This is a genomic window from Bacteroides mucinivorans, from assembly GCF_034654355.2.
Taxonomy (GTDB): Bacteria; Bacteroidota; Bacteroidia; order Bacteroidales; family Bacteroidaceae; genus Bacteroides; species Bacteroides nordii.
The window spans coordinates 1-57,671 of record NZ_CP178179.1; the positions used below are offsets into that span (position 1 = coordinate 1).

Annotated in this window: 43 protein-coding genes (1 of these 43 running past the window's edge); 30 read left to right on the top strand and 13 right to left on the bottom strand. The window is 37.8% G+C overall.

The features are described from left to right. Positions 1 to 388: 388 nt before the first annotated feature. Both nadA and VCM39_RS00010 read left to right on the top strand, forming a co-directional pair. A complete protein-coding gene (gene nadA / locus VCM39_RS00005; protein ID WP_002558459.1) occupies positions 389 to 1,327 on the top strand; it encodes a quinolinate synthase NadA in 939 nt (312 codons plus the stop codon). Between the two features lie 35 nt (positions 1,328 to 1,362). Next, entirely contained in the window at positions 1,363 to 3,801 is a 2,439-nt protein-coding gene (locus VCM39_RS00010) for a CotH kinase family protein (protein WP_320997036.1), read from the top strand. Positions 3,802 to 3,881: 80 nt separating this feature from the next. On the opposite strand, the gene VCM39_RS00015 is transcribed toward VCM39_RS00010, so the two are convergent. From VCM39_RS00015 to leuS, 6 genes are all read right to left on the bottom strand, one after another. Further along, positions 3,882 to 4,919, bottom strand: coding sequence for an acyltransferase family protein (locus VCM39_RS00015; protein WP_195350910.1), 1,038 nt, complete (start codon positions 4,917 to 4,919; stop codon positions 3,882 to 3,884). After that, positions 4,916 to 7,222, bottom strand: coding sequence for a two-component regulator propeller domain-containing protein (locus VCM39_RS00020; RefSeq protein ID WP_025866626.1), 2,307 nt, complete (start codon positions 7,220 to 7,222; stop codon positions 4,916 to 4,918). The genes VCM39_RS00015 and VCM39_RS00020 overlap by 4 nt, the downstream gene beginning before the upstream one ends. Positions 7,223 to 7,305: 83 nt before the next feature. Beyond that, positions 7,306 to 7,890: a non-canonical purine NTP diphosphatase gene (locus VCM39_RS00025; protein WP_025866625.1), complete on the bottom strand. Its 585-nt coding sequence runs from the start codon at positions 7,888 to 7,890 to the stop codon at positions 7,306 to 7,308. Further along, entirely contained in the window at positions 7,887 to 9,377 is a 1,491-nt protein-coding gene (locus VCM39_RS00030) for a DUF6056 family protein (protein WP_195350912.1), read from the bottom strand. Before VCM39_RS00030 ends, VCM39_RS00025 begins: the two co-directional genes overlap by 4 nt. Positions 9,378 to 9,669: 292 nt before the next feature. Next, positions 9,670 to 10,566, bottom strand: coding sequence for a YitT family protein (locus tag VCM39_RS00035; RefSeq protein ID WP_007483037.1), 897 nt, complete (start codon positions 10,564 to 10,566; stop codon positions 9,670 to 9,672). A 12-nt stretch (positions 10,567 to 10,578) separates the two neighbouring features. Then, positions 10,579 to 13,410: a leucine--tRNA ligase gene (gene leuS, locus VCM39_RS00040; RefSeq protein WP_322932309.1), complete on the bottom strand. Its 2,832-nt coding sequence runs from the start codon at positions 13,408 to 13,410 to the stop codon at positions 10,579 to 10,581. A 584-nt stretch (positions 13,411 to 13,994) separates the two neighbouring features. Between leuS and VCM39_RS00045 the strand changes: the two genes are divergently transcribed. Then, positions 13,995 to 14,414, top strand: a complete 420-nt coding sequence (locus VCM39_RS00045) for a DUF3836 domain-containing protein (RefSeq protein WP_007483035.1) — start codon at positions 13,995 to 13,997, stop codon at positions 14,412 to 14,414. 85 nt (positions 14,415 to 14,499) lie between these two features. On the opposite strand, the gene VCM39_RS00050 is transcribed toward VCM39_RS00045, so the two are convergent. Then, positions 14,500 to 14,991: a DUF3836 domain-containing protein gene (locus VCM39_RS00050; RefSeq protein ID WP_122201495.1), complete on the bottom strand. Its 492-nt coding sequence runs from the start codon at positions 14,989 to 14,991 to the stop codon at positions 14,500 to 14,502. 416 nt (positions 14,992 to 15,407) lie between these two features. Here VCM39_RS00050 and VCM39_RS00055 point away from each other — a divergent pair, with 416 nt between their 5' ends. From VCM39_RS00055 to VCM39_RS00090, 8 genes are all read left to right on the top strand, one after another. After that, positions 15,408 to 16,124, top strand: coding sequence for a hypothetical protein (locus VCM39_RS00055; RefSeq protein WP_155921496.1), 717 nt, complete (start codon positions 15,408 to 15,410; stop codon positions 16,122 to 16,124). A 31-nt stretch (positions 16,125 to 16,155) separates the two neighbouring features. Further along, on the top strand, positions 16,156 to 17,001 hold the full coding sequence (locus VCM39_RS00060) for a hypothetical protein (protein ID WP_322932310.1): 846 nt from the start codon (positions 16,156 to 16,158) through the stop codon (positions 16,999 to 17,001). Beyond that, entirely contained in the window at positions 16,961 to 17,818 is an 858-nt protein-coding gene (locus VCM39_RS00065; protein ID WP_322932311.1) for a hypothetical protein, read from the top strand. Before VCM39_RS00060 ends, VCM39_RS00065 begins: the two co-directional genes overlap by 41 nt. Before the next feature lie 205 nt (positions 17,819 to 18,023). Further along, the gene (locus VCM39_RS00070) at positions 18,024 to 18,608 is read left to right on the top strand and encodes a hypothetical protein (protein ID WP_007483031.1); all 585 of its coding nucleotides are present in this window, start codon (positions 18,024 to 18,026) and stop codon (positions 18,606 to 18,608) included. A 3-nt stretch (positions 18,609 to 18,611) separates the two neighbouring features. Next, on the top strand, positions 18,612 to 18,908 hold the full coding sequence (locus VCM39_RS00075) for a winged helix-turn-helix domain-containing protein (protein ID WP_002558440.1): 297 nt from the start codon (positions 18,612 to 18,614) through the stop codon (positions 18,906 to 18,908). Positions 18,909 to 19,051: 143 nt separating this feature from the next. Next, positions 19,052 to 20,404, top strand: coding sequence for a cell envelope integrity protein CreD (gene creD / locus VCM39_RS00080; RefSeq protein WP_025868301.1), 1,353 nt, complete (start codon positions 19,052 to 19,054; stop codon positions 20,402 to 20,404). 700 nt (positions 20,405 to 21,104) lie between these two features. Continuing rightward, on the top strand, positions 21,105 to 21,680 hold the full coding sequence (locus tag VCM39_RS00085; RefSeq protein WP_007483027.1) for a hypothetical protein: 576 nt from the start codon (positions 21,105 to 21,107) through the stop codon (positions 21,678 to 21,680). 198 nt (positions 21,681 to 21,878) lie between these two features. Further along, on the top strand, positions 21,879 to 22,298 hold the full coding sequence (locus VCM39_RS00090) for a DUF3836 domain-containing protein (RefSeq protein ID WP_322932312.1): 420 nt from the start codon (positions 21,879 to 21,881) through the stop codon (positions 22,296 to 22,298). A 140-nt stretch (positions 22,299 to 22,438) separates the two neighbouring features. Here the strand turns inward: VCM39_RS00090 and VCM39_RS00095 are convergent, their stop codons facing one another. Then, complete coding sequence (locus VCM39_RS00095; RefSeq protein ID WP_322932313.1) at positions 22,439 to 24,451, bottom strand: T9SS type A sorting domain-containing protein; 2,013 nt, start codon at positions 24,449 to 24,451, stop codon at positions 22,439 to 22,441. A 457-nt stretch (positions 24,452 to 24,908) separates the two neighbouring features. Here VCM39_RS00095 and mutS point away from each other — a divergent pair, with 457 nt between their 5' ends. Continuing rightward, positions 24,909 to 27,524 (top strand): DNA mismatch repair protein MutS, encoded by a 2,616-nt coding sequence (gene mutS, locus VCM39_RS00100; protein ID WP_289291269.1) that lies wholly within the window; start codon positions 24,909 to 24,911, stop codon positions 27,522 to 27,524. 75 nt (positions 27,525 to 27,599) lie between these two features. Here the strand turns inward: mutS and VCM39_RS00105 are convergent, their stop codons facing one another. The 4 genes from VCM39_RS00105 to ychF are packed head-to-tail and all read right to left on the bottom strand — an operon-like array spanning position 27,600 to position 31,113. Continuing rightward, complete coding sequence (locus tag VCM39_RS00105) at positions 27,600 to 28,241, bottom strand: chloramphenicol acetyltransferase (protein WP_221649661.1); 642 nt, start codon at positions 28,239 to 28,241, stop codon at positions 27,600 to 27,602. Beyond that, a complete protein-coding gene (lgt, locus tag VCM39_RS00110; protein ID WP_221649662.1) occupies positions 28,238 to 29,080 on the bottom strand; it encodes a prolipoprotein diacylglyceryl transferase in 843 nt (280 codons plus the stop codon). Before lgt ends, VCM39_RS00105 begins: the two co-directional genes overlap by 4 nt. A gap of 17 nt (positions 29,081 to 29,097) precedes the next feature. After that, entirely contained in the window at positions 29,098 to 30,006 is a 909-nt protein-coding gene (locus VCM39_RS00115) for a ketopantoate reductase family protein (RefSeq protein ID WP_221649663.1), read from the bottom strand. Positions 30,007 to 30,009: 3 nt separating this feature from the next. Continuing rightward, on the bottom strand, positions 30,010 to 31,113 hold the full coding sequence (ychF, locus tag VCM39_RS00120; protein ID WP_196039873.1) for a redox-regulated ATPase YchF: 1,104 nt from the start codon (positions 31,111 to 31,113) through the stop codon (positions 30,010 to 30,012). 364 nt (positions 31,114 to 31,477) lie between these two features. On the opposite strand from ychF, the gene VCM39_RS00125 reads away from it, so the two are divergent. The 15 genes from VCM39_RS00125 (at position 31,478) to VCM39_RS00195 (ending at position 53,643) form a co-directional block, all read left to right on the top strand. Beyond that, positions 31,478 to 31,966 (top strand): HU family DNA-binding protein, encoded by a 489-nt coding sequence (locus VCM39_RS00125; RefSeq protein ID WP_002558429.1) that lies wholly within the window; start codon positions 31,478 to 31,480, stop codon positions 31,964 to 31,966. Between the two features lie 329 nt (positions 31,967 to 32,295). Next, positions 32,296 to 32,850 carry an RNA polymerase sigma factor gene (locus tag VCM39_RS00130; protein ID WP_195570075.1) on the top strand — a complete coding sequence of 185 codons (555 nt, stop codon included), beginning with the start codon at positions 32,296 to 32,298 and terminating at the stop codon, positions 32,848 to 32,850. A gap of 121 nt (positions 32,851 to 32,971) precedes the next feature. Next, positions 32,972 to 33,904, top strand: coding sequence for a FecR family protein (locus VCM39_RS00135; protein ID WP_221649664.1), 933 nt, complete (start codon positions 32,972 to 32,974; stop codon positions 33,902 to 33,904). 39 nt (positions 33,905 to 33,943) lie between these two features. Continuing rightward, entirely contained in the window at positions 33,944 to 37,348 is a 3,405-nt protein-coding gene (locus tag VCM39_RS00140) for a TonB-dependent receptor (RefSeq protein WP_289291265.1), read from the top strand. A gap of 20 nt (positions 37,349 to 37,368) precedes the next feature. Next, positions 37,369 to 39,096 (top strand): RagB/SusD family nutrient uptake outer membrane protein, encoded by a 1,728-nt coding sequence (locus VCM39_RS00145; protein ID WP_221649666.1) that lies wholly within the window; start codon positions 37,369 to 37,371, stop codon positions 39,094 to 39,096. 79 nt (positions 39,097 to 39,175) lie between these two features. Then, positions 39,176 to 40,030, top strand: a complete 855-nt coding sequence (locus VCM39_RS00150) for an endonuclease/exonuclease/phosphatase family protein (RefSeq protein WP_221649667.1) — start codon at positions 39,176 to 39,178, stop codon at positions 40,028 to 40,030. A 5-nt stretch (positions 40,031 to 40,035) separates the two neighbouring features. Beyond that, the gene (locus tag VCM39_RS00155) at positions 40,036 to 40,812 is read left to right on the top strand and encodes an endonuclease/exonuclease/phosphatase family protein (protein WP_221649668.1); all 777 of its coding nucleotides are present in this window, start codon (positions 40,036 to 40,038) and stop codon (positions 40,810 to 40,812) included. 116 nt (positions 40,813 to 40,928) lie between these two features. Continuing rightward, entirely contained in the window at positions 40,929 to 42,461 is a 1,533-nt protein-coding gene (locus VCM39_RS00160; protein WP_221649669.1) for a T9SS type A sorting domain-containing protein, read from the top strand. 23 nt (positions 42,462 to 42,484) lie between these two features. After that, positions 42,485 to 43,879 carry an alkaline phosphatase gene (locus VCM39_RS00165; protein WP_221649717.1) on the top strand — a complete coding sequence of 465 codons (1,395 nt, stop codon included), beginning with the start codon at positions 42,485 to 42,487 and terminating at the stop codon, positions 43,877 to 43,879. Between the two features lie 72 nt (positions 43,880 to 43,951). Further along, the gene (locus VCM39_RS00170; protein WP_025866834.1) at positions 43,952 to 46,114 is read left to right on the top strand and encodes an alpha-N-acetylglucosaminidase; all 2,163 of its coding nucleotides are present in this window, start codon (positions 43,952 to 43,954) and stop codon (positions 46,112 to 46,114) included. A gap of 131 nt (positions 46,115 to 46,245) precedes the next feature. Then, on the top strand, positions 46,246 to 47,388 hold the full coding sequence (locus tag VCM39_RS00175; protein WP_223381618.1) for a glycerate kinase: 1,143 nt from the start codon (positions 46,246 to 46,248) through the stop codon (positions 47,386 to 47,388). A 71-nt stretch (positions 47,389 to 47,459) separates the two neighbouring features. Continuing rightward, positions 47,460 to 48,707 (top strand): GntP family permease, encoded by a 1,248-nt coding sequence (locus VCM39_RS00180; RefSeq protein WP_002558418.1) that lies wholly within the window; start codon positions 47,460 to 47,462, stop codon positions 48,705 to 48,707. Between the two features lie 36 nt (positions 48,708 to 48,743). Beyond that, the gene (locus tag VCM39_RS00185) at positions 48,744 to 49,829 is read left to right on the top strand and encodes an acyltransferase family protein (RefSeq protein ID WP_322932317.1); all 1,086 of its coding nucleotides are present in this window, start codon (positions 48,744 to 48,746) and stop codon (positions 49,827 to 49,829) included. Between the two features lie 5 nt (positions 49,830 to 49,834). Next, a complete protein-coding gene (locus tag VCM39_RS00190; protein WP_322932318.1) occupies positions 49,835 to 52,018 on the top strand; it encodes an alpha-N-acetylglucosaminidase in 2,184 nt (727 codons plus the stop codon). 92 nt (positions 52,019 to 52,110) lie between these two features. Then, a complete protein-coding gene (locus VCM39_RS00195; RefSeq protein ID WP_322932319.1) occupies positions 52,111 to 53,643 on the top strand; it encodes an arylsulfatase in 1,533 nt (510 codons plus the stop codon). A gap of 339 nt (positions 53,644 to 53,982) precedes the next feature. Here VCM39_RS00195 and VCM39_RS00200 read toward each other — a convergent pair whose 3' ends face one another. After that, on the bottom strand, positions 53,983 to 54,123 hold the full coding sequence (locus VCM39_RS00200; protein ID WP_229032155.1) for a hypothetical protein: 141 nt from the start codon (positions 54,121 to 54,123) through the stop codon (positions 53,983 to 53,985). Between the two features lie 323 nt (positions 54,124 to 54,446). On the opposite strand from VCM39_RS00200, the gene VCM39_RS00205 reads away from it, so the two are divergent. The 3 genes in view from VCM39_RS00205 to VCM39_RS00215 are tightly spaced (at most 24 nt apart) and all read left to right on the top strand, a layout consistent with a single transcriptional unit that may run on beyond the window. After that, the gene (locus tag VCM39_RS00205; RefSeq protein ID WP_195348912.1) at positions 54,447 to 55,460 is read left to right on the top strand and encodes a glycosidase; all 1,014 of its coding nucleotides are present in this window, start codon (positions 54,447 to 54,449) and stop codon (positions 55,458 to 55,460) included. A 24-nt stretch (positions 55,461 to 55,484) separates the two neighbouring features. Then, the gene (locus tag VCM39_RS00210; protein ID WP_322932320.1) at positions 55,485 to 57,128 is read left to right on the top strand and encodes a sodium:solute symporter; all 1,644 of its coding nucleotides are present in this window, start codon (positions 55,485 to 55,487) and stop codon (positions 57,126 to 57,128) included. Positions 57,129 to 57,152: 24 nt separating this feature from the next. Next, on the top strand, positions 57,153 to 57,671 hold the beginning of the coding sequence (locus VCM39_RS00215) for a glycoside hydrolase family 2 protein (protein ID WP_322932321.1). 1,473 nt of this gene lie beyond the right edge of the window; the window shows 519 of its 1,992 coding nt (coding positions 1-519); its start codon is at positions 57,153 to 57,155; the stop codon falls past the right edge of the window.

Sequence of the window (57,671 nt, forward strand, 5' to 3'; positions counted from 1 at the left end):
CTGTCAAAACTTAAAGCAAAGATTTTGAAAACTAACTCTTGCATTATTCAGAAGAAGGTATAAGGAAGACTTATAATGAACAATACAAAAAAGTTAATATAAACTTTCAATGCATTCTTAAACATATTTTTCAGCACTTATTACCCTGTTTATATCCATAAAGTTTTTAACTTTGCACTTTATCAACAAGGTGTTAATACAAATTGAGAGATAGCTTATTATCAGCCAATAGCCTCTTTTCAGTCCGTTCATAATATACTGATAACTGTGTATTGGAGACTAATAACTTATCTGACAAGAAAAACAGCTTTTATTTGCTAACACTATTAACAGCCTATTATCACTAACAAAGGATTTTTCTTTAAAAAGGAGAGAAAATAAAATTATTATGAATGAACTCATAAAAGCTATTAACGAGCTGAAAAAAGAAAAGAATGCAGTTATTCTGGGTCACTACTACCAGAAGGGTGAGATACAAGATATCGCCGACTATGTAGGCGACAGTCTGGCATTGGCTCAATGGGCTGCCAAAACAAAAGCGGATATCATTGTGATGTGCGGTGTTCATTTTATGGGTGAAACGGCAAAGGTGCTCTGTCCTGAAAAGAAGGTATTAGTGCCTGATATGAATGCAGGTTGTTCATTGGCCGATAGTTGTCCGGCAGATCAGTTTGCACAGTTTGTCAAAGAGCATCCCGGATATACGGTGATATCCTATGTCAATACAACGGCTGCTGTGAAAGCTGTAACCGATGTAGTGGTAACTTCTACCAATGCAAAGCAAATAGTAGAAAGCTTTCCCAAAGATGAGAAAATAATTTTTGGTCCGGACCGCAATCTTGGAAATTATATCAACTCAGTTACGAACCGGCAGATGTTATTGTGGGATGGTGCCTGTCATGTGCATGAGCAGTTTTCGGTAGAAAAGATTCTGGAGCTGAAAACACAATATCCTGATGCCATCGTACTTGCGCATCCTGAATGTAAGAGTACAGTATTGAAACTGGCAGACGTTGTAGGTTCTACAGCTGCCTTATTGAAATATGCTGTTAACAGCAGTGAACAACGATTCATTGTAGCTACCGAATCGGGTATTCTTCATGAGATGCAGAAGAAATGCCCGGAAAAGACGTTTATTCCCGCTCCACCGAATGATAGTACCTGTGCATGTAACGAGTGTAGCTTTATGAGACTAAATACGCTGGAGAAGCTCTATGAGTGTCTGAAGAATGAGTCACCGGAAATACTGGTTGATCCGGAAATAGCAGAAAAGGCGGTAAAGCCGATAAAGCGGATGTTGGAGATTTCGGAGAAATTAGGATTGTGACAATGAGTTGATCTTAAATACTAATACTAAAAAATATGACACACATAAACATTTTCAGATATCATTTTCGAATGATATTGTTGTTCTGTATTTCTATGTGCGCTTGTACAGATTTAACGGATGTAGAAAACGATGTAAAAGAATTGCAAAAAACAGTAAACGATTTACAAGAAGCGGTATCTGCCTTGCAATTGGCTTATCAAAATGGAAAAGTGATTGAATCAGTTCAACCTTTGAATGACAACTCAGAAACTGGTTGGGATATTACTTTTTCAGATGGAAGTTCTATTCGATTAAAAAATGGTAAAGATGGGGAGAATGGAGAAAATGGTATAACTCCTTATCTGATGATTGATGTAGAGGGATACTGGTGTGTTTCCTACGATGGTGGTCATACTTTTGATAAAATATCAGATAAAAATGGAAATTTTTTTCTTTCCGAAGGTCAGGAAGGAATATCCATACGTGTAGTTATCAATGAAAATGGTTATTATGCTTATGAAACGTATTATGTCTCTGCTCCAGATGTCACATTAAGTACAATAGTTACTCCTTATACTTCTGATACTTCACATATTATTTCATCTATAGAAAAGAATGAAAAAAATGGTCTTATTACATTAGTAATGGCAGATAATACTTCTTTCACATTTAATTTAGATATTACTTATCCTACTGGCATTGTATTACTTACGAATAATTTATCTGTCGGAAAAAATTCTGTTTCTGTTTTTGAGTTTAGAGTTAATCCGTCTAATGCTGTATTTAGTCTGGATGTTAAAGATGCTCACCCTCAATTGGAATTAGATAAAATAGATATCAATACGCGTACTGATGCTCCTTCTTATGTTACTCCACCAATTAATTATAAGTTGATTAAAGTAGAACATTCTTTGAATGAAAAAGGAGAAATAAAAGTAGGGCAGTACAAAGCATATATACAGGATTTGGGAATAGCTTCTGATTATACGGAAGAAGTGATATTAGTACTTTCTACAAAAGATGGTACAGGAAACTCTATTCAATTATCATCTTCATTATTACATATATCTTCAGGTAGTGGAGGAAATTCTTTTCTATCATTTGGGGTTTCATCATCTGTAGTAGGTAAGTTTGATGCTTTGGGAATAAGTGGAAAAGATGTATCTGTTTGTGTTCCTTATGGAACTGATATTTCAAATTTGGTAGCTACATTTAATACGAATGGAGATAAGGTTTTTGTTGATGATGTAGAACAAATTAGTGGAGTTACAGTTAATGATTTTTCTACTCCGATAGTTTATCGAATTATTTCTAAACAAAATGTAGCTCAAGAGTATAAAGTAACTGTTTATAGTTTTGATCTTCCAGTAATATATGTCACTACACCGCAGCAAACTCCTATTTTGAGTAAAGATGATTGGGTGGAAGATGGAAATATATGTATTTGGATGACTAATGGAATAATTGGTGATTTGGGAGGAACAAGTGTAAAAGGGCGTGGTAACTCTACTTGGAGTTTTCCAAAAAAGCCTTATGCCATAAAATTAGATAAAAAGGCAGAAGTATTGGGTATGCCTAAACATAAACGTTGGGTATTATTGGCGAATTGGATAGACAGAACATTAATGCGTAACCATATTGCTTTTACGATAGCAAAGAATACAGAAAGTTTGGGTTGGACACCACGGGGAGAATTTGTAGAACTTATATTAAATGGTAAACATCTTGGTAATTATTATTTATGTGAACAGATAAAGATCGATAAAAACAGAGTTAATATTGCGGAAATAGAATCGACGGATATAGATGAAGATGCAATAACGGGAGGTTATTTATTAGAAATGGATATTAATTATGATGAGGTTAATAAGTTTCATACTGATATTCGTAATCTACCAGTTAATATTAAAGAACCGGATGAAGATGTACTTGTTGATAAACAGTTTAATTATATTCAAAATTATATAAACCAAGTAGAAAGAGCTATATATGCTGATAATTTTTCTATAGATGGACATTCTTATACAGAATATATCGATGTGAATAGTTTCATAGATTGGTGGTTGGTACATGAATTGGCACATAATGGTGAACCCGGATGGCCTAAGAGTAGTTATATGCATAAAGATAAGAATGATAAACTAGTAGCTGGACCTGTTTGGGATTTTGATTATTGGACTTTCGTTCCTGAAGAAAGATTTTGTATGAAACATGGAATTTGGTATAGTCGTCTTTTTGAAGATCCTTATTTCGTAACACTTGTTAAGCAAAAATGGAATTCTTCTAAACAGGTTTTTGAATCAATAGTGTCAGAAATAGACAATACTGCTTTGAAGATAAAAAATTCGGAAAAGATTAACTATAAGATGTGGCCATCAATTGAAAATATAAATGGAGATGCAGAAATGACATTTGAGGAATCAATAGCTCGTATGAAAAAAACTTATCAGGATCGTATCTCTTGGATGAATAAGGCTATAAATGACTTATAATTTTAGGGTGGTTCGTGCAAAAAATACGAGCCACCGATTCATTTCCTAATAAATAGTAAGTTATTAATGGGTTAGTCAATTCATATTTTGTGACCAGTGATAATAGGTTTTTCTATCAATTTCCAGGAAATTAGAGAAACTATTATGGTTAATAATAAAGATAGAATGAAAGATATATAAATAGTAGAATGAGGAGCTATATAATAAACTACGGCTTGTGTAATAGGAAAATGATATAAGTACATTCCGTAAGAGATATTATCATATTTTCTTAAGAAATTCAAGTATTTTAAACTGTATGCTAATCCAATAATTATTGTTGCTAAAGCTAATGGTTCTATGTAAGTCAATAAATAATAGGAATCTTGAAAATAATAAATAATAATAGCAATCGGAAATAAAAATTTAAGGTATTTAATAAAACAATCGAAATATAGTAAAATAAAAGTTCCTGAATAGAAATAAATAAGCTGACTACCAAATTGTTTTCTTACTAGTAAATAAAAATCATTATTTGTTTGTTCGTATAGTTTAGTAAAACAATACTCATAGATGATAGCAATTAGAAAGATTGCTATCATAATCCATAATTTGTTGTATCTTTTTAACATCCAAAATATAAAAGGAACACTAATATAAAACATAACTTCTACTTTCATAGTCCAGAGTGACCCGTTTATTGCTGTTATTGGATTTGACTCAAAAACACCAGGAAGAGTTGGTTGTAGAAAGTTGAGGAAACTAAGATTAGCTATGAGATATTTGTAAGTTTCACTACTACTGAGATAGTCTTTTAAACTTAATTGTGTCATAAAAATACCAGCTACTACACATAATATTATTACTGATATATAGGGTGGAAGAATACGTCTGATTCTTTTCTCTATATAGTATCTGATACTTTGTTTTTCAATGTGACTATAGAAGATAAGAAATCCACTGATGATAAAGAAAGCTCTTACTCCGGTAGCTCCTGAAATAAACCAAAATACTTTTATGTCATTCAGATAACAAAAGTGTACAATGATAATAGATATAGTAAAAAAGTATCTGATAAAATCAAAGCAATTACCTTTATTCAATAGTTCCTTTGATTGTTTGCTTAATAAATCTTTCATCGAATAATTACTATTTTTGTAGCAATGCCTTGTTTACCATCTTTGTCAGCAGCTAATACAAAATAAATTCCACTAGATACTTTATTACCTTGGAGATTACGTCCGTTCCAGGTAAATTGTCCTCCAACTGAAGTACCGGAATAAATTAGTTTTCCGCTTGTATTGGTTATTTTTACATTTGTATCTCTTACTAGTCCTGTTACTGTAATGACTCCGGTATAATCGGACTTTACCGGATTAGGATAGGCATAAGCATCTTCACTTAACTGTTCACCTCCTTCAGTTGCATCACTTTGATATGATATTAGTCCTTTACTTGTTCCTATAAAAACTTCGCCAGTACGTGGATGTATAGCAATAGAAGATATACTATTAGATAGTAATGGACTATTTTCAGCTGTAAAATGATGAATAGTTTCCATCCCATCTTCACTTAAAAGATAAACTCCTTCGTATTCTGTACCTATCCATTTTCTATTAGCACCATCTATTACTATTGTTTTTATTAAGGTATTAGTTAATAAAAAATCAGCTAAATTGGTACCATCATTTCTTGGTACTTTAATCTGTGTACAATAAAAATCATCATCAAATACTTTTGAAGGATTAGTAATAACAAGAGGTCCCTGACTAGTTCCAATCCAAATAGCTCCATCTTTATCTTCAGCTATACAATATATAGAGTAATTTAATATAGTTCCGTCTTGATTTGTAAATTTAGTCATAAATTTGTGTTGATCATCTAATGTATCTTCTAATGTTCCTTTATGATTTAGACAGAATAATCCTCCTCTGTCTTTATAAGTAGCAGCAGCCCATAACCAACCACGACGGTCAAACAAGGCATGTTCAAAGTTAGGAGGATTACCTATTTCAGCATAGCCCAAAGGAATCCATTTATTGTTCTTATCTAATATATGTATTTGATGATATGGTGTACAATTCAACATCCAGAGATTTTGATTATTATCATATACAAGTCCATTAACCCATACATATTCGTTTTTATGTTGACTGTCAGGAAGTGCTGATTCAAGTGTACTATTGTTTAGTCTATAGAGTTTTACAAACTTTTTGTCATAAAACTCATATAACCCTTCTCCAGTTGATGAAGCAAAATGATGTTTGTTATCTCTTGGATCTTCTGCTATTGAGGTTATGTTACGATAACGGGCTCCTGTTAATTCTGTTATGCCATCTTCTTGGAAATGATCCCAGGTATTATTTTCAAATGTCATAATAGTTCCTTTATTATTTAGTATTTGTGTTGTTAAACCACCTCCGGTTACAAACATACGTTCACCTTCAAATTTTATGAAATAAGGGAGATTTCTTATTGGGCTATTAGGTATAATATTAGATAAAATGGTTTTAAATGTTTTATCAGATTCATTTATTTTTAATCCTATAAGTCCATTCTCATATCCACCTGCCCAATAAACTCCATTATTGTAAGAAAGGTGAGCTATTTCAAATTCATTACTGCTAAAATAATTCTTATTGTTTATATCGTTAAAAATTACAGCTGAATTATTATTCGTTGCTATTAATTTATCAGCGTATATTTTCATAGAATTAAAATATCCACTACCTATCAGTGAATAACTATAATCTTGTTTGTTAATAAGATAAATTCCTTGTGGATTGATATATCCTATTAGATTATCATTATACATTGATAGATAGGTATATGAAGTATCAGATACTTTTTTCCAGTTACTAATATCTAATAGATTATCGGTTAATATTCCTGTGAATAAACCTTCATCAGTGGCGGCATATATTTTATTATCATCTACTGAACAGGCATTCACTTTTTTATTTAAAATATAAGCATTACTAATTTCTTTCTTCTTTAAGTTTAGTATAACCAATCCGAAAGAAGTTGATAAATAAGCGTATTCTTTGGCTAAATGAATATGATATATATCTTTGCTTTGTATATCCTTATTCATATAATCAGGAAGGTTGTATACATCCCGATTATTGACAAGAAGATCTATATTTTTATCAGAATATATAATAATCAATGTTTTATATTCTTTACTATAGGCTATGTGAGTAATTTCAGTATCAGTTAATGGATTGGCTTTTTCATAACATTGAATGCTTGTATCATCTGTATTATACGAGAATAATCCATTATTGCCTAGAGCATAAATTATTTCTCCTGCTGGTTCAGTATAAGTAACATTATGATAAGAGAGATGAGAACGCCAATTGCCAATAGCTTGTTGTTGGGCAAATATAGTTCCTATAGTCACGAAGATATAAATAAGAGTAAATATTGCTTTTTTCATCATACTATAATAAAATTAAACAAGCACATAGATTAGTATTTTGAGTTCTATGTGCTTGTGTTATAAATAACTAATTAATAGATTATTTATTGTATGTTTTGTATGAATTTGCAAAGTTTATCAATCGCTTGTGCACGATGGCTTATTTTATTTTTGATATCATTTCCTAATTCAGCAAATGTTTGATTGTATTCTTCCGGAACAAAAATAGGGTCATATCCGAATCCGGATGTACCTCTTTCCTTTTCAATAATATTCCCTCTTATGATTCCTTCAAAAAAATATTCTTTTCCATCCATGATAAGAGAAATAACTGTGCGGAATTGTGCTTTGCGATTATTTATTCCTTTGAGTTCAGTCAATAGTTTTTTCATATTGGCTTGCGAATCATGACTGTTACCGGCATAACGGGCAGAGTAAACTCCCGGAGCCCCATTTAATGCTTCTACTTCCAAGCCTGTATCATCAGCGAAGCAATTCATTTGATAATAGTCATATACGAATTTTGCTTTTAATAATGCATTTCCTTCCAATGTTTCTGCTGTTTCCGGGATATCAGAGTAACAATTGATATCCTTAAGACTTAATAAATCGAAAGTATTGGCTAATATATGAGATACCTCTTCCAATTTATGTAAGTTATTGGTGGCAAATACGAGTTTTTTCTTCATTCTTCAGTTCTGCTAAAGTTGTTTTTTCTTATTTCCTTCATAAATAGTTTCAAATATTCCATGTTTGAATATTCTAGCTTTGGCGTATCTTCAATATATATTTGGGGGCAGCAATTCCAATAGGTACGATAGGTTTCATTTTCCCATGAATCCTTATCACTACTTATATCTTTAAAATAAATGGTTTTTGGAATGGTTTCTATTCCCGGGATTTTTATAACTTTTTCCGTTGATTGGTTATCTTTTAAAAGAAGATGTCTTTTATTGAGTTCTAAATAATATTTTCGTGCTTTTCCGGTAATCAAATCAACGTATGAAGTCATTATATTCCCATCAATATTATAGACTGTGTTGAAAGTGAAAAAGAAGAAGAAAGCTAAATAGATAAATTGATAATATTTATTATTCTGAAGTGTGATAATCCCCGGATAACGATTGATTATCAATTGAGTCAAGTATAGCCAGCATAGTATAAAAAAGACATAGATAGCATTTGCCAATCTTCCTATGGCAACCGTTCCTAATCCCCAGGTTGGTGGTATATGCGTCAGAAAAAGTGTTATGATGAAAAATAGAAGAAAATGTTTTATTTTGATAGAAAACAGTAAATGAAGTTTTTCCGAAGTACTTTCTGATATTCTTTTTCCAAAAAGTGGAATGTAGATGATGGAAATCATTAAAAGTACCGATCCCCAGATTGGAAACCATGACAATGTTTGTAAGATAGAGCCGCCTATTGTCCATATAATATTATTAGAGCTGGTTTCACCCTGCATCCTTACTGCATTGCCTGGCGATAGTACAACAATTAGAGTACATATCGCTGCTACAACCCATAAAAGAAGAAAACTTCTATTCCACTTTTTGTTATGCTGCAACCGCCATTCTATGTTAATAAAAGCAAGTGTACAAAATAGAATAACAGTTGATATTTCATTACTACCTGCTATACAGATAACTAATAGTATATTTAATATAGTACGCAGAATCTGAGTAGATTTAAGTAAACTTCCAAATAGCCAAATTAATAAAATAGAAGGAAATGTATAAGCAGCATATCCCGAAAACCAATAAAACGATTGCGATATGCTGGGACATTGTATAATGTATACAATAAATAGAAGAGCTGTCAGAGCAATTTTTTCACGCTTATTTAGTGTCTTTGAGGATAAGGTAGATACTAAATAATACATAGCGAATAAAAACACACAAAGTAATATGATAGTATATATCTTATATGCTTCTAAAGAGTGATATATAAGCGGGTTGAGACGCGAAATGAATGTAGCGAAATATCTTCCGGAAAAATTAAGGTAAGTATCAATACCTGCATAAATAAAATTGGTGCTGCTATCTCTTAAAGCGTAATTATAATCATCATTACAGGGTTGAGTGTAAATAGAGAGAATTATGAGAGGAATCAATGCACTAATACCAATAAGAATCAGTGTATTTTCTATCCATTTCTTTTCAAACTTAAAATACATAGTAGTAAATTTTTGTATAGTTGCAAATATACATGATAATTTTCGAATATTGATATATTAGAAGAATAACAACCACTTATTATTCTAATTTTGATTGCATACGATGTTCTATATTAGGAAGTGTATTTACCAAATTCCCAAGTATAGTCTTCTATATATTGGAAAGACAGAGATTAGTGGTGGATTGACTGTTTATGATAGTTCATTGGCTAATCCTCTTGTAATAGAATACCGATCGTACTGCTTAATACAAATACGACCGGCATTTATTTTGAAAAGATATAAGTTGCTTCTATTTTACCTTCAGCCTGTCAAATCCCTCTCCGTATACTCCAATGACGGAACTTTGAGAGATAAACGCATTTGGATCTATATCCTTTACCAACCGGAATATCTCAACCGACTGACGTTTGTAGGCAAGTACTACAAGCACTTTTACATTGTGCTTGCTATACCATCCTATACCATCGAGTACGGTCACTCCGCGGTGGGTCTCTTTGGTTATACGGTCGGCAATCTTTTCGTAGTCTTTAGAGAAAATAAAGAACTGTACGGATTGACGGGCGCTATTTACAATATAGTCCAGAACGAAACCGATGATAAGCAACGTTACGAAGCCGAATATCACTCTTCGCCAGTCATTGAAAATGAAATAACAAGAACTGATGATGACAACGTCACAGATCATGATCATGCGTCCTAAGGTGACATCTTTGTATTTGTTGACGATAGCGGCAATGATATCCGTACCGCCGGTGCTTCCGTTACAGTTGAATACTACGCCTAAACCTATACCACACATCGCTGCTCCGATCAGGCAGGCCATGAAGTCTTGTCCTTCACCCAATACTTTGGGAGGAACGCCGTCCGCCCCGTTTACCACTAATTGCAGAAACCATAGCAAAAACGTAAGCATAAAGATGGCATACGTGGTTTTGATGCTGAACTTCGGACCAAGTATCTTGATAGCAAAGGTCATCAGTACGGCATTGATGATGAAATACGACCATTGGATGGGAAATCCAGTGGCATAATAGATGATGGCACCAATACCTGTTGTACCCCCGGTGGTAATCTGATACGGGATCAGAAAAGCAGCCCATCCGAGGGCATAACTGAACAATCCGAGTGTGATGAAGATGTAATCTCTGGCTTCCCGCATCACTTCAGCTTTTGTAGGTTTATACATATAGATTTTATTTTAAATCACAACGTTTACAATCTTCTTCGGCACTACAATTACCTTTTTCGGAGTTTTACCTTCCGTCCACTTCTGAGAACGTTCGTCCGCCAATACTTCCGCCTGGATAGCATCACTGGCAGCATCTGCCGGAAACTCCATAGTAAAACGGGCTTTACCGTTGAAAGAGATGGTGTAGTTTACTACGTCTTCCTTCAGGTATTCTTCGTTGAAAGCAGGCCATTGGGCATCGCAGACAGAGGTTGTATTTCCCAATGTATCCCATAGCTCTTCGCATACGTGCGGAGCGAAGGGAGTAAGGACGATTACCAATTTCTCCAATATCTCTTTCTTGCTACATTTCAGTGTACTGAGTTCATTTACACAGATCATGAATGCGCTTACTGAAGTATTATAAGAGAATTGCTCGATGTCACTCGTCACTTTCTTAATCAGTTTGTGCAATGACTTCAACTCTTCTTTGGTAGCCGGTTCGTCTGTTACGATATACTCGTCATTACGGTTATAGAACAGTGCCCAGAATTTACGGATAAAGCGGTGCACACCGTCAATACCGTTTGTATCCCACGGTTTGGCTTGTTCTACCGGGCCGAGGAACATTTCGTACATGCGGAGTGTATCGGCACCGTATTTCTCTACAATCATATCCGGGTTCACAACGTTGAACATTGATTTACTCATCTTTTCAACTGCCCAGCCACAGATATATTTGCCGTCTTCAAGAATGAATTCTGCCGTTTCAAATTCAGGACGCCATGCTTTGAAAGCTTCCAGATCGAGAATATCATTGGATACGATGTTTACATCTACATGGATAGGGGTGACATCGTACTGATCTTTCAGGTTCAGAGAAACGAACGTATTGGTATTCTTGATGCGGTATACAAAGTTACTGCGTCCTTGTATCATTCCCTGGTTTACGAGTTTCTGGAACGGTTCTTCCATTACAGAAACATTGAGGTCATACAGGAATTTATTCCAGAAACGAGAGTAAATCAGGTGTCCGGTTGCATGTTCCGTACCGCCTACATAGAGATCAACGTTCTTCCAGTACTGGCAGATAGCGGGATCAACAAGTGCCTGGGTATTGCGCGGGTCCATATAGCGGAGGTAGTATGCAGAAGAACCTGCAAAGCCCGGCATTGTGTTGAGTTCGAGCGGGAAGATCGATATATTATCTATCTTGTCGTTTTCGGTTATGCACTTGTTTACAGTGTCCCATGCCCATTTGGTAGCATGTCCCAATGGAGGTTCACCGGTTTCGGTAGGCAGGAATTTGTCAACTTCCGGCAATTCGAGCGGCAGACAGGCTTCGTCAATCATATAGGGCATACCGTCTTTGTAGTAAACCGGGAAGGGTTCACCCCAATAACGTTGGCGCGAGAAAATGGCGTCGCGCAAGCGGAAGTTAACTTTTACCCGTCCCAGTCCGGAAGTTTGGATATATTCTTTTGTTTTGGCAATGGCTTCTTTTACGGTCAGACCATTCAATACCAGTCCACCTTCGGGAGCACCCGGACGTGGAGAGTTCATCATGATACCTTCTTTGGCATCGAAGCTTTCTTCACTGACATCACAACCTTCGATCAGCGGACGGATTTCAAGGCCGAAGTGTTTGGCAAACGCATAGTCACGACTGTCATGTGCAGGTACGGCCATGATAGCTCCCGTGCCATAACCTGCCAATACATAATCACTGATCCATACGGGGATAGCTTCGTTTGTCAGCGGGTTGATGGCATAGCTTCCGGAGAATACACCGCTTACACTGCGGTCGGCAATACGTTCACGTTCCGTACGCTTTTTGGTGCGTTCAAGGTAAGCATCTACTTCTGCTTGTTGTCCGGGAGTGGTGAGCTGTGCCACAAGTTCACTTTCGGGGGCAAGTACCATGAAGGTTACACCGAATACTGTATCGGCACGAGTGGTAAAAATGGTGAATTCAATATCAGAATCTTTCACTTTAAACTGCATTTCGGCACCTTCTGAACGGCCAATCCAATTGCGCTGAGTCTCTTTCAGAGAATCTGTCCATTCTACAGTATCCAGACCATCGAGCAGACGTTGGGCATAAGCAGATACACGGAGACACCACTGGCGCATTACCTTTTGGATAACCGGAAAACCACCGCGTTCGGAAACACCGTCTACAACTTCATCATTGGCAAGTACTGTTCCCAGATCCGGGCACCAGTTCACCATGGTGTTGCCCAGGTAAGCGATACGATAATTCATCAGGATTTCCTGCTGCTCTTTTTCACTTTTTGCTTTCCACTCGTCGGCAGTAAAGCTGAGTTCCTCACTACAAGCAACGTTCATACCTTCTGTTCCGTAGATTCCGAAAGCCTGGATAAGCTCTTCGATAGGGCGTGCCTGCTGTTCATCGTTACAATAATAGCTATTGAACATTTTCATAAACGCCCATTGTGTCCAATGATAATATTCCGGATCGCACGTACGTATTTCGCGGTTCCAGTCAAAAGAGAACCCTATTTTATCTAATTGCTCCCGATAGCGGTCGATATTCTTTATGGTTGTAATAGCAGGGTGTTGCCCTGTCTGGATAGCATACTGTTCGGCAGGCAGGCCGTATGCGTCATATCCCATAGGATTCAGTACATTGAAACCTTGCAGGCGTTTGTAGCGGGCGTAAATGTCCGAAGCAATATATCCCAGCGGATGTCCTACATGTAGTCCTGCTCCCGACGGATAGGGAAACATATTCAGCACATAGAATTTTTGTTTCGATTCATCTTCCTTCACCTGGTAGGTTTTACTTTCTACCCACCGTTTTTGCCACTTCTTTTCAATATCCCTGAAATTATATTCCATAGCGATAATCCTTTTGTTTATAGTGATTTATTATGTTATTTCATTAATTGGGAACAAATTTACGGGATTATTTTCAGATAACCACAAAGTTGCGTAAAAATCGGTGTGGAGTTGATGCAGTTGGAAGGGGGATTTGAGAGGTATGGGCATAAAAAAAGGAGCAACGCCTTGCTCCAACCTTTGTTAACCTTAAATCTAATACTATGAAAAACACATTGCAAAGATACGGACTTTAGCGAAATCTGCAAATTATCCAAGTAAAAAAGGATGTTATTAAACATACTTTAAGAAAGAAGTTCTTTTTATTAAGACCTGATAAGGATTTTGGAGGAATGAAGCTTTATCAGGTTATATTTATCTTCCTTCTTCCAATGTTATTTTTACGTTAACGGGCAAAATTAATCTCACTGTCCGGTTGTGAGCGGACAGCTGTTCGGAAATGAACGCTATCTGAAAAGTTATATCTATTGATAGTCAGGTTGTTATATCTTTGGCACGGCTATTGACTATCTATATGTGAAGGCGGTTGAGAAAAAACAGCAGCCACAAACCCAAAGAATAATAACAATAAAAAAATAACGATTATGAAAGCAAATGTATTTTTCAAAGCAGTGGTAATGGTAGCAGTGTTAATGGCAAGTGTAATGAGTGCTAATGCAGGTAATCCTGTTGACTATGTGAAAAATGATGAGATGAATGGTGAATTACTGGTAGCTAAGACTATCTTTAAAAATGAATCCGGTTATCTGTTCCGTCATCTTCGCTACACTTATACTTATGACAATGAAAACCGTGTAGTTTGTAAAGAAGCTGCAAAATGGGATAGTGTGAAAGAGGCTTGGACTCCTTATTTCAAACTTGATATCACTTACAATACCAATGAGGTTGAAATGAATTATGCTCTTTGGAATGCCGGAAGTCGTACTTTCGATAAGAATATGGAAAAGAGTACTTATGCACTGAATCATGACAATATTGTTCGCCTTCTGGCCAGTACAAAATAAGATCAGCAGGTATTAAAATGGCAGGGCTGCGAGATGTAAAGTCTTGCAGCCCTGTTGCTTTTGTCAGAGTTATTGTAAAGAGAGATTATTTGTTAGCAAACAAACCGTCATTTCCATTCAGGATCGTATGTTCGGTAGCCAGATTCCAGTTGTTTTCTTTTTTATTCCATTCGTAGCTCTGGTAGTTGAGTATCTGTCCGGAATCTCTGGTCTGATAGACAGCTTTCGATTTTATATCTGAGTAAGAATCCGTCTTAGCATCCCATGCTGCGTATTCGATACTATTCTCCTGAGGGTCATGTGTGAAATTCAGGCAGTATTGCTTTTCAAATACCTGCATAATCTCACTCCATTTCAATACTTCTTTTTTCGAAACGCTTCCATCAGCATTATACGTATAGTTATATTTCAGATGCGGATGCAGGTATTTACCGTTTTCTACTGTATATACGGTCTGACTTTCCACTTGTTCTCCGTTTGTTGTGGTGTTGTAAGCAAATTCGGGGAGATTGTTGCCACTTACTGTATTCAATACGAATGTCATTGCAATTACTACTGATAATACTAAAGTTTTCATACTATTACTGTTTTATGGGTTTATACTTTTATTTGTTTCTTTCGATGTTGCAAAGATAGAGGGTGGCTTAATCATAGTATGTTATTGCAACGTTATCTTTACGTTAATAAATATCCGGTGGGGTTAATGAGGAAAAAGCATAGAAATTTGCCTATTCTTGATAAATTGTATTGAAGGATTATTCTCCAATTAATCTTGTGTAAATACTCCCCGGTTTTGTGGATTAATTCTACATTCTTATTCATTGGCGTTAATCTAAATTGCTATCAATCTGTTTTTTATATTTTTGGTCTTTTTTTTGTATGTAAATCAGAAATATTCGAATTAAAATTATAACAATGAAACATTTTTATTTTTTATGCATGTTCTTTGGGATTATATGTATATTCAGTAGTTGCTCAAAGGAAGAGGAGCCGATGAAAGTTGAACCGCGTATATTATTAAATAAAACGGATAGTCTGGTAATGCTGGATGTGTACGATAAAACCGGAGGAGGAGTCTACTGGGGAAAAACCTGGGACCGAGGTGATTATAATACCTGGACTGATGTTAAGACGGAAGAAATAAATGGGGAATATCGTATCGTAAATATTCAGATTTCTCCTTCTGCTGTTGGAAGTCTGCCAGCTACCATCGGACAGCTGGCAGAACTACGCATCTTATATTTGAATGGAAATATTGTAGGAGGATTGCCAGCTACTATTGCAAACCTCACGAAATTAGAGATTCTGAGTGTTACTGCCACAGCGTTGGGAGGTGAAATACCCAAAGAAATAGGAGAAGTTAAGAGACTGAAGCGTTTATATTTGATTAATAACGGTATGACGGGAGAGATACCTGTGGAATTGGGGCAGCTTTCCGGTCTTATGTTGATAGATTTAAGCCATAACCACTTCTATGGCACTGTTCCACTGACTCTTTTAGAAAATCCAAATAGAGGAGTTACTTTGAATTACAATGATTTAACCGTGTTGCCATGGGATTGTTGGTTGGATGCCAAATATAATATCCCAAGCGTACAATTCAATAGATTGTCAGGCAAAGTACCTGAGAATGTACGGAATACTGAAAGATGGAAAGATTATAAATGGTTAGTTGGCACTCAACAAGAAGGCTACGGATACATTGAATAAATAAAAATTGTAGAACTAAAAATGAATACTTATGATTAAAAAACTGTTTGGAATAGCATTATTTACTTTTGTGATTAGTGCATGTAGTAGTGTCGAAGATTCTTTGTTGGAAACACCTGTGGGCCCGATAGAAGAACCGGGATTAATTGCGTATCCGAGGAAAAACAATTTGGGTAATATGACAAGAAGCGAATCGATGGCTTCAGATTGGGAAAATTGGAAAACTGTTATTTTAGCTTCCGGAGTATCAGTAGCTCCTCCTTGGGCGGAGATTAGTTCATCAGATATTCCGGAGGAAATTCGTAAAGACATTAAAGTTACGGATGGTTGGGATTTGATTGTTCATACTGTAAATGGCCATGGCGAACGGGGATTAAACTATCTTATTTTCCATAATAAATTTACAGGAATATTGAAGGCTTTTTACTATTTGGAACAAAGTGTAGCGCAGCTTCAGAATACGGCAATCTGGAAAATACATTTTGAATCTCCTCAATCCTTATTGGCATTTGCTTCTGATTATGCGGGAGACGCAACAAAAGATAGTCCGTCCGATCTTTATCTCGGCAACATTACTAACAACTCTGCAAAGGGATATTCTGTCGGCTGGAATTGTTTTCAATTTGAGTTAGCCTATGATCCTGATTTTTTGACGGGAAGTTTACAGTTTATTCCGGAATCTATGACAACTGCGAATATAACTTTAGAAGGTGATTTCGAATCAGAAACGAGTGGGTTGATTATATCTATCACAAATTCCAATCCATTGAGCGGAGCGGTAGAAGGTGTTGCCAAAATGGGAGGAAGCGCGGCAGAGAAATGGGTAGCGAAGCAGGTTGTCGACGGAGCTTTTAAAAAAAAACGGTTCACTTCTTGAAGGTGGAGTAAAAGGTATTGTAAAAACAGGAGTAAGCAAACTATTAGGTTCTTTCATAGGAGGTTTTAATTCTGCTAAAGAAACAACTCAGCAGGTTCAGTTAAAGACAAATGGAACTGTCAAATTGAAAGGTAATATAACCAGTATGCAATCGGGAATGTTGGCTCCGATCTCTTTCTCCATATCAAAAGAGAATGTAGGGACATTGGGCGCATGGGGAGCAGTGAAAAAACCTGTTATTTATCTGCATCCATTAGCTACCTATGAAGAGAAAGATGAACCAAATGAGTTTTCATATATATACGAGTTAGAAGGTTTGAATGGGGCTGATATACAAACAGTTATCAATCCGGAACTATTACCATATGTGACAAGTTATAAATTTAATTATGATGTGTATCAGGATAGTGGTGTATCGGTATGGCATGCATTGGGAAATGACTTAGGAAATAATTTTGAATTTGAAATAAGTTCTCCATATAATTTATACAAAAATATTTATTCTATAACATCATCTTGCAGAGTACCTATTATGTATAAGAATTTTGCGGGAGAGCTTTTGCCTCCGTATGGAACTCCGGCCCCTTATGCAGTTTACCTTCCCGATGCTCCGTTGGGGGGAGGATCGCTTGGTTTTAATAGAACATTTGATCTGACTTCGCATTTTATAGTGGTTGTTACCTTAACCCTTGAAACAAATATAAATGGCGTACAGAGTACTGTAGTAAATAATCAGACCTTTATTCCTGATGTGAAATGGAATCCTACATTATTAGAATCAGCAAAAGGGAAATATTACCCTCATGTAGATAAATAATGGTTTAAACTTTTAATTCATTCCACATCTCTAGAAACGTTATGGAGATTGTATATTCCTGATTCAGTGAATAAATCTGTAAGGTTAATAAGAAGGCAGATGTGTAGTTAGACCCTGATAAAAGTCACTATTTATATTTTTTTCTGATATTTTCTTTGTATTCTGATAATTTCTATTTTACTTTGTAGCGCAAAGTACTTTTTATATGAATAAAGATAAAGCATTAGAATCAGTAAATGAGATAAAGGAGTTGATGGAAAAGTCCTCCAGATTTGTATCTCTCAGTGGTATGACAGCTGTTATGGCTGGTACTTATTCATTGGTTGGCGCTTATGTAGTCGCCCGGGTCTTTAAATCGGAAGCTTCTCTGGCAGAGATGATACTGGTAGCTTCGTTGGTGCTGATAGCTTCGGTTATTACGGCTTGTATACTGTCTTGCTATAAGGCGAGAAAAACCGGACAGAAGATTTTTAGTAAACTGACATACCGGACTTTATGGAACTTTTCGCTTCCCTTGCTTGTAGGGGGACTGTTTTGTATCGCTTTGCTGTTACATGAGAATTATGGAGTGATTTCTTCGGTCATGTTACTGTTTTACGGGCTTTCTCTGGTCAACGTCTCTAAATTTACTTATTCCAATGTAGCCTGGCTGGGATATGGGTTTCTTCTTTTAGGAGTTGTAGACTGCTTTTTCGAGGGTTATGCACTCATGTTCTGGACCATTGGGTTTGGAGGACTTCATATATTGTACGGTATATTGTTTTATTTGCAATATGAAAGGAGCAAGTAGTTGATGTTAGAAGGATTTCAGAATATAAATAAGGCGTTTGAAAGCAAAGTCCGGTTAGGTATTATGGCGGTCTTGATGGTCAATGAGGAGTCTGACTTTAATACGTTGAAAGAATTACTTTCACTGACGGACGGCAATTTGGCGAGTCATACCCGTGCGCTGGAAGAACTTGGCTATATTGTCTGTAAAAAAGCCTTTGTGGGTAGGAAAACAAAAACTTCTTTCCAGGCCACACCTCCGGGGAAGGAAGCTTTTAAAGAGCACATTGCTGCATTGGAAAGTTTATTGAAATCAACCTGAACGCTTGGCGTTACACAACTTGTTTTTTCTTTTTGGAGAAAAAAGGAGTATTATACAAAAACTAAACTAGACTTAGAAACTATTTTGCATTTTATAGAATTCAAAAAAAAGTTTCTTAATTATTTACTAAACACTATTCTACTATGGACGATTTTAATGAAAATTTGAACAAAGTGGAAAAACCGGTGCATACAAGTAGCTCCCGGAGTTTTTCCAAAACTGTTAAAGTACTGGTTATTGCTGCATTGGTTCTTCTTTTGCTGATACCAATGGTTATGATCGAAAGTATGATTACCGAGCGTGGGCAGACGCAGGTAGATGCCATCGACGAGGTTAGCCAGAAGTGGAGTCTGGCACAGACTGTTACAGGCCCATATATTAATCTGCAATATCCGATTGTCTCTGAAGACAATGGAAAGCAGAAGATCAGCAATGGAAATATAATATTGCTTCCTGATGAGCTTTTTATTGATGGGCAGCTTCGTACAGAAATTCTTAAAAGGGGAATTTATGAGGTGAATGTATATCAGTCGGAGTTAGTTTTTAAAGGTTCCTTCAGTGCGGAAGAACTTCGTAAAAGCGGAGTAGATATAGATGTACTTTATCTCCGGAAAGCGGCTGTCTGTTTCAATCTCACCGATATGCGGGGAATCAGTGAACAGATCAGCATTACTTTGAACGATTCTGTCTACATCTTTGAACCGGGTATGGATGGCAGGGGAGTTAAGAATGTGGGTGTACATGCTGTGGTGGATCTTTCTGCTTTGAAAGAGAATAAAAAACTGCCCTATGAAATGAAGATTAAACTGAAAGGTTCGCAATCTATTAATTTTGCTCCACTGGGGAAAACAACGAAGGTAAATCTGAAAGCCAATTGGAGTACACCAAGTTTTACCGGTAATTATCTGCCGGATAGCAGAGAAGTAACTGAGGAAGGTTTTTCTGCACACTGGCAGGTGTTGAATCTGAACCGGAATTATTCTCAGGTGATAATTGATTATCGTAATGCGGGTGTTAAGGATATCGAAAATTCTAATTTCGGAGTAAATCTGAAAGTTCCCGTCGAGCAATATCAACAATCGATGCGTTCTGCCAAATATGCTATTCTCATCATACTACTGACGTTTGCAGTGATATTCTTTACGGAGATGATGGAAAAGACACGTATCCATGTGTTGCAATACCTGTTGGTGGGATTGGCGCTTTGTTTATTCTATAGCTTATTGTTATCTATATCCGAACATGTAGGGTTCAATATGGCTTATCTGATTTCGGCAGTATTGACAATCGGCCTGGTAGGAGGTTATATGCTGGGTATCATTAAAAAGAAGAAACCGGCATTTATTATGTCGGGACTATTAAGTGTACTGTACATTTACATATTTATTCTTATCCAGTTAGAGACTTTTGCTTTGCTTGCCGGAAGTTTGGGATTGTTTGTAATACTTGCCTCCGTAATGTATTTTTCAAAGAAGATTGACTGGTTTAATGAGTGAACAACCGGACTCTGATCATTAACATTATTAACAGTATTCCTTAACTATGATTTTTGTACTGACAAGAGTACGTACTTTTATATACTAAGAGTACGTACTTTTGCTATATAAAAGTGTACATTTAACACATACTTAAGTACGTACTTTTGCATCATAAATAATAGATTATTTAAGTCTGCTGAAAATCAGTGTTTTATATGTTTCTTTCGTATTTAAGAATCAGGAAGCTTCAATCAAGATCATTCGTTGTAATTGTTATTATGATAACTTCGGATAGATGAACTATAATCGTTCAGAAGTAAGTTTTTAAACAGGAGGAAAAGATGTAATCTGAGGTATAGACATAAAAAAAGGAGCAACGCCTTGCTCCAACCTTTGTTAACCTTAAATCTAATACTATGAAAAACACATTGCAAAGATACGGCCTTTTGTGGTATTCGCAAATAATCCAAATAAAAAAGTGTGTTTTATAACATGCTTTAATATTTGCATTTATAAATTTATAAAAAGAAGGCTTTCCGGAAGGGGTATTTTAACAAAAAGTATTTTTTCTACGGGGAGGTACATCGACACAGTGTAATCTATTATTTTGTGTGTTTTTATTAAATTGATTGTTCCTTCAAGTTACTGCTTGGATATTATTTCTTATTTTTGTGTGGATTGGGAGATAAAAAGACTGAACTATAATAACTAAGGAATTATGAAAACAAAGTATTTATCCGGACTGGTATTACTCCTCCTTTTGGCAGTTGGTTTTGCGTCATGCAACGATGATGAAGAGCATTGGTATGATAGTATGAAAGATGGGAGACCTTTTTTTAGCGGTCATGTTGTACGTTTCTATTTTATTGATGAGGAAGGGCATGATCTTATTAATATGATTGCATTGCCCATTTCCAGTAAGACTCTGCTTGATACACCACCGGCACCTCCTACTGAGTTTGCTACAACAACTGATGGACTTTGGTATAATAATGAGATAAATAATATAGTAATGGATAAGGATGAAAATCTGAATAGTTTCTTTACTTATGCGTACGGCGATTCGCGGTACAGTGATTTTACCTTTTATGTATACTTCAAGGGCAAGCCTTATGAAATGGCTCTTCAACACAGATATCAGGGCAAACGTAAAGCAAATGGTGATTATATCAGTGATATAGTATCCTGGAAAGTAAATGGAAAACTTATTTATTCTGCGGATGAACCTACTTACAGGAGGAAAGTATTCATTATGTGCAAAGCTGATGGAGAAACGGTCATTACATTTAAGTGAAAGAACGAAGTGATGTGATTATGTCCGTTTTTGAGCGGACATCTGTTCGAAAATGAACGCATGTCTTATTTTTATAATCGTTGATAATCAGGTTATTATACCTTTGGCACGGCTATTGACTATCTATATGCGAAGGCGGTTGAGAAAAAAACAGCAGTCGCAGATCCAAAGAATAATAACAATAAAAAAATAACGATTATGAAAGCAAATGTATTTTTCAAAGCAGTGGTAATGGTAGCAGTGTTAATGGCAAGTGTAATGAGTGCTAATGCAAGTAATCCTGTTGACTATGTGAAAAATGATGAGATGAATGGTGAATTACTGGTAGCTAAGACTATCTTTAAAAATGAATCCGGCTATCTGTTCCGTCATCTTCGCTACACTTATACTTATGACAATGAAAACCGTGTAGTTTGTAAAGAAGCTGCAAAATGGGATAGTGTGAAAGAGGCTTGGACTCCTTATTTCAAACTTGATATCACTTACAGTGCTAATGAAGTTGAAATGAATTATGCTCTTTGGAATGCCGGAAGTCGTACTTTCGATAAGAATATGGAAAAGAGCACTTATGCACTGAATGACGGCAATGCTGTTCGCCTTTTGGCAAGTGTAAAATGAGATAAAGAAAAACGATCAAAAGAATACGGCTGTAAGAAACAAAAGTTTTTGCAGCCGTATTTTTATATCAGAGTTTATAAGTGAAAAATAATGGAGTAGGTATTGGGATTGAACCAATGAATACTCTATAAAGCATTATTTTATTTTACCAAAATAACGAACCGTCCGGTTTCTTCATGCGTAGTGGAAGATAGCCGATATAAATAAATTCCCGCTGGCAGATGATTGATGATTACTTCATTATCGGTCATTGGATAAATTCCGATGTTTTGCCCGTTGATATTGTAGATTAAAAGTGATGCATTGCTGTTCGTAGCAATTTGCTTAAAAATGACGCTGTTTCCTTCATTTCGAATCATTAGTTGGGTAGAAGCATTGACCGGTTCTATACCAACGCTTTTATTGCGGTAGAGCAGTTCTCCTTTCCGATAATATTCATATAGGGCAGCCTGACTTCCATCTGTGGGTTGTGGATATATTCCTTCGACTATTCCTGTTGTGTTCCCGATACCATATATTAGGAATCCTATGTTGGTGATAGTTGCAGGCACTACTTCGCCATTTATTAATGTGTAATTTTCCAAATACGTGATGGTATGTTCTACCTCTTTAACTCCATCGGCATCCCATTCGCCGGCATATCGTATTTTGTCTCCTATTTTCCAGGGCTCTTTTCCAAATGAATATAGCAGAAACTCTTTGGAGATATTATTTCCATTGTCAGTCTGCTGCTCTCTGTAATATATGTTGCCTTCTTTATCTTCGCGCATTTTGCCTGTTTCCCTATCCCCACAATAGACTTTCCAGTAATAGTTTCCATCTACATATTCAACGCCTTTCAGTTTATAGTGGTATTTATTAAAGAAGACAGGCCACCACATTGTACGGTATCTTACTTCTGTCCATTTTGTATCCTGCCCCAACCAATGGTTTTCGAGTATTGTGCTGATAAGTACACCGTCTTCTGTAAAATAAGGGTTTTGGTAAATCAGGTCATTTCCGATATGAATCGAAACAAGTTCATTGTACATTTGACGATCGATAGTCTGTCCTCCCATTAGCAGATAAGAAAATAATCCTAATGTAGAACCGAAATATTTTATGAAACGGACATCTTTGGAGGGTGCTTGTATCCTGCCCCAATGGTCAGCTAATTGAATATAATCATACAGATATTTATTCTCTGACTCTATCTGTCCGGTTATATTACATTCGAATTCATAAGGGGTCCATGAGATATCGTTAAACTGAAGTTGTTCACTGCCGGTCCATCTGTAGTCTGCTAAGGTATATTCTTTATCGTTATTTGCCGGTTTACACACTAATATATTATTTTGTTCGCGGATGGCTGTATAGTAATCTGTATGTTCTCCATTAATGGTTAAGTATACTTTCTTATACATTTGATTGTTTATTACGGTATCTCCCAGAACTTCATAATCATGTAAATTGTATTTTGTCGGTATTTCGTTGTTGGATTCACAGTAATTGATCTCTCTCCACTTTGTGTGGTCGGTCAAAAGAAAAAAAGGAGGATAGGTCTTTCTATAGCAAGTTTTATAGTCTGGATCATGGTAAAATTGTTGCTTATTATCGCGACAGCATAGAAGTTTGTAACCTGTTCCTGCTTTAGAAAGGCAAGGTTGCCCTATTCCATTCTGCATAGAGCCAAAGCCTTCTATCCATTCGTCTCTTCCTCCCCCGTCAACAGATACTATATTAATAGCCCTCCGGCGTATTCCATTTATATCTATGTAGGTATAAGCGGCGGTTACCTTAACTTGAACACCGTCATAATATGTAAATTCATCTCCATATTCTTTACTGAAATCAAATAATAATAATTCTTGCTGACTTTTTGTATTGTAGTGGTATACTTTATCACCATCTTGTCGGATGCAAAGTCCTGACCATTTGGCTTCAGTTAAATCTTCATTTTCTGTTGTGTAGATATTGAAATAATGTAAATCGTTGATAATTGTATCTGATTTTAAAAAGGAGGTAGTAGTCCATTCGTGATAATATTCGGGTGAGACTGAAGGACGTACAAGTGTTGACCATTGTTTGCCTGCGGAGATCCAGGGTTGCTCTTGCCCGTATGTACTTTGTAAGGCGGGTAAAAGGATTGTGATGAGGAGTAGAAGTTTTTTCATAATATGTAGCATTAAATTGGTGGTTTCTGTTTTTTTTGCATGCATATTACAAATATAATAAAAAAAGAACGATAGTGGCTACTATTTTGTTTTTACCTTTTTAATTCCTGCTATCATCAAAAGAGAATATTGATGAAAGGAGGTGAAAAGGTACGGACATAAAAAAAGGAGCAACGCCTTGCTCCAACCTTTGTTAACCTTAAATCTAATACTATGAAAAACACATTGCAAATGTACGGCTTTTGGTGGTATCTGCAAATAATCCAAGAAAAATAGTATGTTTTATAACACGTTTTAAGAATACTGTGCGGGTTGTTAATAATTCAGGAGCTTGTTTAAAGACTTTTTTACGATAAGATAACCCAATAAATCTTGGTGTTGACGGGATGGTAGATTAGTGGGAAATCAGTATCTTTGCCCACTGATTACTGAATTAAAAAAGAAGAGGAGACTACCTGTGAGCAACGATATTGAACTAACCCCTATGATGAAACAGTTCCTTGACCTGAAAGCAAAACACCCGGATGCGGTGATGCTGTTTCGATGCGGGGACTTCTACGAAACTTATTCAACAGATGCAATTATTGCAGCTGAGATACTGGGAATTACCCTGACTAAACGTGCCAACGGAAAAGGAAAGACTATTGAGATGGCCGGTTTTCCTCATCATGCGCTGGATACCTATTTACCAAAACTGGTTCGCGCCGGTAAACGTGTAGCTATCTGTGACCAGCTGGAAGATCCGAAGATGACGAAGAAACTGGTGAAACGTGGCATTACAGAACTGGTTACTCCGGGTGTGTCTATCAATGATAATATTCTCAACTATAAAGAAAATAATTTCCTTGCCGCAGTGCATTTTGGTAAATCAGCCTGTGGTATTGCCTTTCTTGATATCTCTACCGGTGAATTCCTGACGGCAGAGGGACCTTTCGATTATGTGGATAAGCTGCTCAATAATTTTGGTCCCAAAGAAGTACTCTTTGAACGCGGTAAACGTGGTATGTTCGAGGGTAACTTTGGAAGTAAATTCTTCACTTTCGAACTGGACGACTGGGTTTTTACGGAAACGACTTCCCGTGAGAAGCTGCTGAAACATTTTGAGACGAAAAATCTGAAAGGTTTTGGTGTGGAACATCTGAAGAATGGTACAATTGCTTCGGGTGCTATCCTGCAATATCTGGATATGACACAGCATACACAGATTGGTCATATTACCTCGCTGGCCCGCATTGAAGAAGATAAGTATGTGCGTATGGACAAATTTACCGTACGTAGTCTCGAGCTTATCGGCAGTATGAATGATGGTGGCAGCAGTTTGCTCAATGTCATTGATAAAACGATTAGTCCGATGGGAGCCCGTTTGCTGAAGCGCTGGATGGTATTTCCGTTGAAGGATGAAAAGCCGATTAACGACCGCTTGAATGTAGTGGAGTATTTCTTTCGTGAACCGGAGTTTAAAGAGCTGATTGAGGAGCAACTGCATCTGATAGGAGATTTGGAGCGTATTATTTCGAAAGTGGCGGTAGGACGTGTGTCACCGCGCGAAGTAGTACAGTTAAAAATAGCTTTGCAGGCTATCGAACCCATAAAAGAAGCTTGCCTGCAGGCAGATAATGCCAGTCTGAACCGGATAGGAGAGCAGTTGAATCTTTGTATTTCTATACGTGACCGGATAAGTAAGGAAATCAACAATGACCCTCCTTTATTGATAAACAAAGGAGGCGTGATTCAAAGTGGGGTAAATGCCGAGTTGGACGAACTGAGACAGATAGCCTATTCGGGCAAAGATTACCTTTTGAAAATACAGCAACGTGAAAGTGAACAGACAGGGATTCCAAGTCTGAAGATTGCCTATAACAGTGTATTTGGCTACTATATAGAGGTACGCAATGTACACAAAGATAAAGTACCTCAGGAGTGGATTCGCAAACAGACGCTGGTCAATGCGGAGCGTTACATCACTCAGGAGTTAAAAGAGTACGAAGAGAAAATCCTCGGAGCAGAAGATAAGATTCTGGTGCTTGAGACCCGGCTTTATACGGAGCTGGTACAAGCTTTGAGTGAATTTATTCCTGCCATCCAGATTAATGCCAATCAGGTAGCGCGTATCGACTGTTTATTGGCATTTGCCAATGTAGCACGTGAGAATAACTATATTCGCCCGGTGATTGAAGATAATGACGTACTGGATATCCGTCAGGGGCGTCATCCGGTGATTGAGAAGCAGCTCCCGATAGGTGAGAAATACATTGCTAATGATGTGATGCTGGATAGTACAACGCAGCAGATTATTATTATTACGGGTCCCAATATGGCCGGTAAATCTGCTCTTTTGCGTCAGACGGCATTAATAACTTTGCTGGCTCAAATCGGTTCTTTTGTTCCTGCCGAGAGTGCTCACATCGGATTGGTGGATAAGATTTTCACCCGGGTGGGAGCCAGTGATAATATCTCCGTTGGCGAATCTACGTTTATGGTAGAGATGAATGAGGCGGCGGATATTCTGAATAACGTTTCTTCGAGAAGTCTTGTACTGTTTGATGAGTTGGGGCGTGGAACTTCTACCTATGATGGTATTTCGATAGCCTGGGCTATTGTAGAGTATATCCATGAGCATCCTAAGGCAAAAGCACGTACCCTTTTTGCCACGCACTATCATGAACTGAATGAGATGGAGAAATCTTTCAAGCGGATAAAGAATTATAATGTATCGGTGAAAGAAGTTGATAATAGAGTTATTTTTCTTCGTAAACTGGAACGTGGCGGTAGCGAGCATTCTTTCGGTATTCATGTAGCTAAGATGGCAGGTATGCCGAAAAGTATTGTAAAGCGTGCCAATGAAATTCTGAAGCAGCTCGAATCGGACAATCGTCAGCAAGGCATTTCCGGTAAACCATTAGGTGGAGTAAGTGAGAACAGGGGAGGGATGCAGTTGAGTTTTTTCCAGTTGGACGACCCTATATTGTGCCAGATCAGAGATGAGATACTCAATCTGGATGTGAATAACCTTACTCCGATTGAAGCGCTCAATAAGCTGAGTGATATAAAGAAGATAGTGAGAGGGAAGTAGAAATGAAAGAAAAAAATGCCCGATGATTGTACATGATCATCGGGCATTTTTATATCAATTACAAGTGAAAGTGCTCTATTTTAAAAACTCTTCCACTTTCTTATAAAACAGCGAAAGATGATGCCCGTCTATAAACCCATGGTGAATAGTCATCGCAATTGGCATTACTAATTTGCCTTCTTTTAATATTGCTTTTCCCGCATTCATCAAAGGGTAATTACTACCGTGACGATGTTCTTGTGTACAGGTCAGTGAGGTGAAATACAAGTCGGGAGTAGCACTTAACAATATAACATCAAGCAGGTCTTTACCACCCACTTTTTCCATATCATACGGGTCGCCATCAGGGTTGATGGCATCTATGACCGATTTGGCTTCCGCATAAAAGGCATTAAAATCTTTGTTCCATGACAGACGGATGGTGAAGAAACGTCCGTTTTCTTTTACCTTTATAGGAGTCAACATATCTACATTGTCGAAATAGACTACATTGCCTTCTGCATCTATGCGAAAACGAAACTCCGGTATTTCATTGACAGCGCGTAACACGGCGTAGAGATAGTGGAGGAAGAATGATTGTCCTGCGGCTTTGGCACGGGCTTTGGCTCCTCCGCACTCTACCTCTGAGGTTATGGAAATAGTGGGATTCTGAAAACTTTTGAAGAACTCATAATTACTTTTCCGCTCCCAGGTTTCTATGTCTATAATATGCTTCATTTTTTAATGGATTTCCTGTCATAAAAGAACATGAAATAGAGGCCGATGATCACAAAGGGGACACTCAACCATTGCCCCATGTTGAGGCTCATATTGTCTTCAAAGCTAACCTGATTTTCCTTTAAGAACTCAACGAAGAAGCGGAATACAAAGATGGCCGTCAGACAGAGTCCGAAAAAGAAGCCGCGGTGTAGCTTTTTGTTATAGAACTTATAAAGATAGATCATCACCAGGAAAAGCAGGAAATAAGCGATAGCTTCGTATAGCTGCGCCGGATGGCGTGGAAGCATATCTGTACGTTCAAAGATGAAAGCCCAGGGTACATCGGTCGGTTTACCAATGATTTCAGAGTTCATCAGGTTGGCCAGGCGGATACAGCAGGCAGTGATGGGAGTGGCTACAGCAATCATATCTACTACATCCATATAATGCATTTTCATTTTACGGCAATAGAGCCAGAGGGCAATCATCAGTCCTAACGTTCCACCGTGGCTGGCAAGTCCTTCATAACCTGTGAATTTCCAGCCTCCGTCGGGCAGGAATCTGATAGGAAGTATCATTTCCCAGAATCCCCGGAAACTGGTGAGATAGGTCTGAGGATCATAGAATATACAATGTCCCAGTCGGGCCCCAATCAGAATACCAAAGAAACAATAGAAAAACAGGGGCTCAAATTTCTTTTCGCTTATCTTTTTATCCCGGAACTGATAGTGAACTATAACATAGGCCAGAAAGATACCAACGGCCCACAATAGTCCGTAATAGCGAACGGGAAGTCCGAAGAGGTTGAATAATTCGGGATTCGGGTTCCAGTTAATAGATAATAAAATGGTATTCATAATTATTGAGTTTAATTTTATATTCTGAATTTCTTGGCTACTTCCTGATAGGTTGGTACTTCTATTCCCTGTTCTTCGGCAGCTGTTATCATGTCAAAAAGTAACCCTTGTACTTCGGATTGATGTCCTTTCTCCATATCTTTCTGCATGGATGCGGTGCTTTGTGGGTCGAGTTTATCAATTACTTTGAGATTGTAGGTGACGGGGTCTTCGGAGAATTCAATACCGAGTTTCTTTCCTAACATGGCACTTTCGGTAGACAGGCCTATGAAAGTGTCACGTATTTTACCCGGCTTTTGCACTTCGCCCATGGGAACATTGAAATAAGCTCCGGTGACGGCCATAGCCGAGATAAAGGACCACTTGACAAATGTATCCCGTTGAATGTCAGGTGACAGATCCACTTTGATTCCGCTTTCTACCAGATCGTCACGTACGGCTTCAAGCAGTCCGGCGGGTACGTTTGTGCCTCTATGCGCTCCATATACCAAACGGAAAATAGTTCCCATTTGAGTAATTTCTCCCGGGGCGGATACGAATCCTACAATGTAAATACAACCATCCAGAACGGTTACGCCCGGAACAAGACGCTGAATACGTGGTCCTGTACCATAAACATTGAGTATGGGAATTACGATTGTTTTTTCGTGAGAAGCCCGTTTTATCAGATCCGTGATAGAGTCAACGGAATAGCCTTTGACGCAAACGAATATTACGTCTGCTTTTCCTGTGTACTCTTCTGCTGTACAAGCTTTCACTGGAATGGTATGATTGCCTTTCAGGCCTGACTTTAACGTCAGTCCATTGTTCTGTATAGCTTCCAGGTGCGCCCCACGGGCTATACAGGTAACATCCTTTCCGCTCAGTGCAAGAAAGGCAGCAATACTGCCTCCTACACCTCCGGTTCCTGCTATAAGATAATTCATTCTTTATACGTTAAAACGGAAATGCATGATATCTCCGTCCTGTACTACATATTCTTTTCCTTCCACACCTAATTTACCGGCTTCTTTCACGGCAGCTTCTGAGCCATACTGGATAAAATCATCATATTTGATAACCTCTGCACGGATAAATCCTTTTTCAAAGTCGGTATGGATTACTCCCGCACACTGAGGTGCTTTCCAACCTTTTTCATAAGTCCAGGCACGTACTTCCTGTACACCGGCTGTAAAATAAGTTTCCAGATTCAATAATTTATAAGCCGATTTGATAAGCCGGGCTACCCCTGATTCTTCCAGTCCTACTTCGGCAAGGAACATCTGGCGGTCTTCGTAAGTCTCCAGTTCGGCAATATCCGATTCTGTTTTGGCAGCAACAATAAGAATTTCTGCATCTTCATCTTTTACTGCTTCGCGAACCATGTCTACATATTTGTTTCCGTTTACGGCACTTGCTTCGTCCACGTTACAAACATACATTACCGGTTTGCTGGTAAGCAGAAAGAGTTCACGGGCTATTTTCTGTTCGTCTTTGGTTTCAAACTTTACAGTACGGGCCGATTTTCCCTGCTCCAATGCTTCTTTGTATTTAACGAGGATGTCATAAGTCTGTTTGGCAGTCTTATCACCTCCTGTTTGTGCTTGCTTTTGCACTTTCTGTATACGTGCGTCAATAGTGTCGAGGTCTTTCAACTGTAGTTCATAGTCAATAATCTCTTTGTCACGCACAGGGTTTACACTTCCGTCTACATGTGTCACATTATCATCATCAAAGCAACGAAGTACATGCAGGATGGCATCTGTTTCACGAATGTTTGCGAGAAACTTATTACCTAATCCTTCACCTTTACTGGCACCTTTTACCAGTCCGGCAATATCTACAATTTCTACGGTAGTAGGTACAATTCGTTGCGGGTGTACCAGCTCCGCCAATTTATTCAAACGTTCGTCCGGAACAGTGATTACGCCTACATTCGGTTCTATTGTACAAAAAGGGAAGTTTGCCGCCTGTGCTTTCGCGTTCGACAAACAGTTGAAAAGTGTCGACTTTCCTACGTTGGGAAGTCCGACAATACCACATTGCAATGCCATTTATCTATTTCGTTATTATATTTATTATCAATGCCTGTAAACAGTACGTTCTGTTTAAAATATGTCTGCAAAGATAACTATTCTTTTAAAAATACAGGTGATAACATCTTAAAAAAGGGTTATATGTGAGTTGTACTCCCCGGAGTGTACTTTTAGGGGAAATAATTGTAGCTTTCTTTTGTTGCCGGGATATATTCATTACCTTTGCAGAGAACGTTGTACGACATGCGCATCTGGAACATGCTGACATGCACATGTCGTGCTGTACGAGATGCACATGTCATACTGTACGAGATGCACATGTCGTACAACGTTCTGTTACGACCTTCAATACGTTTGATTACAACATCTAATACGAAAGATTATGGGATTGATTTATCTGGTAAGAAAGAAGAGATTCAGCACAGTAGAAGGATTTAAGGAACTCTATTACGCTGTACAGAAGAAGCTCCAGAAACGTGGGGGTAAGAATGAGAATGACCTGGCGGATATGCTTTCTTCGCAAAGCGGTAGGAGTAAAGGTGATGTATTGAGTATACTTACTGACCTTCCTAAGGTGATGGAGGAAATATTGAAAAGCGGAGAGTCAGTCACTATTCGTGGACTCGGTTCGTTTCATGCAGCTGTTACGAGTGACGGTTTTGAGCATCCTGAGGATGTACTTCCTCATGAGGTGCGCTTGTCCAGAGTGTACTTTGTGGCCGACCGTAGATTCACCAACCGTGTCGGCAAGATGAAATTCTTCCGTTATCCCTTGTCGAAGTATTTTCCGAAAAGTGCATTGCGGGCAGAAACTTTAGTAAAAGAGGCTGAAGAAGAGTTCGAAGAAGACTTCGGACAAGGGGTGGAATAATTAAAAGGAATTACGAGTATACAGGTTTATCACAAAATTAACCGGAAGTTTCTTAACCGGAAGTTTCTATCGGGTGGACACTGGCTTGTTTTGCTGCATGGCGTGATGTCTGTTGTTATGCATATCGCTTTATGTAATTATCTCTTGTGTATCTTTTTGTGTAAGAAGTGCACTGTTTCTGTACTTTTTCTCTTTTTTTTAATTAATATGTAACACATCTGTCCTTATTTTTTTCTTTTCCGATCTATTGACAAGATTGCCAGCAAATGTTTTGTATTTCTCATATATTTTTGCGAATATTGCACCCATATCGTGTATCGGGAATTATTATGGATGACATTTTACTCGTTCAGCAACTAAAAAAAGGAAATCAACTTGCTTTCACCACTCTTTATAAAAAGTATGGTGCACAAGCTTTTGCACTGTCTTTTAAATACCTGTGCAATAAAGAGTTGGCTGAGGATGCTGTACAGAATTTGTTTATGAAAATCTGGATAAAACGTGAAGAACTGGAAGAGGGTCGTCCTATTAATCGTTTTTTATTTACTGTTTTGAAGAACGATCTATTGAATATTCTGCGGGATTCAAAAAGTAATATTTTTGTATTGGATGATTGTTTGGAAATTCTCAATTATCTGGATGGAGAGGATACAGATTCTCAGGAATTTGACCAGGAGCAAGTTGAAATGATACGTAGTGCCGTAGAACAATTGTCTCCTCAAAGGAAAAAGATTTTTTCTATGAAAATATCCGGGAAGTATTCTAATCAGGAGATTGCAAACAGATTAAATCTGTCTATAAATACCATTAAATTTCAATATAGCCAGTCTTTGAAACAAATTAAAAAGCTGGTTCGTGAGCGTGCAATTATGCTGTTAATGTAACTTTCGGATAGTCCAACGGGCATTCTTTTTTATCTTTCTTAAAATATTTTTCTAAAATCAATGATTTTATATAATACTTTTCTTACCTCTTTGTGTACTATATATAAAGATCAGTAAAAACATGCGTTTGAATAAACATAAAAATACAGCTCCGGAAATCATTAATTATATTGCTGAACATATAGACAGCGATATTGATTGTTTGCTAAAGAATGAACCTTTGGCTATGGGCGGGCGTGAGATGCCGGAGTTTGATGAATATAAAGTCTATCAGAATATACTTGATGAAGTAGATAAAAGAAAGAAGAGAGCGTTTTGGCCAGCTTTCAGGTGGGCGTGTGCCATCGCTTTGCTCCTTTTCAATATCAGTTACTTTACCTATATAATAATGGAAGAGTGTACTCCTGAATATCAAGAGATATGTGCTTCCAAAGGAGAAAAGTTGATTGTGCTCTTGCCTGACGGTAGCCGCGTGTGGTTGAATGCTGATTCAAAGCTGGTTTATCCGGAACAATTTACGGGGAAAGAACGTCAGGTTTCCTTGGTTGGTGAAGCTTATTTTGAGGTAAAAAAGAATCCGGATAATCCCTTCATGGTACAGGCGGATGAGATGAAGATAAAAGTGACTGGAACCAGTTTTAATGTATCTGCTTATCCTTCCGACAAAAAAATAACCACCACACTTGATGAAGGAAAGATTATGATAGGACATTATGGTTCTAAATCTCCATTGTATGAGATGCGCCCGGGACAAACAGCTGTTTATGAAAAAGGTAGTTCACTCTGCAAAATTCGGGCAAATGAGTATTATAAAGATGCTTCCGGATGGAAAGAGAATAGGTTGGTCTTTCGAAATACCCCTTTGGAAGAAGTGCTGGCAGTACTTTCAAGGCAGTTTGATGTTAATTTTGATATCCGTGGGACTAAGATAACCACGTTCACATATAATTTTGTTTGTAAAGCCAATGATCTTGGAAACATTCTGGAGACAATGTCTTCGATAACTCCAATTAAATTTAATAAAATTTCAGAAGATATCTATGAAGTAAGGTAAAAAATAATTAATCTAGTAACTTTATCAATTTCTAATTTTATGAATGAAAATCACTTGTTTTCATACATCCGAAAATGGTGTATGGTGTGCGGATTATGTCTTATTTTTCCGCTCATAGCTTACCCTCAACAACAGAAAATTTCTGTGACTATTCGTAATTTGTCTCTCAAACAGGCTATGGAACAGATCAGTAAGCAGGCTGAAATGAATGTAGCTTATAGTAAAGAGTTTGTTGATACCAATAAGAAGGTTTCTTTGAAAGTTCAAAATGTGAAATTAGAGGATGCCCTTTCTTCTTTATTGAAAGGAATGAATATTGGTTTCCGATTTTTGGACAATAGTATTCTGTTGTATAATAAAAATGAACAAAAAAAAGAAGATACTTCTTCTGATAAAAAGAAAGAAGTATCAGTAAATGGACAAGTCGTTGATAAAATGACAGGAGAGCCGATTGTAGGTGCTACAATATCAGTTGTAGGTACTTCTACGGGTACAATTACTGATATTGACGGAAATTATTCGTTGAAAGTAGATGAAGGAAGTACGTTACTTTTCTCTTTTATAGGTTACACAGAGGTAAAACAAGTTGTTCGCCAACCGGGAAAGCTGGATGTGACTTTAGCGGAAAATGCAATTCAACTGAATGATGTAGTTGTGGTTGGTTATGGAGTGCAGAAGAAAGTAAATCTGACAGGTGCCGTATCTATGGTAAAAGGAGATGTTTTAGAAAACAGGCCAATCTCAAATGTAAGTACAGGTTTGCAAGGACTTTTGCCTGGTGTTACAATTACTTCTTCATCTGGTCAGCCGGGGGCTGTTCCTGATATTAAGATACGTGGTGTGAATACTATTAACAGTAGTACTTCTCCTCTTATATTAATAGATGGTGTGGCTGGTGGTGATATGAACCTTCTGAATCCAGGTGATATTGAGAGTGTTTCAGTACTTAAAGATGCTGCTTCTGCTTCTATTTATGGTGCACGTGCAGCAAATGGCGTTATCTTGATTACAACAAAGAAAGGTAAGCAGAAAGAAAAAGCGACATTGACTTATTCTGGCTATATCGGTTTACAAACTCCGACGGCACTTCCTGAATTGGTTAATGGTAGGCAGTATATGGAGTTGTCTAATGAGGCGATGGCTGCAGCGGGATTTTCAAAACCTTATAATGATGAAGCATTTTCAAAATATGATTCAGGAAATTATCCTAATGAATATTCGAATACGGATTGGATTGGTGAAATATTCAAAAAGAGTAGTTTGCAAACTAGCCATTCTTTAAGTGTTAGAGGTGGTAGTGAGAAAAGTGGTTATTTTATGTCTTACGGATATTTAAACCAAGATGGTCTAGTGGTAGGAGATGCTTTTGATTCTAAAAGACATAATGCTCGAATTAGCGTAAATACAGAGGTCTTTGATAGATTAAAATTGAATGGCACTGTTAGTTTTGTTGATTATTATCGCCGTGCTTCGGGCTTTTCAGGTGCATCCGGTGTATTTAGGTTAGCCCAACGAAATTCTCCTTTATTACCTGTTAAGTGGCAACAGCAAGATGAAAACGGAAATTGGGTCGATTCAGAGAATTGGTCAAATGGTTCTGTAAAAAATCCTCTTTCTATAGCTTATGATGGTGGTACAGAACAAAGGAAGTCACGAACATTAAATACGATTATAGGTGCTGATTTAAAAATTATAGAAGGTTTAAATTTAGGTGGGCAATATGCAGCTAATTACTATTTTAGAGAGACGGATGAATATAACCCGGTTTTACCAGAGTTTTATGCAGATGGAACACCTGATCCTCAAAATAAAAATTTGCGTAATTATGTATATCAGGCACATCAGGATGCTCTGACGCAAAGTTTCCAATTAACGTTGAATTATAATAAGAGTATCAAATTACATGAATTTGGTGCATTATTGGGTTTTTCTCAGGAATGGTATGATTTTAGTGATTTAGATGGTAGTAGAAAAAATATTCTTTTAGATGATATTTATGTATTAGATGCTGGAACTGAAGATATCACAAATGGTGGTGGTAAAGATTCTTGGGCATTACGTTCTTATTTTGGGCGTATTAATTATGCTTATAATGAGAAATATTTGTTTGAAGCTAATATGCGTATTGATGGTACTTCTCGATTTGCAAAGAATAATCGCTGGGGATATTTCCCTTCATTCTCTGTTGGATGGAACTTTTCTCGTGAGAGTTTTATGAGATTTGCTGATTCTGTTCTGAAATCAGGAAAACTTAGAGCTTCTTGGGGTGAACTTGGTAATCAAAATGTTGGCAGTGATTATTATCCTTATCTGACACCAATTGAAAGAATTGAAAAGAGTTATCCTATTGGAGGTATTAATAATATTGGTTTTGCCCAAAAAAAATTGGGAAATATGAATATTAAGTGGGAAACCATCCGGATGTTGAATATCGGTATTGATTTGAGCTTCTTTGAAAATCGTCTAACTACATCATTTGATTGGTTTAAGAAAGAGAATATTAATGCTTTGGTAAAACCTATTTATCCTACTATCGTTGGTGTAACGGGAACAGCTAATTTACCATTTGAGAATATGGGTAAAATTGAGAATAAAGGCTGGGAATGGGATATTTCTTGGCGTGATAGAATCGGAGAGGTGAAATATAGTATGTCATTTAACATATCTGATGCAAAGAATAAAATTGTTGACTTAGGAAAGAGTGAACCGACTTTAGCGGATAAAATAAGAAGAGTGGGTGATCCTATCAATGCTTTTTATGGATATTTGACCGATGGGTTGGCGCAAATATCTGATTTTGGTGGACAAAATGCAGATGGAAGATATATTAATCCTAATTTTGCTATACCTAAGGCTTCGGAAAGTATAGTACAACCAGGTGATATTAAGTACAGAGATATTAGTGGTCCGAATGGTAGTCCGGATGGAGTAATTGACAATTATGATAAGGTGGTATTTGGGGATCCCTATCCTCATTATACTTATTCTTTCAAGGGTGCTGTGGAATGGAAAGGTTGGGATTTTAGTTTTTATCTACAAGGTGTAGGTAAAGTGAATGGTTATCTGAAAGATGAGGCTCGTCATTGTTTTATTAATGATTATTCTGTACCTAAAGTAGAGCATTTGGATAGATGGACACCTAATAATCCGAATGCAGCTTATCCAAGACTGTATCAAGCTCAGACTCATAATTTATTATTTAGTGACTATTGGCTGGAAGATGCTTCATATTTACGGCTGAAAAATGTTCAATTGGGATATACTTTTCCAAAAAAATGGATTAATAGTTTGGGACTTTCCAATTTAAGGGTATACGCCTCTGCTGATAATTTGTTGACATTTACTAAATATTTTGGAGCTTATGACCCGGAAGTACGTGAAACGTCTGGTGATTCTTATCCGCAGGTGAAAACTTATGTGTTTGGTTTATCTGTTTCATTTTAATAAAGATAATAAATACTGATATGAAAACTATAAAATATATTTTAGTATTGCTTTTGTTTTGGGTTAATACTTCATGTGCCGACTTCTTGGACAGATATCCACAAGATTCTGTTACTAATGAAACATATTGGAAAACAGAAGAACAGCTACGGGCAGCTCTATATCCCTGTTATGGAGCTTTTGAATATGAATTAATGATAAAATGGGCTGAGTCTACTGCGGAAACTGTAATGTGGGGAGATAAAAATAGTGGATTGAGTAAAGTTTCCGGAGGAAAACATGCTTATACGGATGGTTTTCCATTTACTTCCTATTGGCGGTATTCTTATGGTCATATTTATACATGTAATAATTTCTTGGATAATTATGATAAAGCAGAGATTGAACAGGATGTAAAGGATGTATATGCAGCTGAAGTAAAAGTGATAAGATCATGGCTCTATTTTATGTTAACTACTTTTTATGGTGATGTACCCTGGGTTGATCATGTGATAACAGCTGATGAAGCCTATGTACCTCGTACGTCGAGAAATCAAATTATTGATTATTTGATGGATGATTTGGAATGGGCCGCATCTAAATTACCTGAGGAAAGACAATTGGGAACTAATGTTGGACGTATTGACCGATGGGGGGCATTGGCTATGCAAGCACGTATAGCATTGCAAAATGAACGATATGATATTGCTGCGAAAGCTGCGAAGGAGGTTATAGATAAAGGACCTTATGGGTTATATGATTATGAAAAGATATACCAGTTAGAAGGTGATGTAGAAGTTAACCCAGATAATAATGAATCAATTATTTATAGTGTTTACATCAAGGATGTGCGTATGAATAATATGCCTAATGAAACTTGTTGCCCTACGGATTTTATCCGTTTTAATCCTTCAAAAACATTAGTGGATGCTTATTTATGTACAGATGGAATGCCTGCTAAAGCGGGGTTGGAGTATTATAAGCAGACGAATATTAAAACTTCTCCTCTTTATAAATATCCGGAAGAGCACTATGTTGATTATTTTCAGAATAGAGATCCTCGTATGAAAATGACCTTGTATGCCCCCGGAGATGAATGGCCGGGTGGTGATGACGGAGATGCAGAATATCGTAAGCCCAATCCGATATTTAATCTGCCTCGTTTTTCCTCTCTTCAACCTGGAAGAAACGGAGCTAACGGGATTACTGGATTTTATTTTAAAAAATACAATGTAAAATCAATTGCGGGTAATTATAATATATCTCACAATAATTTGAATGTAATTCGCTTTCCTGAGGTTTTGTTGATTTATGCGGAGGCCCTTTATAAAACGAAAGGTACTTTATCTCAAGATGATCTCGACTATACAGTCAATAAATTAAGAGACCGTGTGGGGATGCATAGAATGAATCTGGATGAATTGACTGAATGGAATCTTGATCTTTGGACAGAATTGAAAAGAGAACGTCGAGTAGAATTGTCTTTTGATGGAATGAGATACGCTGATGTGATGCGTTGGAAAGAAGGTGAACTTAGATTTGGACGTGCTATAACAGGGCCGAGTCTTAAAGTCTGTATGAATGATTTGGGTGCTAATCCTTATCCTGATACTGGTGTTGATGAGTTTGGAGATGTGATATATGAGAAATCAGTGGTTGAAGGTGGAGCTCGTTATTTTGATCCGGCTATGCATTATCTATGGCCGGTCCCTTACGAAGAGAGAGTGAAAAATCCACTTCTAGGACAAAATCCCGGATGGCCTGAATAAATGAATCAGAATGTCATAGATTTCGTATAGTCGGAATCTATGACTTACGATACTTCTACTAAAAACTAAAAAAATAATTATGAAAAAAATTTTATTGATATTTCTTTGTTTGAGTTTTTCATTTTTTGGTTGTAGCCAGAATGATGAACCTGGAACTGATTCTGGATGGGATACAGGTGGTAGTGTAGAAAGTAAATTGACAGTGATGAGTTATAATATCAGGCATTGTGCCCCTTATTATGGTACGTCAGAAGCAACTGTAGCAAATGTTAATAATGTAGCTGAAGTTATCAAAAGGATTAAACCCGATGTGATTTTGTTACAAGAAGTCGATCAGTGTACTAAGCGAAGTCTCGGAATAGATCAAGCTAAAGAACTGGCAAAGTTAGCTGGTTACCCGTACTACTATTTCTTTAAACAGAAAGATCTTGAAACAGGTGGTGCGTACGGAGCCGCTATTCTTTCTTCATTTTATATGAGTGAAATAGTGAATCATGAGCTACCAAAAGTAATTGACGGGTTGACAATTACAGGTAGCAATGTTTTAGGTACTGCCAAGATAAAATTTAATGAGACTACTATTTATCTGGCGGTGACGCATTTATCTGTTACTCAAGCGGAGAAAGACAGGCAATTTCCGATTATATTGAAAGAATTATCCTCAAAGGGAGATGCACCGATTATTGTAGCAGGCGATTTTAATTCAAAACCGGATAATTCGATTATCAAAAAGCTTGATGAAGCAGGATTTATTAGAACGAACACTGATCCGATGAAGTTTACAATACCTTCTAATGCACCTAACCGGGAGTTGGATTACATTGCTTACAAACCTGAAAAACAATTTAGTGTGATTTCTCATACTGTGTTTACAGGTATAAATGCTTCTGATCATTTACCTATTGTATCTGTATTAAACGTATCAAAACCCTAACAAAGATGAGAATATTAAGAAATTGCTTATTGATTTTGTATTTGCTATTGGTTGGAAATACATATGCTCAGGATACTTTGAGAATGAAAGTTATGACTTATAATCTAAGATTTGGTGAGTTGGCAGAGTTGAAAGATCTGGCTGCACATATAAAGTCTTTTAATCCTGATTTTGTAGCACTTCAGGAAGTTGACTCTAAAACCAATCGTGATCGTACACCTCATCAGAGAGGAAAGGATTTTATATCGGAATTAGCCTATTATACTGGCATGTTCGGTTTATATGGCAAAACAATAGAATATAAAGGAGGGTATTATGGTATTGGAATTCTCTCAAAATACCCTTATATCAAGATTCAGAAAACGCTTTTACCTCAACTTGGAAAAGATTATGAACAACGTGTTTTGTTAGAGGGGCTTTTTGAAATGAACGGCGATACCATTGTTTTTGCTTCTACCCATTTGGATGCTAAGCTTACAAAAACGAGGGAATTACAAGCTGAATTTATTAATAATCATTTTAGAAAAGTGGATTATCCTACTGTACTTGGAGGAGATTTTAATTCTGATGTTTCCTCTAAAGTGATTAAAGAGTTAAAACAGGAATGGTTCTGTGATGCTGATATGACTCCTACTGTACCGGCATGGAAACCTTATCGAAAGATAGATTTCCTGTTTGCCAAACCGCAGAAAGGTTGGAAAGTAATTCGTACCCAAACAATCCAATCCGTGTTGTCCGATCATTTGCCTATTATCACGGAATTGGAATATATAAGGCCTTAAATAAGGAAAGCTCTTAAAATAACTTGAGTCTGATAAGTGAAGAATATGAAATGATAAATTAACATCGGACTTACATTACTATACCGTTTATGTTAAACATTTAAATGTATTTTATTATGAAAAAAATTACAGGTTTATTATTTGTATTTGCATTTTTTACAAGTGTATTATGTGCAAAATCTATTGAAGTAACTACATCTGAAATGGATGTAACAATTGCCGGTTCATTGCCTTATGTGATTGAAAATGCTGAATCGGGCAGTATTATTGAATTTAATTTTGATGGTGAAGAGCTTGATTATGGTGAAGGGACTGGGATTATTATCAAGGGTAAAAATCTGACAATAAATGGTATAAACAAAAAAAACGGGAAACGTGTGTTTATTAAAGGGGTACAATCCCTGTTTACGGTCAGTGAATCGTCAGAACTTTCTTTGAATGACCTGATAATTGATGGTTTCAAAAGTATTGCCATCAGATTGAGTGGTAGTTCTGTTTTGAATGTTGACAACTGTCAGTTCTCAAATAATTATGAAGCAGTTCCAGGTGCAATTAATAACGGTGGAGTGATACGTGTCAGTAGTGCAAAAGCCGTGTTGAAGAACTCTTTGTTCATCAAGAACAGATGTGGAGGTTCCTATGGTGGTGGAGCGGTCTGTGCTTATGCAGCATCGGAATTGCGCGTTGAGAATTGTTCTTTTGTAGAAAATGAAGGTGCTGCAGGTGGTGCTATTGGAATAAACGCGACAGCTAAAAATGTTTCTCCTATTGTTTACATTGCTAACTCAACTTTTGCTAATAACATTGCTGATGGTCGTGGTGGGGCTATCTATATGCAGACAGGAACTACGGTAGATATTTTTTCTCCAGTAATTGTCAATTGTACGTTTGTAGGAAATCTGGGGAATAATGGTGGAGCTCTTTGTGTATGGTCGCGAGCTACAACTTCTATGAAACCGACTTTCGTTAATAATTTATTTGCTGAGAATTATAGTAGCACGTGGTTGGAGGATGAGACTCAATATGATATTTTAGCTTTTTATATGGGTGGTGAGTTAGATGGAAACAATCAGCCAATACCGCAAACGGTTTTTCCGACTTGTATGAATAACTTGTATGTTTTTGCTTCTAAAGATTTTTTCAAGGACTCTTCTAATAAGCAAATAGATTTTAACAATAATACTATTTTTAAAGCCATAGAAAAGAATCCATGGGATGAAGGTGATATGTCATTTAATCATCAAACGAGTGTGCTGGAAAGTGATAGGATGGTTGCTATGATTGCCGAGAATAGTATTGCTTTAGGTGCAGGAGTTGCTACTGTAAGCGGTATTGAAATTCCGACTACAGATCAATTGGGTAAAGTACGCCCTGCTACACCTTCTGTGGGTGCGGTAGAATATTCTGTACCTAGTGGCATTGGAAATACTACTGCAGATGAATGTGAGATTAAAGTTTATAGCGTAGGTAATAACATATATGTGAGTGGCATTCAGGAAATGGCTCTTATAAAGATATATGACTTAACAGGAAAATTGGTTTTTGAAAATGTGGTAAAAAACGACGTGGCAACAACGGTAAATATAAGTACAGGTATGTATATTGCCAAGGTAGATAATGAGACTGTGAAATTCGTTGTTTCTGAATAAAACAGGAGAACTGATAGATGAAAATAAGACGCCTGATTAGTTTGTTATGTTTCCTGTGGATTGTAATAACGGTCCAAGGGCAGGTCAAATATGTATTTTATTTTATAGGCGACGGGATGGGAGTAAATCAGGTAAACGGAACGGAGATGTACCGAGCGGCTTTAAAAGGTCATATAGGTACTGATCCTTTATTATTTACTCAATTTCCCAGCGGAGGTGTGGTGAGTACTTATTCGGTAACTCATCCTGTCACGGATTCGGCTGCTGGTGGAACAGCGTTGGCCACGGGAAAGAAAACATATAATGGAGCCATTGGTGTGGATATGAGTAAACAAGCATTGGTGAGCGTGGCCGAATGTGCTAAAACGAAAGGTAAAAAAGTCGGGATTGCCACTAGTGTTAGTATAGACCATGCTACTCCGGCAGCTTTTTATGCTCATCAACCCGATAGAAAGATGTTTTATGAAATAGCTTGTGATTTGCCCAAAGCTGGTTTTGATTTTTATGCCGGTTCTGGTTTCCTGAGTCCTAATAAAACATCTGACGTTAAAGATGGTTCTAACATCTATCAAGTAATAGAAAAGGCGGGTTATACCGTGGCTCGGGGAATCGAAGATTTTAGAAAGCAGGTAGATAAAGCCGATAAAATGATTTTGATACAGCAAGAGGGCAAACCGGATTTGAGTTTGTCTTATGCTATCGATCAGCATGATGATGATTTGACTTTACCCGAGATAACCCAAAGTGCTATACAATTTTTGATGAAGGAAAATAATAAAGAAGGATTTTTCCTGATGGTTGAAGGTGGAAAAATAGATTGGGCCTGCCATAGTAATGATGCTGCTACTGTCTTTTGGGAAGTGGAAGATTTTGATCGTTCTATTGCTGTGGCTTATGATTTCTATAAGAAGCATCCTCAGGAAACGTTGATTGTTATTACGGCTGATCATGAAACGGGTGGCATTGTATTGGGTACAAAAAAGTACAATCTTAATTTACAGGCGTTGCAATATCAGAAATGCTCGATAGAGATGCTTTCAAATAAAATCTCTGAGCTTAGAAAAATGCGGAAGAATGAAGTTAGCTGGGATGACATTAAGGCCTTATTAAGTATGGAGATGGGATTTTGGAGTAAACTTTCTATTGATAAAGAGCAAGAAAAGTTGTTGTATACCGTATTTGAAACTTCTTTTGTGAAAAATAAAGTGAAGTTTGAAGAAAGATTGTATTCAAAAATCGAACCATTGGCTGTATGTGCCAGAAAAGTGATGAATCAAATTGCTGTTTTAGGTTGGGCAGGTGGTACGCATTCTGCTGGATATGTTCCTGTTTTTGCTATAGGAGCAGGTTCGGAACAGTTTTGTGGTAAATTGGATAACGTTGATATTCCTAAGAAAATACGGGCATTGATACAATAATGAGTATGAACCAATTTCCGGGTCTGCTTTGGATTTCGGTTATTGGTTCTTTTTTAATTTTGATTTTATATTATGAGATATTCTATATTGAAGTATTTGTTTATTTTTTGTTTGTCTATTGCTTTATATGCCTGTAACATGGAATCAAATGATATATTGGTTCCTGCTAAACAACTTATAGAGCGTCAGATTGGAATCCGGGCTAATGAAATTACTTGTCAGGTTATAGAACCGGTTAACGGAAAAGAAACCTTTGAGATAGAGGCTCGGGATGGGGTACTGGTTTTGAAAGGAAGCAGTACTGTAGCTATTTGTTATGCGTTTCATACCTACCTGAAGGAGGCTTGCCATGCTATGAAGACCTGGAGTGGAGAACATATAGAGCTACCTGAAATATGGCCTGATTATATCGCTAAAAAGCAAACGACTCCTTATTCGTACAGATACTTTCTGAATGTTTGTACTTATGGTTATACTACTCCCTATTGGAATTGGGATCGTTGGGAAAAAGAAATAGATTGGATGGCACTTAGAGGTGTAAATATGCCTCTGGCTACTGTGGCGAGTGAAGCGATTGCCGAAAGAGTATGGTTACGTATGGGACTTACAAAAGAAGAAATTCGGGCGTTTTTTACAGCACCAGCTCATTTGCCATGGCATCGTATGGGCAACCTGAATACATGGGATGGGCCTTTGTCCGATAAATGGCAAGAAAGTCAGATTGAGATGCAACATCTTATCATTAATCGTATGCGTGAGCTGGGGATGCAGCCGATAGCTCCGGCATTTGCGGGATTTGTACCAATGGCTTTTGCAGAGAAACACCCTGCTGTAAAATTCAAACATTTGAAATGGGGAGGATTTGATGATAAATATAATGCTTATGTACTTCCTCCGGATTCTCCGTTCTTTGAAGAGATTGGGAAAATGTTTATTGAGGAATGGGAGAAAGAATTTGGTAGAAATACTTATTATCTTTCAGACAGTTTTAATGAAATGGAACTTCCGATAGAAAAAGAGGATATAGAAGGAAAACATAAACTTTTGGCTCAATATGGTGAATCTATTTATCGTTCTATCACGGCTGGTAATCCGGATGCAGTATGGGTTACGCAAGGATGGACTTTTGGATACCAGCATTCTTTCTGGGACAAAGAGAGTTTACAGGCTCTGTTGAGCCGGGTACCGGATGATAAGATGATTATTGTAGATTTAGGCAATGATTACCCCAAATGGGTTTGGAACACAGAACAGACTTGGAAAGTACACGATGGTTTCTACGGTAAGAAATGGATATTTAGCTATGTTCCCAATTTTGGTGGCAAAACTCCTATGACTGGTGATTTGCAGATGTATGCTTCTTCTTCTTCTGAAGCGTTACATTCTAAATCTTGTGGAAATCTTATAGGATTTGGTTCTGCTCCGGAGGGGCTTGAAAATAATGAAGTAGTTTATGAGCTATTGGCCGATATGGGGTGGACGGACCAAAGTATAGATCTTGATAAATGGTTAAAGTCATATTGTGAAGCTCGCTATGGGAAATATCCGGATGCAATGAAAGAGGCTTGGGTATTATTTAGAAAAAGTGCTTATAGTTCACTTTACTCTTATCCTCGTTTTACCTGGCAGACAGTGACTCCGGATCAGAGACGAATTAGCAAGATAGATACCAGTGATGATTTTTTACGTGCTGTTGAATTGTTTCTCACTTGTGCAGACAGTTTGCAAAACTCGGAACTTTATGTGAATGATGCCATAGAGTATGCTGCATATTATGTGGCTGCCAAAGCAGACAAACTTTATGTGAAAGCTCTTGAAGAAAATACGATTGGTGATAAGCTTGCGGCACAATACACATTGAGACAGGTTGTTGACTTGCTGTTAGATGTGGATAAGCTTCTTGCTTCACATCCTCTTTATCGTCTTGAAGAGTGGGTAGAATTAGCAAGAAATAGCGGTACCACTTCTGAAGAAAAGGATAAGTATGAATCAAACGCAAAACGTCTTATTACTACTTGGGGAGGGTTTCAAGAGGATTATGCTGCTCGTTTTTGGAGTGGATTAATAAAAGACTACTATATACCACGTTTAAAACTTTATTTCTCCAAACAGTGGGAAGATTTGGATCGTTGGGAAGAAACATGGATAAATACTCCATGGCACAACACAACAAAACCATTTGAAAATCCTGTTAATATTGCCGTTGAACTTGTGAATAAAGCAAAGGTATTTTGATTTAGTTTTCAGGTAAGCAGAGTATCCCCCCTTCTCTTGTAAATATTGCAAGAGAAGTACTCTGTCTTTTTATTTGATACGAGTAATAAAGTCTTATCTTTGATAAGTTTTTAATTTGCAATTTATGCTGTATGAGAAAGATTATTCTTGCTTTTGATTCATTTAAAGGATCTGTAGGTTCACTTGATATTGCCCGATATGCTGCGCAAGCTATTTTGAAAGAGTATCCTCATTGTGAATTGATCCATTTCCCGATTGCAGATGGTGGAGAAGGAACTACTGAAGCAATTTGTACTCAATTGGATGTAAATAGGGTTTCTTGTATTGCCCATGATCCGCTGATGAATCCGATAGAAGTTTCGTATGGAATAACCAAAGATGGGAAAACAGCAGTCTTTGAGATGGCTTCTGCCAGTGGGCTTCCTCTGATTCCTATTGCTTTGAGAAACCCAATGCATACTTCTTCTTTCGGGACAGGAGAAATTATTTTGGATGCATTGAATCGTGGATGCCGTCATTTTATTATGGGTATAGGTGGTAGTGCAACAAATGATGCCGGTATAGGTATGATGCACGCTTTGGGGGTTCGTTTTCTGGACAAAGAAAAGAAAGAACTCGAACCGAAAGGGAGTAATCTTATCCATATTGCACTTATTGATACTGCTACTTTACATCCTGCTTTAAAAGAGTCTGTTTTTACAATAGCATGTGATGTAAATAATCCATTCTATGGGCCACAAGGGGCTGCCTTTGTCTTTGCTCCACAAAAGGGAGCAAACCCGGATGAAGTTAAAGCATTGGATGAGGGGTTACAACACTATGCTATGGTTCTTAAAGAACAGAAAGGGATGGACATTACTTTAATAGCCGGTGCTGGTGCGGCTGGTGGTATGGGTGGGGGAATACTTCCTTTTCTGAATGCAACATTGAAGTCGGGTATTGATACAATTTTGGATATTCTTCATTTCAGGGAGTATGCTCAGTCTGCAGACCTTATTTTTACGGGTGAAGGAAAACTGGATGCACAAACTGGTATGGGGAAGGCATTAGGTGGTATTTTGAAAATAGCTGTTGAAGAAAATATCCCCGTCATAGCCTTAGGAGGATGTGTAGAGGCTGTAGAGCAGTTGAATGAAATGGGATTTACGGCTGTATTGTCTGTTCAGCCGGCTCCTGTCTCTTTAGATCAGGCTATGCGACAGGAATTTGCTCTTAAGAATATCGAAAGAACCGTGACTCAACTTATACGTATTATTAAATGCTTTAAGTCGTAAAGTGTAAATCAGCTTAAGTGTCGTGGTTAATAAAAGTCACGATTATGAAGCATAAACTATGAATCTTTTCTATGACAGCAATTGGCGCTTTAATCGGATTGTTAGTATCCGTTCTTTTAATCATAAAAAAAATATCTCCGGCTTATAGTTTAATAGCCGGAGCGATTGTTGGCGGGTTGTTAGGCGGATTACCATTGACAGAGACAGTAAAGGTGATGACAGATGGCGTCAAAGACGTTACACCAGCCATCATCCGTATTCTTACAGCAGGGGTATTGTCCGGTGTGCTTATTAAAACAGGAGCAGCGACTACCATCTCTAATGCTATTATAAATACATTAGGAGAGAAACGGGTATTTGCAGCATTAGCTTTGGCAACTATGTTGCTATGTGCTGTTGGGGTTTTTATTGATGTGGCTGTTATTACAGTAGCCCCTATTGCACTGTCTATCGGAAAACGTTTGGGTTTGTCACCATCCGTACTATTGATAGCCATGATTGGTGGAGGAAAATGCGGTAATATAGTTTCCCCGAATCCGAATACAATTATTGCAGCTGAAAACTTTAAAGCAGATTTATCATCGGTCATGTTTTACAATATTCTTCCGGCAATTATCGGGTTAGTGTTTACGGTTTTTGTTATTATCCGCCTTATCCCCCGAAAACTTACTATTGTCGCTCCAGGACAGGAAGAAATCACAGATGATAAACAATTGCCTTCTCTTACCAGCAGCCTGATAGCACCTTTCGTCACTATCATCTTACTTGCCCTGCGGCCTTTGGCTGGTATTACCATTGATCCTCTAATAGCTCTGCCCATCGGCGGAATTTGTGGTATCCTTTGCATGAAACAATGGAAAAATATTCTGCCTAGTATGGAATACGGTCTCCAAAAAATGTCTACTGTAGCTGTACTTTTAATCGGTACAGGAACAATTGCAGGCGTTATCAAAAACTCTACTCTAAAAGACTGGATTCTGCAACTACTGGAACAAGCCCACTTCAATGAAATAATGATAGCTCCCGTATCTGGCGCATTAATGTCAGCCGCCACGGCCTCTACTACTGCCGGAGCTACTCTCGCTTCCGCCTCTTTTGCAGAAGCAATTCTTGCTGTCGGTATTTCCGCTGCATGGGGAGCTGCCATGATCAACTCCAGTGCCACAGTACTGGATCATTTACCTCATGGCTCTTTTTTTCATGCTACCGGTGGAGTCTGTGAATTGACTTTTAAGCAACGTCTGAAACTCATTCCTTATGAAACCCTTATAGGAGCAGTATTGGCAGCCTCTACTACCCTCTTATGTCTCGTTTGGTGATCATCTAATACATTATAACTCATAAATTATAAACTCATGCCTGCCAATAATCGTCTTCTCTCTCTCGATGTCCTGCGAGGATTCACTGTTGCCGGAATGATACTTGTCAATAATGCCGGTGCATGCGGATACGGCTATGCCCCTCTGCGTCATGCCAAATGGGATGGCTTCACTCCTGCCGACCTTGTGTTTCCTATGTTTATGTTTCTGATGGGAATATCCACCTACATATCTCTGCGCAAATATGATTTCCAATGGCGCCTTGCTATCGGAAAGATTATGAAACGTGCTTTTCTCCTGATACTGATAGGTATTGCCATGAAATGGATTATAAATTCAAGTGAAACCGGTATCTGGACTGATTGGGAGCATATGCGGCCTTTAGGAGTGATGCAACGTCTGGGCATCTGCTATGGAGCAACAGCTATCATGGCGTTGTTTATCCCTCACAAGCGCTTTTTTCAGGTGGCCCTTCTACTTTTAGCAGGATATTTTATTCTTCAGTTGATAGGAAACGGATTCGAGAAAAGTCCTGGTAATATTATGGCTATAGTCGATTCTACCGTTCTGGGAACAAATCATATGTATTTGCAAGGGCGTCAGTTTGTAGAACCGGAAGGAATTTTAAGTACTATTCCTGCCATAGCCCAGGTAATGATTGGTTTTGTATGTGGACGAATGATTATCGATTTGAAGGATAACAAAGACCGGATGCAAAAGCTATTCTTTCTTGGTTCCTTAATGTTGTTCGCCGGATTCTTGTTTAGTTATACCTGTCCGCTCAACAAGCGTCTATGGTCTCCGAGTTTTGTATTACTTACTTGCGGAATAGCAGCTTTAGCATTAGCTGTATTGATCGAAATAATCGATGTTCGACAAAAGAAAAGATGGTGCACTTTCTTCAATGTTTTCGGAGTAAATCCACTGGTTCTTTATGTATTTGCCGAAATCTTCGGTGATCTGTTGCGAATATGGAAAGTTAACACGTCCCTGTTCGATACCTGCCTGCAACCCCTATTCGGCAACTATTTCGGTTCATTCATGTATGCGGTCCTTTTCCTATTACTTAACTGGCTTATCGGATACATTCTATTTAAAAAACAAATTTACATAAAACTATAATTGAAATGATGAAAAGAAACATTTATCTGGTTATCGTAACATTGTTCCTCTCACTATCAGCGGGGGCAAAGGAGAAAGACGTAGCCGCTATGCAGTCAATGGTGAAACGTCTCATCCCGGCATATGCCGAGAACTTTCAGTTTAAGAAAATAAGACCCGTTGACGGAAAAGACTGTTTCCGGTTGGATACTTCCGACTCTGGAAAAATAGTGATTGGCGGTAATAACGCTAACTCAATGGCAATGGGGCTGAATTATTATCTAAAGTATTATTGTCTTACCACAATCTCATGGTATGCCGATATTCCTGTTGAAATGCCTGATACTCTTCCGGTGTTGGAGAAAACTTTTAGTGCGGAAGCAAAAGTAGACAGACGCTTTTTTTTGAACTACTGTACTTATGGTTACACTATGCCTTATTGGCAATGGAAAGATTGGGAGCGTTTTATTGACTGGATGGCTTTGAACGGGGTCAATATGCCTCTGGCCATTACAGGTCAGGAAGCCGTATGGTATAAAGTATGGAAGAAATTAGGTTTGACGGATCAGGAAATCCGTTCCTATTTTACGGGACCTACGTATCTACCCTGGCATCGTATGGCAAATATTGATGGATGGAACGGTCCGTTACCTATGGAGTGGTTGGATAATCAGGTGGAACTACAGAAAAAGATACTTGCGCGGGAACGCGAATTGAATATGAAACCGGTATTGCCTGCTTTTGCCGGTCATGTACCTGCAGCTTTGAAACGAATTTATCCGGAGGCTAATATTCAGCATCTTGGTAAGTGGGCAGGTTTTGCTGATACGTATCGTTGTTATTTTCTGAATCCCGAAGAACCGCTGTTTGCTACCATTCAAAAACATTTTCTTCAGGAGCAGACTCGTTTGTTCGGAACTGATCATATTTATGGCGTAGATCCTTTTAACGAGGTAGATCCACCAAGTTGGGAACCCGAATATCTCAGTCAGGTATCTTCGGATATGTATCGGACATTGACAGCAGCAGATCCGAAAGCGGAATGGATGCAGATGACCTGGATGTTTTATCATGACCGCAAGGATTGGACGGCTCCGCGTATCAAAGCTTTACTAACCGGAGTGCCGCAGGATAAGATGTTTTTACTGGATTATCATTGTGAGAATGTAGAACTTTGGAAAAACACTGAACACTTTCATGGACAACCTTATATTTGGTGCTATTTAGGTAATTTTGGGGGAAACACGACTCTTACCGGTAATGTAAAGGAGAGTGGTGACCGTCTTGACAATGCGTTGATAAATGGTGGAAATAACCTTCGGGGTATCGGTTCTACGCTCGAAGGGTTGGATGTTATGCAGTTTCCCTATGAATATATCTTTGAGAAGGCGTGGGATTTGAATCTCGACAATGAGGTGTGGTTACAAAATCTTGCCGACCGTCATGCCGGGACTGTTTCCCAGCCAGTTCGTGAGGCGTGGGATATTCTGTTCAACCAGATATACGTACAGGTTCCCAAAACATTAGGCGTATTACCTAACTATCGTCCGGTGATGAACAAGCCTAATAGACGTACGGTTATTGATTATTCCAATGCTACTTTGTTACAAGCCTGGGAGAAACTGTTACAGGCTACGGACTGTAACAGAGACGCTCTGCGGCTGGATATCATTACTGTAGGCCGTCAATTACTGGGTAATTATTTTCTTATAGTGAAAGATGATTTTGACCGTATGTATACAGCCAAAGACCTTCCGGGGCTGAAAGCCAGAGCTGCGGAAATGAAAGAGATTCTTCATGATCTGGATCGTTTGAATGCTTTTCATAGCCGTTGTGCCTTGGATAAATGGTTGGCTGATGCCCGTGCATTGGGTACGACTCCTGAAGTGAAAGATTATTACGAGAAGAATGCCCGTAATCTGATCACAACTTGGGGAGGTAGTCTGAATGATTATGCCAGTCGTACATGGGCGGGGCTCATTAAAGATTACTATTCGAAACGCTGGGATATGTATATGGATGCAGTAATCTCTGCAGTAGAAGGTAACCGGGAGTTTGATCAGACAAAATTGGATGAATCAATAAAAAATTTCGAAGATGCCTGGGTAGATTCTACAGACCCTATTCTGGTAGCACCTCAGGGTGAGTTGATGCAATACGCTCGTTTCTTATTACAGAAATACGGACGACGGATTCCAAAGGATTTGTAATATACCATAGATTAAATGTATGAAAAACGCTTTTCATACGTTTAATTAAGAAAATGTGTATCAGATAATACTATAAATCAACTTTCATAAAAATGAAAATAATTCCGATATTAAATGGTATGTTGGTTTTGACTTCCGGAATCGGTTTTTCGATTCAGCAGGTTAGAGCACAACAAAAACCTCATATTATCTTGATTATGGCCGATCAGCATCGTGGCGATGCTTTGGGATGTACGGGGAATCCGGCAGTTATTTCACCTAATATTGATAAACTGTCTGAAGAGGGGACATTATTCTGTAATGGCTATTCGTCTACTCCAAGTAGCACACCGGCCCGTGCAGGATTACTGACCGGTATGTCTCCTTGGCGGCATGGCATGTTGGGGTATGGCCGGGTAGCCATGCAATACAGATACGAGATGCCTGCTATGCTAAGAGAGCAGAATTATTATACATTTGGTATTGGAAAGATGCATTGGTCTCCACAAAAATCTTTGCATGGTTTTCATGGAACTTTGTTAGATGAAAGCGGGCGTGCTGAGACGAAATATTTTATCAGCGATTATCGACTATGGTTACAGATACAAATGCCGGGAGTAAATCCTGATTTGACAGGTATTGGTTGGAATGAACACAGGGCAGGTACTTATAAACTGCCTGAGGAGTTACATCCTACCGCCTGGACAGGAAAGATGGCTTGCGAATTGATACAGAATTATAATAATGAAAGCCCGTTGTTTCTGAAAGTTTCCTTTGCACGTCCTCATAGTCCGTATGACCCTCCCCAACGTCTTTTGGATGAGTATGAAGAGAAAGAAATTCCGGTTCCTTATATTGGTGACTGGTGTAGTAAATACGCTACTCAGCTTGATCCGGTAAAAGCTGATAAGGATGCTCCGTTTGCCAATTTTGGAACTGAATATGCTAAAAATTCCCGAAAATACTATTATGCCAATGTTACATTTATTGATGAGGAAATAGGAAAAATAATACAAGCACTGAAAGATAAGGGAATGTATGATAATGCTTTGATTTGCTATGTTTCCGACCATGGGGATATGTTGGGCGATCATTATCATTGGCGGAAGACTTATCCTTATGAGGGTTCCACACATGTTCCATATATTGTAAAATGGCCTGAATCGTTTGGTATTAAAGAGGGAATAAAAGTAGATGAACCGGTGGAATTACGAGATCTTTTGCCTACCTTCTTAGATGCTTCCGGAGCACAAATTCCTGAGGAGATGGATGGACTCTCACTGTTAGCTTTAGTAGACGAAAGCAGAAAGCATACATGGAGACAATATATTGATCTGGAGCATGCAACTTGTTATGCGAAGGAAAATTACTGGTGTGCTTTGACCGATGGCAAAATTAAATATGTGTGGAATTTCTATACAGGAGAAGAAGAACTTTTTGATTTATCAAAGGATCCGGGAGAATTGCGAAATCTTGTGTCGGAGAAACATTATCGGAAAAGGCTGGCTGATTTACGTGAGGCAATGGTGAAGCATTTGAGTGAACGGGGAGAAGGATTTGTGAAAGAAGGGAAGTTGGTTGTTCGTAAAGAAAGATTGCTCTACAGCCCGAACTATCCAAAGTCAGAGGAAGTTGAAACCAATTAGAAACTGGTGGGAGTAGATCGATTCTCTTTCTTTTATCTGGTTTTATAAATATAGTATAATAAGATACTCTTTTGCTGGATAAAGTATATACATACTTATGATGTTGTATACTATATCTTTGTATTCATAACTCTTGTTTCATGAATATAAGACATCCGGATGTTGTGTATAAAAACACCCGGATGTTTTGATTTATAACATGGGGATGTTTTTGATAAGAACATCCGGATGTTTTGCATACTCAATTCACTTGGTAACTCTTCTTTGAAAGCTATAGTCTGTCTGCTTCAAAGGCTATTATTAACTAACCCAAGTACCTTAATCTTGCGATTTTCTTGTTTACACTTCCCATAACATGCTTTGTGCATTGTGGTGTTTGCTCGTCTTTCCGGTTTCTTCCAGTTCTTTCCATTTGCGTAAAGTTAGTACCGGTATGAATGTTCCTATTTCGTCCAGTTTTACCGGGTATCTGTTGGACATTGGTTTGCCCATTTCTGTCGGTCTGTTTAAGTATTCCTTTTTATTCCTCCCGGTTTGAAACTTGATGATGGGTTATGCGTCTAATCAAAATAGTATGTCTTTTTCTAAGTCGTTATGTTATATAAATAGTGTGGAATTATATCAATAGTTCTTTAGAAAAAATAGAATCAAGTTGGAATCTGAGTTTAGTTAGAAAATAGTAGAATGTAAATGAAGAAATTGTTTATTGTACAATAAAGTATAATGAATGAACAAAATAGTATTCAGATGGATTACTCACAACGCCTATCTTTGCAACATCATTAAATGTATAATTAAATAATATGCTATTAAAGAAGTTTGAAGGAAATCCAATATTATCTCCTAACACAGATAATCAGTGGGAAAGTTTAGTCGTATGTAATCCAGGCGCATGGTATGAAAATGGTAAATTCTATCTTTATTATCGGGCGGCAGGTAATGATGAAGCACATCATATACATATTGGATTGGCTGTTAGTGACGATGGGTTCCATTTTAACAGGGTTTCGGACAAGCCGGTATTAAGTCCGACCAAAGACAACTTTGACGCAGGTTCAGTAGAAGATCCGAGAATAGTAAAAATAGGAAGGGAATACTATATGACTTATGCTTTTCGTCCTTATCCTCCCGGGCAATACTGGAAATATAAATACGACCAGGTAAAAGCCCCTGAACATGATGAACTGGCGCCTCGTTGTTTGCGGGAGAATATCGGGAATACTGCATTGGCCATGTCAAAAGATTTATTTAATTTTAAAAAGGTAGGTCGACTGACTGAACCTTCGCTGGACGATCGGGATGTTATTCTTTTCCCTGAACAAATTAATGGCTTATTTTATATGTTACATCGTCCAAAAGACTATATCGGAGCAATTTATGATACAGAATATCCCGCCATATGGATTAAATCATCCAAAGATTTGATGAGTTGGAACACTCCGAGTAAATTACTATTAAAGGGAAGAGAATCCTGGGAAATAAAAGTTGGAGGTAATACTCCTCCTGTCCGTACTTCAGAAGGCTGGCTTCTACTTTACCATGGGGTGGATGACAATTATGTGTATCGGATAGGAGCCTGTTTACTTAGTCTTGAAGATCCGACAGTAGTTCTTTATCGTACACGCCATTTTATTCTCGAACCTGAAACAGAAATTGAGCGTAACGGACTATACAAATGGGGAGTTGTGTTCCCTACGGGAATTGTATTGCGGGACAAAACCTTATTCGTATATTATGGTGCTTCGGATCAATGGTGCTGCGTAGCCACATGCAATATTGACGAACTGATTACTTTCATTAAAACAGATTCAAAATAATAATTTATTCAATACTTTAAAAACATGTCAGAATCCTTATCAACCGTCGATTTAATAATTATTGTCTTATTCATTGTCTTCATTATTTGGTGGGCGCTACGTCACAGTAAAACAAGTGACTCGGCTTCTTACTTTTTAGCAGGCAAAAGCTGCACATGGCCAATGATCGGGCTTTCACTATTTGCAGCCAGTATATCAAGCTCCACTCTGATAGGACATGCCGGTGAAGGATTCATTAGTGGCGTAGCCGTGTTCAATTATAATCTAATGGCAGTATTTGTAATGATTTTCTTTGCAATGTTCTTTCTGCCGTTCTACATCAAGTCGGGTATCTTCACGATACCGGAATATTTGGGACGCCGATTCGATAGCCGCTCGAGACTTTACTTTTCATTCATTACCATTATCGGAAATATTTTTCTGGATGCGGCAGCCGCATTATATACGGGTGCATTGATATTAAAAATGATGTTTCCCGGGATAGACCTTTTTTATATTATATTAGGTATGGCAATCGTGGCAGGAAGTTATACAATTGTAGGTGGCCTGTCTTCCATAATTAATGCGGATGTTATACAATCTATTATTTTAATAATTGGTTCAATCATACTCTCTTTCTTCTGTTTCGAAAGTATTGGTGGTTGGGACAGTTTTATGGAACACTTTCATGAAGGAGTATGGCTCAAGCTTATCCGCCCGCTCGACGACCCTACGGTTCCATGGCCGGGTTTGATATTTGGAGTTACCATACTTAGTTTTTATTTCTGGGGTAATAATCAAGTAATGGTGCAGCGTGTATTATCTGCCCGGTCTATCGATGAAGGGCGCAAAGGGGTCCTTTTTGTCGGCTTTCTATACATGTTTACCCTGTTTATTATTATCATGCCTGGAATCATTGCCCGTGGTATTGACCTTTTTGGTCTTGGAAACTCACTTCCCTATGATGTTATTCCTGGTAGTACACTAAAAAGTATCTATGGAATCAACACTGATGAAGTATATCCACGTTTGATTCTGAAATTATTGCCGACAGGTATTATCGGTCTGATTATTGCTGCCATGATTTCTGCTCTGACCTCAACTTTAAGTGCAACATTAAGCTCGGTATCAACTCTCTTCACTATGGATTTCTATCCTCGGATAGTAAAAAACAGCAACCCACAAAAATTAGTAAGAGTAGGTCAAATCACCTCCTTCATTGCTTTGGTTATTGCTGTCTCATGGGCACCATTCATTCAAAAGTTTGATTCATTGGTCGGCTATTATCAGGAGATGGTATCCTATATTGCTCCTCCTATCGTGGGAGCATTTCTACTGGGGCTTTTCTGGAAGCGGGGGAATGCACAAGGAGCTTTTACCGGATTAATGTTTGGTTTAACAGCAGCAATAGGAATTATGCTGACCAAGTATATTATCGGTATTTCAATACCAATACACTATTTGATACTGGCACCTTTACTGATGTTGGCAAGTATGCTTGTAACTGTTATCGTAAGTTATGCCACTCCTCCTCCTCTTGAAGAACAAGTTGCCTCAAATACATGGAATAAATATTTATGGACCGAAGAGACCAAAGAACTGAAAGGAGTAATATGGTATAAAAATTTCCGTGTTCTTTGCCTCATCCTTTTTATACTCTGTGTATTGGAGTATCTCTTTTTCTTATAAATAGCCTTACAATAAAAAACGGATATGAAAAGACATTTTTCACTTGCCGGACTCAACTGGGAATTGGTAGGAACCAAGCCCTATTATTGGAAGCTGGACAGACAGATGGAACAAATGAAAATCACTCAGCCGGAAGAAAAAACAGTTCCGGCTCCTGTTCCAGGTTCGGTTCAACAAGCATTATTCAATGCTGGTATTCTACCCGATTGGAATATCGGCACCAACTATCGCCAGTGTGAATGGGTTGAGAATCGGCACTGGCTTTATTTTCTCGATCTGCCCGACAGAATTGTACAACATGAAAAGAATGAACGGGTAAGCCTCTGCTTTTTAGGCCTTGACAACTGTGGAGAGATATGGCTCAACGGGCAATTGATAGGAGTTTTCGAAACTGCTTATCATAGCCATTGTTTTGATATTACAGACAAAATACAATTAAGCAACAACCGTCTTTGCATTCTCTTTACCAGTCCCGAACGTTACGAGGGACAAGTATACTGGACGTCTCGTACACAGATAGTAAAACCACGGTTTTACTATAAC

Excerpts from the sequence above, each read along its gene's own strand:
- VCM39_RS00195 (WP_322932319.1), top strand. The coding sequence starts at position 52,111 with ATGAAAATAATTCCGATATTAAATGGTATGTTGGTTTTGACTTCCGGA.
- VCM39_RS00170 (WP_025866834.1), top strand. The coding sequence starts at position 43,952 with ATGAGATATTCTATATTGAAGTATTTGTTTATTTTTTGTTTGTCTATT.
- VCM39_RS00140 (WP_289291265.1), top strand. The coding sequence starts at position 33,944 with ATGAATGAAAATCACTTGTTTTCATACATCCGAAAATGGTGTATGGTG.
- VCM39_RS00060 (WP_322932310.1), top strand. The coding sequence starts at position 16,156 with ATGATTAAAAAACTGTTTGGAATAGCATTATTTACTTTTGTGATTAGT.
- VCM39_RS00010 (WP_320997036.1), top strand. The coding sequence starts at position 1,363 with ATGACACACATAAACATTTTCAGATATCATTTTCGAATGATATTGTTG.
- VCM39_RS00180 (WP_002558418.1), top strand. The coding sequence starts at position 47,460 with ATGACAGCAATTGGCGCTTTAATCGGATTGTTAGTATCCGTTCTTTTA.
- VCM39_RS00015 (WP_195350910.1), bottom strand. The coding sequence starts at position 4,919 with ATGAAAGATTTATTAAGCAAACAATCAAAGGAACTATTGAATAAAGGT.
- VCM39_RS00150 (WP_221649667.1), top strand. The coding sequence starts at position 39,176 with ATGAAAAAAATTTTATTGATATTTCTTTGTTTGAGTTTTTCATTTTTT.
- VCM39_RS00160 (WP_221649669.1), top strand. The coding sequence starts at position 40,929 with ATGAAAAAAATTACAGGTTTATTATTTGTATTTGCATTTTTTACAAGT.
- VCM39_RS00075 (WP_002558440.1), top strand. The coding sequence starts at position 18,612 with ATGTTAGAAGGATTTCAGAATATAAATAAGGCGTTTGAAAGCAAAGTC.
- VCM39_RS00020 (WP_025866626.1), bottom strand. The coding sequence starts at position 7,222 with ATGATGAAAAAAGCAATATTTACTCTTATTTATATCTTCGTGACTATA.
- VCM39_RS00155 (WP_221649668.1), top strand. The coding sequence starts at position 40,036 with ATGAGAATATTAAGAAATTGCTTATTGATTTTGTATTTGCTATTGGTT.
- nadA (WP_002558459.1), top strand. The coding sequence starts at position 389 with ATGAATGAACTCATAAAAGCTATTAACGAGCTGAAAAAAGAAAAGAAT.
- VCM39_RS00105 (WP_221649661.1), bottom strand. The coding sequence starts at position 28,241 with ATGAAGCATATTATAGACATAGAAACCTGGGAGCGGAAAAGTAATTAT.
- VCM39_RS00025 (WP_025866625.1), bottom strand. The coding sequence starts at position 7,890 with ATGAAGAAAAAACTCGTATTTGCCACCAATAACTTACATAAATTGGAA.
- ychF (WP_196039873.1), bottom strand. The coding sequence starts at position 31,113 with ATGGCATTGCAATGTGGTATTGTCGGACTTCCCAACGTAGGAAAGTCG.
- VCM39_RS00175 (WP_223381618.1), top strand. The coding sequence starts at position 46,246 with ATGAGAAAGATTATTCTTGCTTTTGATTCATTTAAAGGATCTGTAGGT.
- VCM39_RS00090 (WP_322932312.1), top strand. The coding sequence starts at position 21,879 with ATGAAAGCAAATGTATTTTTCAAAGCAGTGGTAATGGTAGCAGTGTTA.
- lgt (WP_221649662.1), bottom strand. The coding sequence starts at position 29,080 with ATGAATACCATTTTATTATCTATTAACTGGAACCCGAATCCCGAATTA.
- VCM39_RS00145 (WP_221649666.1), top strand. The coding sequence starts at position 37,369 with ATGAAAACTATAAAATATATTTTAGTATTGCTTTTGTTTTGGGTTAAT.
- VCM39_RS00055 (WP_155921496.1), top strand. The coding sequence starts at position 15,408 with ATGAAAGTTGAACCGCGTATATTATTAAATAAAACGGATAGTCTGGTA.
- VCM39_RS00045 (WP_007483035.1), top strand. The coding sequence starts at position 13,995 with ATGAAAGCAAATGTATTTTTCAAAGCAGTGGTAATGGTAGCAGTGTTA.
- VCM39_RS00190 (WP_322932318.1), top strand. The coding sequence starts at position 49,835 with ATGATGAAAAGAAACATTTATCTGGTTATCGTAACATTGTTCCTCTCA.
- VCM39_RS00200 (WP_229032155.1), bottom strand. The coding sequence starts at position 54,123 with ATGTCCAACAGATACCCGGTAAAACTGGACGAAATAGGAACATTCATA.
- VCM39_RS00210 (WP_322932320.1), top strand. The coding sequence starts at position 55,485 with ATGTCAGAATCCTTATCAACCGTCGATTTAATAATTATTGTCTTATTC.
- VCM39_RS00135 (WP_221649664.1), top strand. The coding sequence starts at position 32,972 with ATGCGTTTGAATAAACATAAAAATACAGCTCCGGAAATCATTAATTAT.
- VCM39_RS00035 (WP_007483037.1), bottom strand. The coding sequence starts at position 10,566 with ATGTATAAACCTACAAAAGCTGAAGTGATGCGGGAAGCCAGAGATTAC.
- leuS (WP_322932309.1), bottom strand. The coding sequence starts at position 13,410 with ATGGAATATAATTTCAGGGATATTGAAAAGAAGTGGCAAAAACGGTGG.
- creD (WP_025868301.1), top strand. The coding sequence starts at position 19,052 with ATGGACGATTTTAATGAAAATTTGAACAAAGTGGAAAAACCGGTGCAT.
- VCM39_RS00205 (WP_195348912.1), top strand. The coding sequence starts at position 54,447 with ATGCTATTAAAGAAGTTTGAAGGAAATCCAATATTATCTCCTAACACA.
- VCM39_RS00115 (WP_221649663.1), bottom strand. The coding sequence starts at position 30,006 with ATGAATTATCTTATAGCAGGAACCGGAGGTGTAGGAGGCAGTATTGCT.
- VCM39_RS00130 (WP_195570075.1), top strand. The coding sequence starts at position 32,296 with ATGGATGACATTTTACTCGTTCAGCAACTAAAAAAAGGAAATCAACTT.
- VCM39_RS00070 (WP_007483031.1), top strand. The coding sequence starts at position 18,024 with ATGAATAAAGATAAAGCATTAGAATCAGTAAATGAGATAAAGGAGTTG.
- VCM39_RS00095 (WP_322932313.1), bottom strand. The coding sequence starts at position 24,451 with ATGAAAAAACTTCTACTCCTCATCACAATCCTTTTACCCGCCTTACAA.
- VCM39_RS00085 (WP_007483027.1), top strand. The coding sequence starts at position 21,105 with ATGAAAACAAAGTATTTATCCGGACTGGTATTACTCCTCCTTTTGGCA.
- VCM39_RS00030 (WP_195350912.1), bottom strand. The coding sequence starts at position 9,377 with ATGTATTTTAAGTTTGAAAAGAAATGGATAGAAAATACACTGATTCTT.
- VCM39_RS00185 (WP_322932317.1), top strand. The coding sequence starts at position 48,744 with ATGCCTGCCAATAATCGTCTTCTCTCTCTCGATGTCCTGCGAGGATTC.
- VCM39_RS00125 (WP_002558429.1), top strand. The coding sequence starts at position 31,478 with ATGGGATTGATTTATCTGGTAAGAAAGAAGAGATTCAGCACAGTAGAA.
- VCM39_RS00050 (WP_122201495.1), bottom strand. The coding sequence starts at position 14,991 with ATGAAAACTTTAGTATTATCAGTAGTAATTGCAATGACATTCGTATTG.